The sequence below is a fragment of the Rhizobium sp. SG741 genome, from assembly GCF_012275435.1.
Taxonomy (GTDB): Bacteria; Pseudomonadota; Alphaproteobacteria; order Rhizobiales; family Rhizobiaceae; genus Rhizobium; species Rhizobium lusitanum.
The window spans coordinates 1-57,671 of the sequence record NZ_JAAZQP010000005.1 but is presented as its reverse complement, the minus strand read 5'-3'; the positions used below and the strand labels follow the sequence as shown (position 1 = coordinate 57,671).

Genomic DNA, 57,671 nt, shown 5'->3' with positions numbered 1-57,671 from the left:
CGTGCTGCCGCCGCGCGTGGATTTGCCCTGGAGCGTCTCCTGGACCAGCATCCGCATCTCGCCCCAATCGACCCCGCCATGGAAGCAGAACTGCCCGTCCTCGGAAACCAGGACCGATTTCACCAGCACCGGCGCTATCTGGTCGAGCGGAACCCAGCGGCGATCATATCCCTGAAACGTGACCACATCGCGCAGCATCAGGGTCGAGACCGGGTGTACGAACGGCAATACGTAGAGGAGGATGAAGAGATAGGGCAGCAGCAACAAGCCGATCAGGATGAGGACGATGCGTTGCCAAAGCGGACGGTCCTTGAAGCGCGCAAACAACGAGGACCGTTGCGGCATATCGGCTTCCTCCTCATTGTCCGTCGATATGTCCAATTGCCTGACGTCCACGATCGCTCCATCCCGGAACACTCTTCACGCATCCGGGAAACGCTCAGAATGCTGCAATCGTCATACCGTCTACACAAAGCGATGACCAGAGTGCGACGCAATTCCCCAACCGGCTGTTGACAATTCTCGTTGCCAGCCATCGCCTCTCATGCCAAACAGCGGCCATGGACAGCACCCATTCCTCATTCGAACAGCGCCTCAGGGACAATGCCGGCAAGATCGAGGCGACGTTGAGCCGGCTTCTCGGCGATGCCAGCCTCGGCGACGAGATCGTTCGTCCCGCCCGGCTTCTGAGCGCGATGCGCCATGGCGTGCTGAATGGCGGCAAGCGGCTGAGACCCTTTCTCGTCATGGAGTCATCAGCGCTTCTCGGCGGCAATGCGGATGCCGCCCTGAGGGTCGGCGCAGCCCTCGAATGCGTACATTGCTATTCGCTTGTCCACGACGACCTGCCTGCCATGGACGACGACGACCTGCGTCGCGGCCAGCCGACCGTGCATATCGCCTTCGACTACGCGACAGCGATCCTGGCGGGCGACAGCCTGCTGACCTACGCCTTCGATATCATAGCCGCACCCGAAACGGAGTTGCCGGCCGATCGGAAAATGGCGCTCGTGCTTGCGCTCGCGCGGGCATCCGGCATCGGCGGCATGGCCGGCGGCCAGGCACTCGACCTTGCAGCGGAAAAAGAGACGCCGGACGAAAACGGCATCACGACGCTGCAGGCGATGAAGACAGGTGCGCTGATCCGCTGCGCCTGCGAGGCAGGCGCGATCATCGCCGGCGCCGGCGTGGAAGACCGAAGGCGACTGCGGACCTTCGGCGAAAAGATCGGCCTCGCCTTCCAACTTGCCGACGACCTGCTCGACCTGACAGCCGATGCCGCCACCATGGGCAAGGCAACGGGCAAGGATGCCGCCCGCGGCAAGGGCACGCTGGTGGGCCTGCACGGCCAGGAATGGGCCGAGACGACGCTCGCAAGGCTGGTCACCGAAGCGGCCGATCTGCTGTCCGGTTACGGCGACAAGGCGCATGTGCTTGTCGAAACGGCGCGGTTCGTGGCGAACCGCAGGAACTGAACTCTCTCGGACGCAGCGGCCTGCCTTGCACCAGAGCACCCCGTTGCAGGGGCCTTTCGAAACGGCCCAATGTCACCATGACAAGAATCTCCGCAGCGGAGGGTGATTTCCGCTGCGCTTTATGACAAATTCCCCTACCGAATTGGCCCGCAGACGCGGAATTGTCCGCGCCAGCCAAGGCCCCCGGGAATTTTCTCCATGCGCGAGACGCTTGCCTATCTGCCGCAGATCCTGCCGGCCTATATCGCCTATATCATCGCCGTCGTCAGTCCTGGACCGGCGATCATGGCCATCATCGGCACATCGATGACGCACGGCCGCAAGGCGGGCATGACCCTCTCGCTTGGCATCTTCGGTGGCTCGCTGACCTGGGCGATCGCCGCTGCTGCCGGCCTCGCCACCCTGCTGCAGACCTACGCGATGGCGCTGGAGGTGCTGAAGATCTTCGGCGGCATCTATCTGCTCTATCTTGCCTACAAGGCATTTCGCGCCGTGCGGGCAAGCGGCGACGTGCCAACCGCCACCATGGAAACAAAGGCACCGACCTTCAAGTCGCTGGTCCTGCGCGGCTACGGCATCCACGTCACCAATCCGAAAGCGATCTTCGCCTGGCTCGCCATCATCGCGCTCGGCATGCCGCAGGGCGCGCCCGCCTCCGTGGCGGTGCTGATCATCATCGTCTGTGGCGTCACAGGTTTCGTGGCTTTCATGGGCTATGCGATGCTGTTCTCGACGCCGCATGCGCTGAAGATCTACAGGAACGCCCGCCGCTGGATCGAAGGCGCCATGGCCGGCTTCTATTGCTTCGCCGGCATCAAGCTGCTGACGAGCAATATCTAGCATGAGGGCGGCGGATCACTCCGCCGCGACGCTCTTCTGGCCGAACCGCTTCTCGATATAGTCGGCAACCAGCGCTTCGAAGTCCGAAGCGATATTCGGGCCGCGCAGCGTCATCGCTTTCTGGCCATCGATGAAGACCGGGGCTGCCGGCGTTTCGCCGGTGCCTGGCAGGGAAATACCGATGTCGGCATGCTTGCTTTCGCCGGGACCGTTGACGATACAGCCCATGACGGCGACGTTCAGCGCCTCGACGCCCGGATATTTCTCGCGCCAGACCGGCATGTTCTTGCGGATGTCGTTCTGGATGTTCTGCGCCAGTTCCTGGAAGACGGTCGAGGTCGTTCGGCCGCAGCCGGGACAAGCCGCGACGACGGGTATGAACTGGCGGAAACCCATGACCTGCAACAGCTCCTGCGCCACCTGCACCTCGCGGGTACGGTCGCCATTCGGCTCCGGTGTCAGCGACACGCGGATCGTATCGCCGATGCCATGCTGCAGCACGTAGCCCATGGCGGCCGACGAGGCGACGATGCCCTTGCTGCCCATGCCGGCCTCGGTGAGGCCGAGATGCAGCGCATGGTCGGAACGCTCCGACAGCATGGAATAGACGGCGATCAGATCCTGCACCTGGCTGACCTTGGCCGACAGGATGATGCGGTTGCGCGGCAGACCGATTTCCTCGGCGAGATCGGCAGAGATCAGCGCCGACTGCACGATCGTCTCGCGCGTCACCTGGCGGGCCGACAACGGCGAACCCTCGGCGGCGTTCTTGTCCATCAGCGCGGTCAAGAGATCCTGATCGAGCGAACCCCAGTTGACGCCGATGCGCACCGGCTTGTCATAGCGGATCGCCATCTCGATGATCTCGGCGAACTGCTTGTCCTTCTTGTCCTTGAAGCCGACATTGCCGGGATTGATGCGATATTTCGCCAGCGCCTCGGCGCAGGCCGGATGATCGGCGAGCAGCTTGTGGCCGATATAATGGAAATCGCCGATCAGCGGCACGTCCATGCCGAGCCGCAGCAGCCGCTCGCGGATCTTCGGCACGGCGGCCGCACTTTCGTCGCGGTCGACGGTGATGCGCACGAGCTCCGAGCCGGCCTTGAACAGGGCCGCCACCTGCGCCACGGTCGAATCGACGTCGGCGGTATCGGTATTGGTCATGGATTGCACGACCACGGGCGCACCGCCACCGACGATCACACCGCCGACATCGACGGCAACGGAGGAACGGCGCGGTTTCGGGTCGAAATCACTGGCAGACGACATGGATAGCTCTCGCAGGCCTTTGAAACTGGTGCCTTTCAGGTGGATCACGGAGCGGTCGTTGTCAACCGCTCCGGGTATCTCTTTTGATCGGACAGGATCAGGCCGATAGCGAGCAAAAGCGACAAAATTAATGCTTGCTGTCACCGATACCGTCAGCGTAGCGCGCCAGCGACGACAGCGCCAGCACGACGAGCAGCAGCACCGGCAGCGCCATCAGCACCGGCGAGAATCCGATGTGTTCGGCGGCAAAGCCGATGGCCGAAGGCGCAACCAGCATGCCGGAATAGCCGAGCGTGGTAACGACGGAGATTGCGATGCCGGGCTGCAGGCCCGGAATATTGCCCGCCGCGGAGAAGGCGATCGGCACCATGTTCGAAATGCCGATGCCGCAAAGCGCGAAGCCGAGAATGGCGATCTCCGCATTCGGCGCCAGCGCCGCCGTCAGCATGCCGACGATGGCAAAGATCGTGCAGACGCGCAGCGTCCTCACCGCACCGAGCCGATCACGCACGAAATCGCCGGCGAAGCGCATCGTTGCCATGGTGGCGGAAAAAGCGGCGAAGCCGAAGCCCGACAAGATGACCGATGCTCCCTTTTCCTGGCCGAGATAGAGCGCGCTCCAATCGAGCACGGCACCCTCCGGCACCATGCAGAACAGCGCGACGATGCCGAGCAGCCACGGCAGCGGGATCATCGGCAGCCGCGCCTTCGGCTTGGCCTCGTCCGGATGCGGCTGATCGCCGAGCACCATTGGCCAGGCGACGACCAGGAAGAAGATTGCCAGCACGGTCGAAACCTCAGCATGGCCGAGAACGCCCCAATGCGAAATCAGGAAGCCGCCGATCGCCGAGCCCAGCAGACCGCCCAGGCTCCAGAAGGCATGGCAGGACGACATGATCGCCCGGCGCATGGATTGCTCGACCGATACGGCATTGGCGTTCATCGCCACGTCCATGGCGCCGATGAAGCCGCCGAAGAAGAACAGCGCAACGGCCGCCGTCCAAACATTTGGTGCCAACGTCAGAGCCAGGAGCATCGGTACCAGCAGCACCCCGAACGCCCTGACGACGACCCTCGAACCGCGAACGGCGATCTGCGCGCCGGCCAGCGGCATCATGACAAGCGAGCCGACGCCGAAGACCAGGATCATCAGGCCGAGTTCGAATTTAGACAGTTGCAGCCGCTCGGCGAACTCCGGAATTTTCGGTGCCCAACAGCCGACCATGAAGCCATTCATCAAGAACAGCAGGGAGACGGCCGCGCGCGATTTTGTGAAAAACCCGCTCCTTCGCGCCTCAAGACCCTCCGATCTCGTCATATTGTCCATAAAAAATCCTCCGGATCGGTGCCGCACTCTATTTAAATCGATTGAAATCGCAACGATTGAAAACGGCCGACACGGTCACATTTCGTCTCCCTCTGTTAAAGCGGAGGCAAAGACGCCACAACCTCGAATAAATCATTCATATGTGCACGGCATTGGCAAAATGTCCTATTGACGGCGAAAAAGTAGGCTCCTATCGGTTGAGGCCTGAAAGATTCTTCAGTCGGCCCGAGTCGACCATTTTTTGTCGGCCATCCCTTTGGTGCTTCCGTGAAAAACCCCATCAGCTATGGCATCCTGCTTACGGTGTTTGCCTACATGCTGTTCACTGCCCATGATTCGGCTGTGAAGCTGCTCGTCGCCTCCATTCCGGTCTGGCAGGTCCTGTTCATTCGAAGCTGCACCATCCTTGCCGGCTGCTTCGTCTTCGAAGGCCCGTCGCTGGTCCGCAAGGTGGCGCGCTCGCCGATCATCAAGCCGATGATCGTGCGCAGCATCATCATCCTGATTGCCTGGATTTCCTATTATTCGGCGGCCTCCTACCTGCAGCTCGCGGAGGTGACGACGCTTTACTATGCCGCACCGATCGTCGGCACCATTCTCGCCACCATCGTGCTGCGCGAAAAGGTCACCTTCGCCCGCTGGATGGCGGTGGGCGTCGGCTTCTGCGGCGTGGTGATCGCCTCCAATCCCGTGGGACTGTCGATCTCCTGGCCGGTCTATCTGGCCCTCCAGGCCGCCATCCTCTGGGCAAGCGGCATGGTGCTGCTGCGCAAGACGGCGCTGCATGAGAAGAGCCATATCCAGATGGCCGTCTCCAACATCATGTTCATCATCCTCACCGCCGGCATGGCGATTGCGCACTGGCACACGCCGACGCCGTTCCAGATCGTCCTGCTTGCGCTGACCGGCGTCATCGCCGGCGCAGGCCAGCTGGCCCTCTTCGAAGGCATGCGGCAGGCGCCCGTCTCCGTGCTTGCACCCTTCGAATATACGTCTCTCGTCTGGGCCTTCCTGCTCGGCTACCTGATATGGGGAGACATCCCCGGCGCCAACACCTTCATCGGCGCCATCCTGATCCTCAGCGCCGGGTTCATCATCATTATCAGCGAACGGATGAAGCGGCGCGCCGCGGCGGCCTGAGGCGGATCCAGGCTGGCCGAAGGGATGATTACGCCGCCTGCCGGCGCGTAACCACGCTGAGATTCATTTCGGTGCGCAAGCGGAAACCAAGCGCCTTGTAGAGCGAGATGGCCGGAGTATTCGCCGCAAAGGCATGCAGGTAGACGGTCTCGTCCCTCGCCGAGATCTCGCCGGCAACGAAGCGGAAGAGCAGGGTGCCGAGGCCCCGCCCCTGAAAATCGGGATGGGTGCAAAGGCCGCTGAGCTCGGCAAAACCGGGCTGGCGCATGCGCTGACCGGCCATGGCAACGAGCCGGCCATCGATCTTGACACCCCAAAAGGTGCCGAGGCTCTGGGCGCGCAACGTGAAGGGACCGGGCTTGGTCAATGTGGCCAAAGCGAGCATCTCCGCTGCATCGCCTTCCGTCAGCGGCGCGATCCGGCTGTCTGAGATGCGCTCATGGGGCCGTTCGGCGATCATCTGCACGAGCCTGCTTTCGGAGAGGACCGTCAAGCCCTGCGGGATCGTGATTGGGCAGGCTTCGACGAGCGCCATGACCTCGTCGGCGGCAGGCAGGTTCTCCAATGCCTCAAGGCTTTCCGCCGTATCATCGGCAGCGGCCGCGAAGGGCACGATCGAGGGCGGATAGCGGCGGGCGCGTTCACTGCCTTCGGCCAATGTCGCATGGGCGGTTCGCAGCGCATTCCAGGCCGGCCGGTCGAGAATATGACTCATGATTTCTGCTCCTTATCGACACCTCGACGGGCAAGCGGCGCTTCGGCAAGCCCGTCCTCGATCGCGGCGAGCTGTTGCAGGATCGGTCCGGAGAGATCGCCGCAAAGCTCGGTCACCGCCTGTTCGATGCGCGGCCAGACCGATCGTTTCGAATAATCGACGAGTTCCCGGCCCTTTGGCGTCAGCGAAACCAGCCTTCGGCGCTGATCCTCGGCCGAGGCCTGCATGTCGACGTAACCCAGCTCCAGAAGCTGCGAGATGGTGCGCGTGGCACCCGGCTGGGTGATGCCGACGGCCTGGGCAAGTTCGCCTATCGTCATCGGGCCGGCGCGGTCGATCGCCGCGAGGAAGGGATATTGGGCCGACTGGAGGGAGACGCCGAACTCCACCATGATCTGCTGCGTATCCGCCTGAAGGCGTTCGCCGATACGGCGAAAGCGGCTGCCCAGGCAAAGGAAACCCAGCGATTTCACGATATCCTCAGCCAAGGTGTCCTCCATAACAATTTACATAACTTGTTATATAAACTGTTATGGAATTGATATCAAGCGCCTCTTCGGGTTGGGATGGCGAGCAGTTTCATGTGGGAAGCCGGGCAAGGACTTGTCCAGGCGAAGTCGCAGCCGCAGGGCTCAACGAACGCGACGACGAGCTCACTCCAGAGGAATTCTGTGATACTCCGCAGCTGCGAAGCCGGTTCGAGATCAATATCCGCCGCGGGCCAAATCCGCTATTGCCGGCACCCGCCAGGCGCAAGCCAGGGAGCGCCTCGCAAGAGATCCCTTCAACCGCCGCCAGATAGCCGGGATTTTATTCCGCCTGAACGACAGGCTGCCCGATAGGTTTCGAACGCCTCATCAGAAAAGCCTGCATCGGTCGCTCAAAAAACTTCAGAAGCATCACAGAGATCCCAATCGTGCAAAGCGTAACCAGGACCAATATTCCCGTCACAAAGGATATGGAAAAGTGGTCGCCCAGCAATTTGATCGGAAGCTGCAATGTGTAGGGGTGTATGAGGTAAAGCGAGTAGGAAGCGTCGCCGAGGAGAACCAGGGTAGCCAATATTTTTCCGGCAGGCAGCCGCATGAGCAGGAAGCCCGAGACCAGAAGGACAGCCAACAGGCTCGAGGCGAAAATATTGGGGCCGGCGAGTGTCGTGATGAGGAAATGGGCTCCGCACGCTAAAATAACCAGAGCAACCGCGACGGTATTCGATCCACTCCTGAAGGCGCTGGACGCGGAGTATGCTTTGTGAAGCATCATGCCGAGAGCGAACTCGATCAATATCGGACTTGTGTAGAAACGCCATTCGACAGACCCGTGCGGCCAGATCGCACCCAGTGCCACCAGGGATAGGACGATTGCGCAGGCATACCATGTCGCCTTGGCGCCAAACAGCAGGCAGGCACCGAAAATCATGTAGAAAAACATCTCGTAACAGAGCGTCCAACCCAGAAACAGGATCGGCTGTATCGCGCCTCCGCTTTTCTCATAAGGGATGAAAAGAAGAGATTTAACCACAGTCTCCACGCTCACGATCGTCGAGTTGAGCAGGTTGGGCTTCACAAGCGCAATCAAGATAATCGCGAACGTCAGCAGCCAGTAGAGCGGAACGATTCTGGAAAGTCGCTTGCGTGCGAAATAAGCAACCCCACGTGCCGGATCGGAGGAGTAGCTGATGATAAATCCACTCAGAACGAAGAAAACGTCGACGCCGGCTGCGCCCATGCCAAGATAGTTGCGATCGAGATGATATTGTATCGTGAGACCGCTTCCGAAATGGAAGAGAACGACCGCGAAAGCCGCCGCGAACCGAAGTACCTGGAGAGATTCAAAATGCTTCGAGTTTGATTGCCGAATTGACAGTACGCGTTCGTTAATCATGAAGGCCCCGATCCGCTTTGATTGCCTGTTCCAACACTGTTGCCATTGCCGCATTGGTGCTGCGGCTTGGATGCCAATCGCATCCGAAATCTGTCGGTTTGACCCGCAAGTTCAGATAGCGCAGACGATTTTCGCCTTTCGCGGCGCTCGTCTGGACGGCGAGTTCAATTGCTTTCTCCGCCACGTCGAAATCCTTCTGGGACATCATCGGACCGAGTGCGGCGTATAGATACGCCTTCGGAAATTGATGCCTCAGCCTGGCGACGAGCTTGACGTATTCATCGACAAAATCGCTGGGATTCTTGTTGCCCGAGAAGTCGTTCGTTCCCAAATTGATAACCACCGCGGAAACGCGTTCATTGGGAGCGCTGGGTGCGCCATGTCTCAACGGCGTCACGTTATCCATCACGTCAGCCATGGTTTTCGTGCCTTTGCCGGCATGCGAAAGACCGATTCCCGAAACCGCGAGCGTCGTCAGTTCCATTCCCAGACTACGCGCTGCTACGGCGGTATATGTCAGGTATTGATTTTCCGTCTCGGGGCTGAATTTGCATCCGGGGCCGACGCCCTCGACGCCATAGCCGGCGGTGATGGAGTCCCCTATGGCCACCAGTTCATCCCTCGGGGCTGACGGTGGGAGAAATGAACCGTCCGTTTCCGCCGAAACGAATATGGTATCGCCAATCCATCCCTCGGTGCGGCGCGTCGCGCGAACATCATGGACGCCTTGCTGCAACCCGTCGGCAAGCTGGTATTGGTGCTTCCCCGCCTGCAGATCGAGGCGCTGGGGAACGCCATCCACTTCGATCACCAGACTGTTTTTTCCGGTATCAACGAGCGTGACGGAGAGCGATCTGCCTTCGAAACGAAGCGCGAAACCGCTGCCAGGCCAGCCAAAAGCTGCGTCATCAGCAGCAACGCGGCCGATCCATTTCGATGGCCGCTCAGTCGTTTCCGCCGCAAAGGCCGGCATGAAAGTAGACAAACCCAGAAGGAAAGACGCAGCCACGACAACAAGCCTAGTAACCGGCCAAGGCCGCCAGCACGCAATGATGGGCAATTCGTCACCTCTTCGGGCTGTGTCAGATCAATTCCTGCACTTCACTTCGTAGTAGAAACGCATTTCGATTGCCGCCGGCGTCTCCCGGCAAGCCGCCAGGAGACATTCATGGCGCACGCCCTGCGTGAACGATGCCGCACCAAACAACAATCACATGACGCAACGGGCAACATTGAGAGAAATGGAGCAACACCGGGAGAAGTAGGGCAACATTCAGAATTGTCACCATGCTGCACTGCCACATCAGTCAGCAATTATCGACGGAGACGGAAGCCTCGGCTCTCCTGACGGCTAGATCGGCTGTTCTTTGAGAAAAATATTCGCAATTGCCCAATCGTTTCGCAGTTTTCTACGCTTCCGTGATGCAATTTTTCTGCGATGTATGCGACATTGATTGAAACCGCTCTCAAGAAACGGAAGAAAATTATGAACTGGTTGAAGACTGTTGCTGCCGCCGCCCTCGTGCAGGCTGCGTTTCTCCTGCCCGCCCATGCCGGCGACAACCTCAAGGCGATCCAGACCGCCGGCGTGCTGAAGGTCGGCACGGAAGGCACCTATGCGCCCTTCACCTATCACGACGAGAGCGGCAAGCTCACCGGCTTCGATGTCGAGATCGCCGAAGCCATCGCCGGCAAGCTCGGCGTCAAGGCGCAGTTCCTGGAAGGCAAGTGGGACGGCCTGATCGCCGGTCTCGACGCCAACCGCTACGACACGGTCATCAACGAAGTTGGCATCACCGATGCCCGCAAGCAGAAATATGATTTCTCCGATCCCTACATTGCCTCGAAAGCCGTGCTGATCGTCAAGGAAGGCAATAAGGACATCAAGGATTTCGCCGACCTCAAGGGCAAGAAATCAGCGCAGTCGCTGACCAGCAATTTCGGCAAGCTCGCCCAGCAGTCCGGCGCCGAACTGGTCGGCACCGACGGCTTCGACCAGTCGATCCAGCTCGTGCTGACAGGCCGCGCCGACGCGACGATCAATGACAGCCTCTCCTTCCTCGATTTCAAGAAGCACAAGCCCGACGCGCCGGTGAAGATCGTCGCCCAGCAGGCCAATGCCGATTATTCCGCCGCCATCATCCGCAAGGGCGAGCCGGAGCTGCAGGCTGCCATCAACAAGGCACTGGCCGATATCAAGGCCGACGGCACCTATACCAAGATCTCGCAGAAGTACTTCGGACAGGACGTTTCGAAGTAAGTGGGAATAGGCAGAAACACCAATTTGTGAAAAAGATGCGTCCGGGGTCATCTCCGGACGCATTCTCTTATCGAAAGGCGCTTCTCCTTGGAGCACTGGTTGCAACTGATGTGGGACTCTTTGGGCTCGCTGCTTTGGGCAGGGCTCGTCTTCACTATCCCGCTCACCCTCATCACCTTCGTTCTCGGCCTGCTGCTCGGGCTCGTCACCGCCGTTGTCAGGCTGTTCGGCCCGCGGCCGTTGGTCGCCGTCGCGCGCTTCTACGTCTGGGTGATCCGCGGCACGCCGCTTCTGGTGCAGCTCTTTGTCATCTTCTACGGCCTGCCAAGCCTCGGCATCCTGCTCGATGCCTTCCCGGCCGCCATCATCGGCTTCACGCTGAACGTCGGCGCCTATTCGTCCGAGATTATCCGCGCCGTCATCTCCTCGGTGCCCAAGGGCCAGTGGGAAGCGGCCTATTCCATCGGCATGAACTGGCGCCAGGCGATGAGCCGCACCATCCTGCCGCAGGCCGCCCGCGTCGCCGTGCCGCCACTGTCGAACACCTTCATCTCGCTCGTCAAAGATACCTCGCTTGCCGCCGCGATCACCGTGCCGGAGCTGTTCCAGGCCGCGCAGCGCATCGTGGCGACGACCTATGAGCCGTTGATCCTCTATATCGAGGCCGCCATCATCTATCTCGTGCTCAGCACGTTCCTCTCGACGCTGCAGGGCTATCTCGAACGCCGTTTCGCCCGCTCCGGCGGCACGCTGGAGGCGCAGGCATGATCGAGCTGTCGCATATCGAAAAACGCTTCGGCGACAATGTCATCCTGAAAGATATCAGCCTGCTGATCCCGGAAGGCACCGTGACGGCTCTGGTCGGCCCCTCTGGCGGCGGCAAGAGCACGCTTCTGCGCTGCATCAACCTTCTGGAAATTCCGACTGCCGGCACCATCCGCATCGGCGAGGAAACGGCCACCTTCCTCCCGGGCAAGAGGCCCACTTGGCAGGAGATCCAGAAAATCCGCCGCCAGACCGGCATGGTCTTCCAGAATTTTCAGCTCTTTCCCCATCAGACGGCGATCCAGAACGTCATGGAGGGCCTGACGACCGTGCTGCGCTGGCCGGCGGACAAGGCCCGCGCCCGCGCCGTCGAACTGCTGACCAAGGTCGGCATGGCGCACAAGATGGATGCGTGGCCCTCGACGCTGTCGGGCGGGCAGCAGCAGCGCGTCGCGATCGCCCGGGCGCTTGCGCCCTCGCCGCGCGTGCTGCTCTGCGACGAGCCGACCTCGGCGCTCGATCCGGAACTTGCAGCCGAAGTGGTCGATGTCCTCGGCAAGCTCGCCAACGAAGGCACGACCATGGTCATGGCGACACATGATCTGCGGCTTGCCTCGAAGATCGCCAACAATGTGGTTTTCCTCGAGGCGGGCAACATCGTCGAGACAGGTTCCTCCCGCAGCATCTTCGGCTCACCGTCGCAGGAGCGCACCAAGCAGTTCATCTCGACGCTGAATGCCGGTCACAGCTACGATATTTGAGAATCGGACCGCTCGCCGGAGGCAACGAGAGTGACGCAACCCTTTTTTCTGCGCGCGGCGACCGCTGACGATGCCGAGACCATTCGCCTGCTGACGCGGGAAGCCTATGCCAAATGGGTGCCCGTCATCGGTCGCGAGCCGCTGCCGATGGTTGCGGACTATGCGGAGGCCGTTCGCAAGCACCGCATCGACCTCGTGGAGATCGAAGGCAGGCCCGCCGCGCTGATCGAAATGGTTCCGGGCGCCGACCATCTGCTGATCGAGAATGTCGCGGTATCGCCGGCACATCAGGGGCAGGGCATCGGCCGCAGGCTGCTGGCGCACGCCGAGGATGTCGCGGCCTCGCTGGGACACAGGGAAATCCGGCTCTATACCAACAAGCTTTTTGCCGAAAATGTGCGGCTATATCTGAAGAATGGCTATGCGATCGACCGTGAGGAGCCGTTCAAGGGCGGCGTCATCGTCCATATGCGCAAATCGGTCTGATAGCGTGCGGAAAGCCGCAACGAGCCGGGTGTTTTACACCGGCACGATCTGGTAGCCTTCGGAGGCCCGCTGCACGCGGCCGAAGCCGGTGATATGGCCGCCGGCGATGATCCAGCCTTCGCGGGCGGCATCTTCCAGCACGGCTTGACGCGTTCGCAACGCCATCTCGGCATCGAGATCGAAGATCAGCCCGATCTTCGGATCACCGGGTTGAAGATCCCCCAGATGCAAGGCATCGCCCCAGATCAGGAGATGCTTGTCTTCGCCGCGAACCAGATAACCGGTGTGACCGGGGGTATGGCCCGGCAGAGACCGCGCCTCTATGCCGGCCAATACAGGGCCTTCCCCGATCCGTCGGACTCGCGACCCATAGACTCGCTGGAGCTGTTCGGCCACCTTGAAGCCGCCACGCCGCGCCTCCGGTGTTGCCTCCCGAGCGGCCGGATCGGTGAAAAAGGCAAGATCCCTGTCCGGCACGAACACATCGGCATGGGGGAAATACGGGGTGTCTCCATCCAACAGACCGAGCGCATGATCGCCATGCAGATGGGTGATCAATATGTGCTGGACCTGTTCCGGCGTGATTCCCGCCTCACGCAATGCAGATCGCGCGTGACCGTAATTGGGTCCCCACGAAGTGCCCGTACCGGCGTCCACGAGAATGATGCCATCGGCACCCCGCAGGGCGAAACAGTTTACATCCACTCGAAGCGTCGGCTTGCCCCAAGCCTCGATGACACGCTGCCTTGCAACACTGCCATCGGCATGGATGAGCACATCAATCGACGGTTCGAAAACGCCGTCGTGCAGAAGGATGACGTCGTATTGCCCGAAATGCCGGAATTTGCTCGTCATCGATACGATTCCACCTCGATATCCAGACTCAAAAAAGGGGCGGAGCCCGAGAGCCGCCCCTTCCCTATTTCATCAGCGACGATCAGGCGCCGTAGACGACCAGGAGGTCCTTGGCATCGATCTGATCGCCGGCGCGCACGAGCACCTCTGCGATGGTGCCGTCCTTCTCCGCATGCAGCGCCGTTTCCATCTTCATGGCCTCGATGGAAACGAGCACATCACCGGCCTTGATGGCCTGGCCGGGCGCAATGAAGACGGTGGAGATGACGCCCGGCATCGGCGCGCCGACATGGGCTGAGTTGCCCGCTTCCGCCTTGCGGCGGATGGCGCTGCCGGAAGCGCCATGGGCGCGATCCGGCACCTTGATGCGGCGCGGCTGGCCGTTGAGCTCGAAGAACACCGTCACCATGCCCTTGTCGTCGGTCGTCGTCATCGCCTGGTTGACGACGACGAGCGTCTTGCCGCGTTCGATCTCGGCGAAAAGCTCTCCGCCTTCCTTCAGCCCATAGAAATAGGCTGGTGTCGGCAGCACGGAAACGGGGCCGTAGGTGTCGGCGGCCAACGCATAGTCGGTAAAGACCTTCGGATACATCAGATAGGAGGCAAACTCGAAGTCATCGACCTTGCGCTCCAGCTTGGTCTCGATCGCCTTGCGCTCGGCATCGAGATCAGCTTCGGCCAGCAGCGAGCCCGGACGTACAGTATAGGGCTTGTCGCCTTTCAGCGCCTTCTTTTGCAGGGCTTGCGGCCATCCGGACGGCGGCTGGCCGAGATCGCCCTTCAGCATGGAGACGACGGATTCCGGGAAGGAGACTTCCCGATCCGGGCTGACGACGTCGGCAACCGTCAGATCCTGGCTCACCATCATCAGCGCCATGTCGCCGACCACCTTGGAAGACGGCGTCACCTTGACGATATCCCCGAACATCTGGTTGGCATCGGCATAGGCCTGCGCCACCTGATGCCAGCGGGTCTCGAGGCCAAGCGAGCGGGCCTGTTCCTTGAGGTTGGTGAATTGTCCGCCCGGCATTTCATGCAGGTAGACTTCGGAAGCCGGTCCCTTGAGGTCGCTTTCGAAGGCAGCATACTGATTGCGCACAGCCTCCCAATAAAAGGAGATGCGGCGGATCCATTCGGGATCGAGGCCGGGATCGCGCTCCGTGCCCTTCAGCGCCTCGACGATCGAGCCGAGGCAGGGCTGCGATGTATTGCCTGACAGTGCATCCATTGCCGCATCGACCGCGTCGACGCCGGCGTCGACGGCGGCCAGCACCGTCGCGGCGGCAATGCCTGACGTGTCATGCGTGTGGAAGTGGATCGGCAGGCCGGTCGCCTCGCGCAGCGCCTTGAACAGCACCTTGGCGGCAGCCGGCTTCAACAGGCCGGCCATGTCCTTCAGCGCGATGATATGAGCGCCGGCCTTTTCCAGCTCGACGGCGAGATCGGTATAGTACTTGAGGTCATATTTCGGGCGGGCGGAGTTGAGGATATCGCCCGTATAGCAGATCGCCGCCTCGCAAAGCTTGTTCTCCTCGGCAACGGCATCCATCGACACGCGCATGTTCTCCACCCAGTTCAGGCAGTCGAACACACGGAAGAGATCAACGCCGCCCTTGGCCGCCTGGCGTACGAAGTATTTGACGACATTGTCGGGATAGTTGGTGTAGCCGACGCCGTTGGCGCCGCGCAGAAGCATCTGCAGAAGCAGGTTCGGCGCACCCTCGCGGATCAGCGACAGGCGCTCCCACGGATCCTCGGTGAGGAAGCGCATCGAAACGTCGAAGGTGGCGCCGCCCCAGCATTCCAGCGACAGCAGCTGCGGCAGCGCCCGCGCATAAGTGCCGGCGACATGAGCGATGTCATAGGTGCGCATGCGGGTGGCGAGCAGCGACTGATGGCCGTCGCGCATCGTCGTGTCGGTCATCAGCACGCGCTTTTCATTGCGCATCCATTCGGCGAACTTCTGCGGGCCGAGCTTGTCCAGCAGCTGCTTGGTGCCGTCAGGCACCTTGCCGTCGATATAGGGCAAGACCGGCTCCGCCGCCTTCGGCGAGGGCGTCGGGCGGCCGCGCGTTTCGGGATGGCCGTTGACGGTGACGTCGGCAAGATAGGTAAGCAGCTTGGTTGCTCGATCCTGGCGCTTGACCTGCTGGAACAGTTCCGGCGTCGTGTCGATGAAGCGGGTCGTATAGCTGTTGTCGCGGAATTTCGGGTGGGTGATGATCGCTTCGAGGAAGGTCAGGTTCGTCGCCACGCCGCGGATGCGGAATTCACGTAGCGCACGATCCATGCGGGCGATCGTCTCTGCAGGTGTAGACGCCCAGGCCGTCACCTTGACCAGCAGAGGATCGTAGAAACGGGTGATGATGGCGCCGGAATAGGCCGTGCCGCCGTCGAGACGGATGCCGAAGCCGGCGGCCGAGCGATAGGCTGTTATGCGGCCATAATCCGGAATGAAGTTGTGCTCGGGATCCTCGGTCGTCACGCGGCACTGCAGGGCATGGCCGTTGAGGCGGATATCCGCCTGCTTCGGAACGCCCGATTCCGGCGTGCCGATGGCAAAGCCGTCGAGGATATGGATCTGCGCCTTGACGATGTCGATGCCGGTAACGACTTCGGTCACCGTATGCTCGACCTGGATGCGCGGGTTGACTTCGATGAAGTAGAACTTGCCGGTATCGGCATCCATCAGATATTCGACGGTGCCGGCGCCGACATAACTGGTCGCACCGGCGATCTTCAGAGAATAGGTTGCCAACTCCTGGCGCTGCGCGTCGGTGAGGTAAGGCGCCGGCGCGCGCTCGACGACCTTCTGGTTGCGGCGCTGGACCGAACAGTCGCGCTCGAACAGGTGAACGACATTGCCGTGCGTGTCGCCAAGCACCTGGCTTTCGACGTGGCGGGCACGCTCGACCAGCTTTTCGAGATAGACCTCGTCCTTGCCGAAAGCGGCCATGGCCTCGCGCTTGGCTTCCGTTACCTCCTTGGCGAGATCCTTGGGATCGCGGATGGCGCGCATGCCGCGACCGCCGCCGCCCCAGGAGGCCTTGAGCATCACCGGATAGCCGATCTCCTCGGCCATCTTCGCGACTTCGGCCATATCATCAGGCAGCGGCTCGGTGGCGGGCACGACCGGCACGCCGACCGAGATGGCGAGGTTGCGGGCCGCCACCTTGTTGCCGAGCTGGCGCATCGTATCGGCCCTCGGACCGATGAAGATGATGCCGGCGGCATCGCAGGCGTCGACGAATTCCGGGCTTTCCGACAGCAGCCCGTAGCCGGGGTGAATGGCGTCGGCGCCGGAAAGCTTGGCGACGCGGATGATCTCGTCGATCGACAGATAGCTTTCGATCGGGCCGAGGTCGCGGGCCAGATGCGGGCCGCGGCCAACCTGATAGCTCTCGTCCGCCTTGAAGCGGTGCAATGCCAGCTTGTCTTCCTCGGCCCAGATGGCGACTGTTTTTATGCCGAGCTCGTTGGCGGCGCGAAAGACGCGGATGGCGATCTCGGAACGGTTGGCAACCAGGATTTTGGAAATGGGCAATGCAGTCTCCTCACGGCATCGAAACGGGCAATGCTGCACCCGCGAAGAGAATTCTTAACTTCTTGTCACGAGAAGTTCAATTACGGAATAAGTCCGTTTCTGAAAGCAATCGCGACGATATGCTGCCGGTTCCGGGCCTTCAGCTTGTCCTGGATGCTGTTCGTGTACCAGTCGACGGTATGGTTCGAGATTTTCAGAAGCTTGCTGATCTCGATCGACGTCATGCCTTCGGCGAGGTGATTCAGAACTTCCATTTCGCGCTTGGTCAGGTTGACGTCGCCCTTGGCGGCTTCTTCCAGCGATTGGGCCTCGTCGCGCAGTTCCAGAAGCCTCCAGAACGCCTTTCTTGCCACGGCATCGAAAAGGGAAAGCTCCGTCGGCGACAGGTCGACGGCATCGCCGCCGATCGTCATGCTTCCAAGCAGGCCGTTGCGCCCGTGAATGGGGAAGATATAGCCGTCGACGAGCCCGTTGGCGCGGGCATCCGCCATCATCTGCTCCATCCGCCGCCGCAGAGGGTCTCCCTTCAGCGCAATCATGGCATCGCGCCAACGGAAGGGCCGCTGCGCCCGGCCGAGATGGCGCGCCACCGGGTCGACGAGCAGATATCTCTTGCTGGCGTAGGTCCGCGGCCAATTATCGGGCCAACGACCCGCAAGTATGAAGTTGGCAATATCGACATTCGGCCGCGGCTGCCTCAACAGGCCATAGAAGTCGAACTTGTAGGAGCGGAGCACCAGCTCGAGTTCGACCACGACATTCTTGGTAAGCTTGCATTCTTCGATGACCACAAGCAATTGCAATAACGAATGGATAGTCACATGCACCCCTTGGCTTTACAGCCCGAATTGTTGGCGGCCGGACATTGCGGTCGATATCCGCTTAAGTCCGCAACCCGCTCGATCGCCGGCAACATACTCAGCTCGGCATAAAATTGAACGCCTTTGGCGAAATTTTTATCTTTCAACCTGGAATGGATGTATTTGCACGACGCAACAGCGTGGTGGCGAAACCATTCTCAAATTGTCACATTTCTGCGGCGACCGATAGCGTCACCTTCGCGCGAGTGCGCGCGGCACGTGAAAATTCCCGTGAAAAAACAGCGTTGGATTCCGTTAATCGCCGGTTCAGGTAGCGATATGTAGCATCGCAACATTCCTAGTTCTGCTTATGCACAGAGGGTGCCCAACGTGTCGCTGTTCAAAGTCTATGCAAGAGCCCTGAAGTATCTTGGCGCGTATCGCTACCGCGTCTGGATGGTCGTGATCGCAAACATCGCGTTGGCGATGACGACCATTTACGAACCGGTTCTGTTCGGCCGCATCTTCGACGCCATTGCCAAGAAACAGGCAGTGACGCCGACCATGATGCTGTGGGCCGGCTTTGCCGTCTTCAGCGCTGTCGCCTTCATCGTCGTGTCCCGCGAGGCGGATCGTCTCGCGCATGGACGCCGCGCATCCTTGTTGACCGAGGCCTTCAGCCGCATCATTTCCATGCCGCTCTCCTGGCACAGCCAGCGCGGCACGGCGAGTGCGCTGAACACGCTGCTGCGCGCCTGCGAAGCGCTGTTCGGTCTGTGGCTCGAATTCATGCGCAACCACCTGACGACGGCCGTAGCGCTCGTCGTCATGGTCCCGACTGCCATGGCTATGGACCTGCGCCTCTCGGCAGTGCTCATCCTGCTCGGTATCTTCTACTGGGTCATCGGCCAGATGGTCATGAACCGCACGAAGGACGGCCAGACTTCGGTCGAAAGCCACTATAACACGGTCTTCTCGCATGTCAGCGACTCGATCAGCAACGTTTCGGTGCTGCATAGCTACAACCGCATCGAAGCCGAGACCAAGGCGCTGAAGTCGTTCACCGAACGTCTGCTTGCCGCCCAGTATCCGGTTCTCGACTGGTGGGCGCTTGCCGGCGCGCTGAACCGCACTGCGTCGACCGTTGCCATGATGGCGATCTTGATGATCGGCACCGTGCTCGTCCAGGACGGCAGCCTGAGCCTTGGCGCGCTGATCACCTTCATCGCCTTCGCCAACGTGCTGATCGGCCGTCTGGAACAGTTGCGCAACTTCGCCAACCAGATTTTCGAGGCACGCGCCAAGCTGATTGACTTCTATACGCTGGAAGATTCGGTTCGCGAACGCGAAGAGCCGGCTGGCCTGGCCGAAATCAAGGACGTGAAGGGCGAAGTCGAGTTCCGCAACGTTTCCTTCGGCTTTGCAAGCACCTCCCAGGGCCTGCACGACATCTCCTTCAAGGTGAAGGCCGGCCAGACCGTTGCCATCGTCGGTCCGACCGGCGCCGGCAAGACGACGCTCGTCAACCTGCTGCAGCGCGTCTTCGACCCGCAGGGCGGCCAGATCCTGGTCGATGGCCAGGACATCACCAAGGTGACGCGCCGGTCGCTGCGCCGCTACATCGCCACCGTCTTCCAGGACGCCGGGCTGCTGAACCGCTCGATCAGCGACAACATCCGCCTCGGCCGTGAAGGCGCGACCCAGGAAGAGATGATCCGCGCTGCCCAGGCGGCTGCCGCCAACGACTTCATCGAGACCCGCGAGAGCGGCTACGAAACCCGTGTCGGCGAGCGTGGCAACAAGCTTTCCGGTGGCGAGCGCCAGCGTATCGCGATCGCTCGCGCCATCCTGAAGGACGCACCGATCCTCGTGCTCGACGAAGCCACGAGCGCGCTCGACGTCGAAACGGAGAACAGGGTCAAGGCGGCGATCGACAACCTGCGCCAGAACCGCACGACCTTCATCATCGCCCACCGTCTGTCGACGGTACGCGAGGCCGATATCGTCCTCTTCCTCGACAACGGCCGCGTCATCGAGAACGGCAGCTTCAACGAGCTCAGCCAGAGTAACGGTCGCTTTGCCGCCCTGCTGCGCGCCAGCGGCATCCTGACGGACGAGGAAGTCCGCAAGGCGCACACGACGGAACACGAAGCCGCCTGATATTCGCAAGGGGCCCAAGATCGAAGCCGGGAGAGCACTGCTCTCCCGGCTTTTTGCTGCCGAACTTCCGGCCGGACGACGTTTGTCAGGCAAGCGCGATGCCACCGCAATCTGCGCCTGGCCTCTCACCCCAACCCTCTTCTCCCCGTTGAAACGGGGAGAGGGAGCTTACCGCAACAAAGTCAGCACCTTTTCCCCCGTCCACAGGTGCCGCAAACACGAACAGATCCCCTCTCCCCGCCTGCGGGGACACCTACATCCAGAAGCCACAGCCAACCAGAAACAAAGAAAGGCCCGGCGGGAAAACCGAGCCTTTCTGCGTTTCTGATCGGAGGTCAATTCGGTTGGGCGCTACCAGGAGTTAACATCGGCGCCCAACCGAGATCGGATCAGAACTTGCGCTCAAAGCGGAGTACGCCGGCCCACTGGTCGCGGTCGGCGGCATCCCAATCGGTATAGGAGACTTCCGGCTCGATCAGCAGATCCTTGACCGGACGCCAGGCGACGTTTGCGGTAGCGGCGAAGATCTTCGAGCGGTGTAGGCCACCTGGGCATTGACCTGCAGCTTCGGGGTCAGCTGATAGCTCTGGCGCCGGTCCAGAAGGCCAATCGCCCAGCCGCAATCCGCGCCGTTGGTCGGGCAGGCGGAACGGTTGCTGTTGAGGTAGGAGCCTGCATACTTGTTCAGCTTGTCGCCGTCCGTATTCCAGCCACCCATGAGGAAGGCCTTGAAGGCACCGAAGCCGGCGTCGATACGGGCCTTGACGACACCTTCCTCAACGACGGAATCATAGCCGCCGATGACTCTCGGCGACCACGCACCCGTTGTGTAGCCAGCGCCGAGGACGACGTCCGGAGCATAGTGGTTGCCCTTGCCGGTCTGCCATGCGCCGCCATAGGACGAGGTGTCGCCCGAGGAGTTGGAATCTTCCAGCGAGATAATGACCGTGAAGCCGTTGCCGGCATCGTACTTGTAGGTGAGCTGATTGAGTTCCTTCGGGCCGTCATAGATGACGTCGTCGTTGATGACGTTGCCGGCATAGCCCATGTAATAATTGTACTGCGAGTCGGTCACACTTCTTTCGCGAAAGTATCACAAACAAAGTTATGAAGAAAAATCAGACAATTGAGCCGCGCATAAAGCGCGCCTCTACAAAACGTTCAGCGGCGTTTTCCGAAATGCAGGGGCATTGCAATCGCTGCGGCCGGCGCTTTCACAGGACGTTGGCCAGCCACCTGAAGCCGCTTGTGCTCGAGATGATAGGCATAGGCGAACTGTGCGGCGATACCGATGACGACATAGATCGCGCCGACGGTAGGGCTCTTGTTGGTCACATAGAGAAGGACCTGGCCGGCCATGGCAAGGATCGTGCCCGCAACGAAGATGCTGAGCGAATGCCGCCCGAGGATCGTTAACGGATGGTTCGCCGAGCGCCCCAGCAGCGCTGATAAGGACGGTATGCTGATGATCAGATAGGCCAGCGCCAGCACATGCAGCAATCGCGGCAGCGACAGGAACGTCTTGTCGAAGCCGGTGACGACTGTCGGCAGGCCGAATGTCGCAAGATAATCGCCGATCACCCAGAGCTTGTCGGTCACCCAGATGAAGGACAGGAGCACATAGGCGGAAGCGAGCCCGATCAGCACGGGATGAACGAGGATCCGCCCGCCACGCTTCACATGCATGGTTGCAACGAAACCGATGACGAAGAGGAACTGCCAGGACAGCGGATTGAGGAACCAGAATCCGTCAAGCAGTGTCGTGTGCGGCGCGATGTAATAGATGCCCGAAACAAGCCAGACGCTGGCGGACACGAGAAGCAGGAGCAGGGGATTTTTGGCCTCCAGCAGCATCATCAGCGGCAGCATCAGAAACAGGGCGCCATACATGGGCAGGATATTGTTGTAGCCGATCTGATGCCCGAGCGTCAGCAGCGCCGGAATGCCACGACCCGGATCCATCAGCAGCGCGAGAATATTCACCTCGCACAACAGGCCCTTCTGATGGAAGATCCACGCGCCGCAGATGAACAGTACCAGCGTCACGAAAGTGGTGATCATATGCGCGGTATAAAGGGTGAAGGCGCGCTTGACCGCCTTCCACATCATTGCCAGCCGATTGCCGGGAAGAAACTTCGTTCCATAGGCGAGGCCGACGGAGATTCCGGAGATCAGAACGAAAGCTTCCGCTCCATCGGAAAAGCCGAAGTTTTTCGTGGTCAGTTGCTCGAAGAACTGCCCCGGCACGTGATTGATGAAGATCATGATCAGGGCCAAGGCCCTGAGGACATCCAACCGAGTGTCCCGCAGCATCGCCGCAGGCTTTGGCAAACTCATTCGTTTTGCCGCAGCCGCGTCGATATTCACCCTCGAGTTCATCAAACTCTCCTGTTCCGACAATCAAATGCGATCGGGGCCAAAGAGTTCCCCCTTTGGCCCCGATCGTCGAAGCAAAACAGTGCGGAAAGCACTACTGTCCGATCGGGTAGCCCTCTTCGGGATGGGCGATTGCCCTATCATTTATGGTGACCGAGTATCCCTCAGCATCGGGCGCTTTTGAGACGGAAATACGGTATTTTCCGCTCGGCAGTTCGAGGTCCGCCCCAAAGCCGTCCCATGTCGAAGGCAGCGCCGGCCTAACATACAGTCTGCCGTTTTTGACACGAATGCCAAGAATGCCTTCGATTGCTACGCGATACAGCCAGCCGGCCGATCCTGTGTACCAGGTCCAACCGCCACGGCCGGTCAATTCACCTTCACCGTAAATATCAGCGGCAACGACATAGGGCTCTACACGATAGGTATCGGCCTGATCACGATCGCGTGCATGGTTGACCGGATTGAGCATGTCGAAGCAATGCCAGGCGTCATCGCCGCGGTCCATTTCCGCCAGTGCCATCACGACCCAGGTGGCCGCATGCGTATACTGACCGCCATTTTCACGGACGCCCGGCGGATAGGACTTGATGTAGCCCGGATCGCGCGCCGACTTGGCGAAGGGTGGCGTGAACAGCCGGATGATCCGGTTGTCGTCGTCCACCAGTTTGTCGAGAACGGCATTCATCGCCTTCTCGCCGCGTGCCTTATCGCCTTCGCCGGAGAGAATGTTCCAGGACTGCGCGATCGAATCGATCTGGCACTCGAAATTCTCGCTGGAGCCGAGCGGGCTGCCATCGTCGAAATAGCCGCGGCGATAATGACCGCCGTCCCAGCCCGCCGTTTCCAGCGCCTTGCGCAGTTCCGGCAGATGATCCGACCAGCGCTTGACGCGCTCCTTGTCGCCGCGAGCTTCCGCATAGGGCAGGAAGGCGGTGAGGGTACCGGCCAGGAACCAGCCGAGCCAGATGCTTTCGCCGCGACCCTGGATGCCGACGCGATTCATGCCGTCGTTCCAGTCGCCGCCGAGGATCAGCGGCAGGCCGTTGCCGCCCTTGCGCTTGATCGCGAGATCGAGCGCCAAGGCCGCATGTTCGTAGACGCTGGCTTTGTCCTCAGAGACGGTCGGCTGATAGAAGACGTCGTGTGTGCCGGGCATCAGGGCAGCACCCTCGACGAAGGGAAGCTCCTCGTCCAGGATCGACCTGTCGTTAGTGACAGTGCAGTACTGGTTGATGGCATAGGCCAGCCAGACGACGTCATCGGAGATATGCGTGCGCACGCCGGCGCCGCTGCCGGGCAGCCACCAATGCTGCACGTCGCCCTCGCGGAACTGGCGCTGTGCCGCATTCAGGATCTGCTTGCGGGCAAGTTCCGGCGCATGCATCAGGAAGGCCAGCGTATCCTGCAGCTGATCGCGGAAGCCGAAGGCACCCGACGCCTGATAGAAGGCCGTGCGCGACATGATACGGCAGCCGAGGCTTTGATAGGGCAGCCAGGCATTGATCATGTTGTTCATCGCCTTGTCCGGCGTCGAAATCTTCACGCGGCCGGTGAAATCATCCCAGAAACCGCGGTTCGCCGAAAGCACCGCATCGAAGTCGGCCTTGCGGATATCCGCCACCAATGCACGCGCCTCTTCGAGCGAAGCGGTGTCGCCCATATAGAAGCAGATCTCCTTCTGCTCGCCGGCCCCGATCGTCAGATCGAAGGCAAGAGCTGCGCAGGGATCGCCGTCCAGATCGGTCGAATTGGAGAGTGCCGCACCGGAGACGACGGCCTCCGGCAACTGCACCGTGCCATGGCGGCCGATGAATTCGCGGCGGCTTGCCGAGAAGCTCGAATGCGCCTCGCTTGCCGCCATGAAGGCGATCCGCTTGGAATAATCGATGCTGTAGGGGTTGTTGGCAAACAGCGCGCCCGTCCCCTCGTCCAGCGACGAGAGGATGAAGGGCTTGGTCTTGTGCGGATTGATGCCGAGCACCCATTCCGCATAATTGTAGACCCGCAGCCGCCGGCTGCCCGTGCCCTTGTTGCTGAGGCGCAGGCGGAAGAGCTTGACCGGACGCTCGCGATCGACCGTCTGGGTCAGCTCCAGCGCCACGCCATCCTCTTCGCTCGAGAACACGGAATAGCCAAGGCCGTGACGGGTCTCGTACCGGACCTTCGGGTTACGGGACAGGCCCGCATAGGGTGTCATGACCCTGTTGCCATCGAGATCGGCCACGTAGAGCGCTTCGCCCGGGCGGTTGAGGACCATGTCGTTGGTCCAGGGCGTCAGCTGGTAGTCGCGCGAATTGTGGCTCCAGGTGAAGCCGCCGCCTTCGGCGGGCACGTGGAAGCCGAAACGCTCGTTGGTGATGACGTTGATCCACGGATGCGGCGTCGATTGTCCGCCGGCGAGCCGGACGACATATTCGCGGCCATCCTTGGCGAAACCACCATAGCCGTTCCAGAAATCGAGATCGTCCTGCGCTTCGAGCGCATCGGCAACAAAGACCGACTTCTGCGGCGCCATCGGCACTGCAAGTCGATTGACCGGCACCGGTCCGTCGGACTGCGAGGAGGCAAACAGCGTCGCCGCACGGGCAATCTGGTCGACGAGCTTGCCGTTTCGTGCGTGGAAGATCACGCGCGAGGCCGCGAGGATCTGCTGGTAGGTCTCGTTCTCGATCAGATCCTTGCGAACCGAGAAGATATTCGGCCGCAGCCCGTCGCCCTGATTGTGACGGACGTGCTCGACGAGCTTATCCAACTCGCTCTGCATTTCCTGGACGTGATCCGAGGTGCGTTCGTTGACGATGACAAGATCGGCGTTGATGCCGCGCGAGCGCAGATAGTCCGCCGCACTCAGCGCTTCTCTCGCGATTTCGAGATCGATGTCGTCGTTGATGCGCAGGGTGAAGATCGGGAAATCACCCGATATGGTCACCGGCCAGAGCGCCGATTGCGAATGCAGACCGGCCAGCACGGTGGCGCCGTCGGCGCGCAGGTGCATGTCCGGATAGACGAGGTAGCGGGCAAGCTTCTGGAAGGCTGCCGCCTGCTGCGAGGTGACGCCGACATGGCGCATCTGCATTTGCGTGCGCGTCCAGGCCTGCGTGAGCTCGACCCCGAAAGTATCGGGATTGCGATAGCGGTCGACCGCCTTGTCGACGTCCTCGCGGCTGGGTGCTGCAATCGTCCAGAAGATCACGCTGACCTTCTTGCCGGCCGGAACGCGCACGACGCGACGCAGCGACAGGCAGGCGTCCATGGTGAAGCCGTCCGTACCGGAGAGCGTTGCGCCCGGATCGAAAGCCGCAGCTTCGGCAAGCGTGCGGCCGCGGCCGAGGAACTTGCGGCGGTCCGTCTCGAATTCCGTCGGGCGTTCGGAGCCGGCATTGTCGACGACCAGATGGGCGACCGACATATCCGGCTCGTTATAGTCGCGCTTGTTGCGCTCCGCCCGGATCATGTCGCCCTTGCCGCCGATCTCGGTGCGCACGAACATGCGCGCGAAGACCGGATGACCCGAATCGACATCGTCGCTGGCGATGGCCGGCTCGAGATAGGAGGTGACTTCGATGAAGCGATCCTCCGCGCCCATGTTGAGCAGCGTCACGCGGCGGCCTTCGGCATCGTGTTCGGTCGCAACGATGCACTCGACCTCGCTGGTGAGGTCGCCCACGGTCTTGCTGTACTCAGCCTTTTCGTCGCTGAAAGTGACCTTGACCTTTTCGCCTTCGACACTGCGCGGCTCTGCGGTTGCCGACCACCATTGGCCGGAAGCGGTATCGCGCAGGAAGATGAAGGTGCCCCAACGGTCTTCCGTCGGATCCGGGCGCCAGCGCGAGACCGACAGGCTGTTCCAGCGTGAATAACCGGCGCCGGTCGCCGTCAGCATGACCGAGTAGTGACCATTGGACAGGAAGGCGAGTTCGCGATCCTGCGTGGCCGGATCGGCGATCTTGCGGATCTCCGGACGCAGCAGATCTTCCTGGATGTTGGCCGGCTGGTCGCTCTCGTGCTTGGCGGCCATGACCGGAATATCGCGCGGAGCCTTTTCCTGCAGCAGCAGTTCGGCAGCTTCGATCACCGGATCGGCATGGAAGAGTTCACGCAGACGGCCATTGAAGGCGACGTTGGCAATGGCGGCGATCGACATGCCGTGATGGTGCGCATAGTAGTTGTAGACAACAGCGCATTTCTTGCCCTCGGGAACACGGGTCGGCGTGTAGTCCACGGCGTCGTGGAAGCCGTAGATGCCGAGCGCGCCGACCTTGCGCAACTTCTGCAGATTCTCCAGTGCGGCGGCCGGGCGATACTGGCTGGCGAGGATCGAGGCATATGGCGCGATGACGGCATTCTGGCCGAGGCCGCGCTTCAAGCCGAGCGAAGGCACGCCGAAATTGGTGTACTGGTAGTGCATATAGTGGTCGCGGGCATTGAAGGCCGCTTCCGAAATGCCCCAGGGGATGCCGGTGCCGAGGCGCTTGGCATAGTTCATCTGTTCCTGGACGATCAGATTGTTCGTCTGGTTCAGGATACCGCCCTGACGCTCCTGCATGACGAGCGGCGGCATCAGATATTCGAACATCGAACCCGACCAGGATACCAGCGCGCCGCGCGACCCCACAGGCACGACCTGACGGCCGAGACGATACCAATGCTCGGTCGGCAGATCGCCCTTGGCGATGGCGAAAAGGCTGGTGAGGCGGGCTTCGGAAGCCAGCAGATCGTAGCAGGCGGCATCGAGTTCGTTCGTCTCGACGCGGAAACCGATGGAGAGCAGGCGCCGCTCCGGGCGATAGAGGAAGCCGAATTCCATGCCGAAGGCGATCTCCCGCATGCGGTCGCGCAGCTTCGTCAGGCGCTGGCGCAGCGAATCGACGTTGGCGAGATCGAAAATGCTGTCGGCGATATGGCCTTCGCAGACCTTCACCAGCGTTTGCGACCAGGTGAGCACTTCGCCGCTCTGCGGAGACTTGACCTCATGATCGAGGTTGCCCGCCAGCTTCTGGATATCCTGCGCCAGAACCGAGAGGTTGATGACGCGGATGGAGGCGAACTCATGCTCGCGCTTGACGGCGACGAGCGCGTTCTGGAAGCCGGCGATGCGCTCTTCCAGGCGGCGGCGCAGAGGCCGCACGGTCTTGCGATCGTCCGGGAGCTCGGCAAGCGTCTCGGCGAGAATGCCGGCAACGTCGCCGATGCCGTCGAGATTGCCCTGCATATGCGCCGAGGGCGCTTCCGCCCAGATGCGGCAGGCCGAGGACACAGCGATCAGATGACCGGCGAAATTGCCGCTGTCGACAGCCGAGACATAACGCGCGCCCATCGGCTTCAGCGTATCGGTGTGATACCAGTTGCACAGGTGCCCGCGGAACTTTTCGAGCTTCTCGACGGTCGCCATGGTCTTTTCCATGCGATCGATGGTTTCCTCGAAGGAAATCCAGCCGAAATGACGCGCGGAGATGATCGACAGGAAATAGACGCCGATATTGGTCGGCGAGGTGCGCGATGCCACAACCGCATTCGGGGTCTGCTGCACGTTGTCAGGCGGCAGATGGTTCTGCTGCTCGACCACGAACGTATCGAAATAACGCCAGGTGCGGCGAGCGATCTTGCGCAGCTCGGCCGAGACGCTTTCCGGCACGTCAAGCCTGTCTTCGGTTTCCGCCGACTGGCTGACATACCAGGCGATCGCCGGCGACAGCATCCAGAGCAGCGCAAAGGGAATGCCGACGAAGAAGGCGTTGTCGCCGGAAAGCGAGGCGAAGGCGAGGGCCAGCAGCGCCAGCACCGGCGCATGCCACATGACGCGATAATGGCCGAGGATCGTCGTCTGCGCGGCGGCCTGGGCGCTGGCGGCCGTGCGCCATTGCAGCATCAGCTTGCGGCTGACGAAGGCGCGATAGAGCGAGCGGCCGATGGCATCGGCCATGATGCAGGCGCCGTCGGCGATGAAGACGATGCGCAGCGCCACTTGCGCATTGGCGGCGCGAATATCGGTCCAGACCGTATAGAGATGGGCGCGCGCGATGATATCGCTGGTGCGGGGGATGATGCCGTTGATGAGCGACAGCGTCGGCGCCACGAACAGGCAGAAGATCAGCAGGATCTGCCACAGAAGCGCGGCAAGCGGTCCCATGAAATACCAGCCGAGAACGGAGGCGAAGAACCAGGCGATCGGCGTCAGCGAACGACGCAGATTGTCCACCATCTTCCAGCGGCCGAGGCCGGTCACGCCGCGCTTCGGATTGAAGAGATAGGGAAGGAGCTGCCAGTCGCCGCGGGCCCAGCGATGCTGGCGCGAGACTTCGACTTCATAGCGGATCGGAAAGTCCTCGACGAGCTCGCAGTCGGTGACCAGCGCGCAACGCGCCATCGAGCCTTCGAGCAGGTCGTGGCTGAGAACAGCGTTCTCCTCGATCTTGCCCTTCAGCGAGGCCTCGAAGGCGTCGACATGATAGAGGCCCTTGCCGGTGAAGGTGCCTTCCTCGACCAGATCCTGATAGACGTCGGAAACGGCGAAGACGTAAGGGTCGAGGCCGCGATTGACCGAGAAAACGCGCTGGAACACCGACGCATCCTTGCCCGTGGTCAACGACGGGGTGACGCGCGGCTGCAGCACGCCATAACCGCGAACGACGCGCTTGCTGTCGGGATCGAATACGGGCCGGTTGGTCGGATGATGCAGCTTGCCGACGAGCTTGGTGACCGTATCGCGCACCAGGCGCGTATCGGAATCGAGCGTCATGACATATTGCACATCCTTCGGCACCGTGTTGGCGCCAGGCAGGAAGGTGGTGTCGCGGTCGCCGCGCAGGAGCATGTTCAGCTCATGCAGCTTGCCGCGCTTGCGCTCCCAGCCCATCCAGGCGCCTTCGGCCGGATTATAGAGACGGCGGCGATGCAGCAGGTAAAAGCGCTGCTTGCCGTCCTCGTCGTAGCGGGCTGCGAGATTGGCCACTTCGCGGCGGGCGTAGTCCAGGATTTCCAGATCGCGCTCGCTCTCTTCCTCCTGGCTATCAGGCCAGTCGCTGAGCAGCGCGTAATAAACTTCGCCGCGCGGATTGGCGAGGTAGTGAACCTCGAGATTGCGGACGAGCTCGTCGACGCTGTCGCGATTGCCGATCAGGGTCGGCACGACCACAAGCGTGCGGGCTTCTTCCGGAATGCCTTCCTTGTATTCGTAGCCGACGAGGCGCGCCGGCGTCAGATACATGGTGACGACGAAATTGAAGAGGCCGGTCGCACCCTCGGAGGCCGGCAGCGAGAACATCAGCAGCAGGATGACGGTTTCAGCCCAGCCCATGCCGGCCTGGATCATGTAATAGCCGACGACGCCTAGCACCACGGCGGTGAGAAACAGCACCGGCGCCGCGATCGCCAGCCAGTTGAGCTTGCGCCACTGGCGCACGAAGCTCGTCGATATCGGCGGACGATAGCCGATCGCCTTCTCCAGCTTCTCCGTCTGCTGGCCTATGATGAAATCGCCGATATTCGGCTCATGCGGCTCATGTTCGCCGGACGCCGTCGCCGCCGCGGTCATCGCCATGGCGACCTGGGCGATCTCCATTTCGGTCTTTTCGGAACGGCGCGCAAGCTTTTCAATGCGGCGGCGATAGCTGTTGCGCGAGCCCGGATCGAGCTTGGCATAGTCGGTCTCGTCCCACAGCAGCTTGTCGACCGCACTGACGTCTTCCACCCAGACCGACCAGTCTGTGTCGTCGATCAGGCGCAGGCTCTTGATGATGTTGCCCATCGTCACGTTGCCTGATGACAGCCGATTGTGCTCGGCCATCATGACGCTTTCGGCGTCGGTGCCGGCTTCGGTCAGCCGCTTTTCCATCCAGGTGACGGCAAGGCCTGAAGTGTGCGAGCCGTCGCGCAGGCGATAGAGGAACTGCGTGGCGAAGGTATTGTCCGACGTATAGGGCTCGAGTGTCTTCAGGAATTCGGCGACCTTGGCCTCGTCGTTGAGGCGGATCAGCTCGTCGACGGCGGCATTGGCCTTTTTGCGCGTGAGACGGCTCTGCTCGACGCGGCTCGAAATGCGGCGCAGATTGTCGACGAGAATATATCGCACCAGCGACGGAACGGCCCAGAGCTCGCCGATCTTCAGCATCTCTACCGACTGGAAGCCTTCGACCAGCGCCAGCAGGCCCGGACCGGAAACCGTGCTGTGCGTATGGGCGACATAGAGCCAGGCCAGCGCCATCGTGCGCGGCATGACCATGCCGCCGAGGGTGATCGTCTGCAGCTGATCGTAGAATTTCTTCGGGAAATCGCGGCGGACTTCCTGAATGGCTTCTTCGATGATGTAGTGGTTGTCGAGCAGCCATTCGGCGGCCGGCGTGATCGATTCACCGGCGTCGACATCGGCATTGGCCGAGCGATAGACGCGCAGAATCTCTTTTTCGTTCTCCTTGTGTCGCGCAAAGAAGTCGAACGGTGCAAAGCCCGGCAGCTTGGTGTTGGCGCCATTGCGGGCGAAGGTCGCGCCGCATTCCCGTATCTGCTCGTTGGAGAAATAGGTCGCGCGGATCGCATCGTTGTGATCGATCTGCTTGGCTTCAGAATCGCGCGGCGTAACGGTGGAGAGATTTTGAGATGTCATGGATTCGGGTTCTGGGTCCAAACAGAGTGAGTGGCATTGCCGCCTTTATCGTTTTTGCCCTGCCTGACACAAGAATTCACGCATCTGGACCCTTTTGCTTCGCTTCCCGGCGGGCGAAGGGGATGAATTCGAGGTGACAGCTTAGAACAAACGTATAGAGGCGAAGATTTTCACGGGCGGTTTTTGAGAATAATGGCGATTTCCATCATCCCAAAGGAAGTGTCCGTGAAACTGGATATGCGGCTAAATGGTTCCGGCCGCGATCCGCACACGTCAACGACAATCGATCAAGGTCATGAGGCATTCTCCTTGGGCTGATTCATCCAATTGCGGAAATTCAGCATGGTTCGGCATATTGAACCCTCAATATCCCGCAGAAGATGAACTTAAACTGAACCCCCTCAAAAGATTCGCAAATTCCTTTCGGGACGCATCGGCTCCGGAAGCGATTAAGGCCGATTGGCTGACCATAAGCGAGCTACCGCCTGAAACGGAGACACCGCAAAACCTACTCGTCGCCATCCCGCGACGACAAAGTCACGCTCATTTCGAGCCTGGGAAGCGCGACGCACCTGCGCGCAAGGGTTACTTGGCATTCTACATGCCGCCAAACGCCTGATTGCGCCCGGCCGCCTCCCGAAATCTCTCTCATCTTTGCGGGAAGCTTACTGTTTTCACGAGGCGTATACCATCGGGTCGGGCAAATTTTCTTTGTCCGGCAAAGTTCCGCCAGTCGTATGGAGAGGAATTGTCTGAAGTGGAAATGGAGGCTTGAAAAAGCAGCATACCAGAACGACGCGGCTCGACATCGCAGTCAGCCACGCTTGTCATCACTCTATATTATAGGAATGGTCTGCATCGTCGCAGATGGCGGTCACGCCGACCGCCTCGCGAACAGCGTGTTTAAACAACGATGCCGCAAACAATGGCCGCGACGAAAAGAAACGCCGCGGAAAACAGAACGACATGAATCGCCATCTGTATCTTGTGCCGCGTCTTCGCGGCGCGCTTGGAACCATCGAACTGATTCACATGCGTATTCGATATACCCAAATTCGCCATGTGTTGCCTCCGTTCGTTTTTTATTTATATCTCATGGGCCAAGCCCAAGGCGGATATTCATATATTTCCTATCAATTAGGTAGACATGAATTTCCGTCCAGAACTCCGTCTGAGAAAAATTAAACCACTGGACTGCTAGGGGCCCGAAAGATCGGCAAAGCCAAAATCAGCAGAGAATGCGGCGAGCCCAAATCAAACTGCGCTCTATGGCGCTTGCATCAGCGACCTGCTCTTCGGCAGGACCTGTCCGGCGGCGGCTGTTTTCTTCCGAAAGAGCGGCAGCCCCTACGCGTTCCTCTTTCGCCGGCACCGGCGGATGAAGATAGCCCATGGTCATGCCACCCATGAAAAACATGCCTGCCTCCACTTAACGTCTGACCCTTGATCGGGATCACGAAAGTTAACTGCCATTAACGAGATCATGACATAATTGCGGCGGGTGTCAATAGTCTATACGATTGGTCGTGTTTCGATGGGCCATTCGTTAACGAGCGCGCGGGGTCCGGAGACCGTCCGATCAGGCGCGGACGAAGCCCTTGCTGGCGATCATCAGATTGCGCGTATAGTCTTCCTTCACGTCGCCCGCCGCCAGGTCTTTTGCACTCAGCCGCTCGACAACGGCGCCGTTGCGCATGACAGCAAGGCGTTCGCACATATGCGTGACGACGCCGAGATCGTGGCTCACCATGACGAAGGTCAGATGGCGGTCCTTGCGTATCTGTTCGAGCAGATTGAGCACCTCGGCCTGCACCGAAGCATCCAGCGCCGACGTCGGCTCGTCGAGCAAAAGGATGGAGGGTTCGACGATCAGAGCGCGGGCAATGGCGACGCGCTGACGCTGGCCACCGGAGAGCTGGTGCGGATAGCGGAAGCGAAAGCCGGTTCCGAGACCCACTTCATCGAGCGCCCTCGCAATGCGCTTTTCGCCGTCGCCGATACCATGGATCACCAGCGGCTCCAGCAGCAGCCGATCGATCGTCTGGCGCGGATGCAGGGAGCCATAGGGGTCCTGGAACACCATCTGCACCTGGCGATAGAAAGCCTTGCTGCGTTTTGCTCCCTTCAGCTGCTCGGCGCCGATGCGGATCCTGCCATCGCTGACGGGCGCAAGGCCCGCGACAGCGCGCAGCAGCGTCGACTTGCCGGAACCGGATTCGCCGACCAGACCGAAGGATTCGCCCTTGTTCACCTCGACGCTGACGGCATCGAGAGCGTAGTAACCATCATAGACGACGCTGAGGCCGTCAACCGCGAGCGCCACCGTCATGCCGCCCACTCCGGCTTGCGATCGAGAACCGGCAATGGATGGCGGTTCTCGCCGATGACCGGCATGCAATTCAGCAGACCGCGCGTATAGGGATGCTGGGCGTTATTGAGCTCGGAAGCCTTGATTTCCTCCACGACCTTGCCTGCATACATGACGATCACCCGATCGCAGAAGGAGGAAACCAGCCGCAGGTCGTGTGACACGAAAATCAGTCCCATGCCGCGCTCCGACACCAGCTTGTCCATGATCCTGAGCACATCGAGCTGCACGGTGACATCGAGAGCGGATGTCGGCTCGTCGGCGATCAGAAGCTCAGGCCCGGCAATCAGCATCATCGCAATCATCACACGCTGGCCCATGCCGCCCGATACTTCATGCGGATGCAGGTCGTAGACGCGCTTGGGATCGCGGATCTGCACGGCCTCCAACATCGCCATGGCGCGGTCGCGCGCTTCTCCCCTGCCCACCTTCTCATGCGTGCGCAGCGTCTCGGTGATCTGCCGGCCGATGGGCATGACAGGATCGAGCGAATATTTCGGATCCTGCAGCACCATGGCGATGCGCTTGCCGCGCAAAGACCGCCGCTCCTTGGCCGAGACCGACAGCAGCTCGATACCGCTGAAATTCAGCGTGTCGGCGCTGACGAGAGCATGTGGCGGCGTCAGGCCCATGATAGCCCGACCCGTCTGCGACTTGCCGGAGCCGCTTTCGCCGACGATGCCGAGCCTTTCGCGGCCGAGCGTGAAGGACACGCCGCGCACCGCTTCGATGACGCCCGTGCGCGTCGGATAACGAACCCTCAGGTTTTCTACGGTCAACATCGTCGTCATTGGCCGCTCTCCTTCGGATCGAGCGCGTCGCGCAGACCGTCCCCGAGCAGGTTGAAGCCGAGGCTGACGATCAGGATCGCGATGCCGGGCATGGCCGCCACCCACCACTGGTCGAGATAGTATTTGAAGCCGTTTGCAATCATCACGCCCCATTCCGGCAGCGGCGGCTGCGCGCCAAGGCCGAGAAAGCCGAGACCGGCAGCGGTCAGGATGACGCCGGCCATATCGAGCGTCACACGCACGATCACCGAGGAGATGCACAGCGGCATGATGTGGCGGAAGATGATGCGCAGCGACGAGGCGCCCATGAGCTGAACGGCGGCGATATAGTCGGAATGCCGCACCGTCATCGTTTCCGCCCGCGCCAGACGCGCATAGGGCGGCCAGGAGGTAATGGCTATGGCGATGATGGCGTTCTCGATGCCCGCCCCGAGCGCGCCGGCAAAGGCGAGCGCCAGCACCAGCTTCGGGAAGGCGAGGAAGATGTCTGTGATGCGCATCAGCACGGTGTCGACCCAGCCGCCCAGGTAGCCGGAAACCATGCCGATGATGAGCCCGATCGGCGCCGATATGATCGCCACCAGCACGACGATATAGAGCGTCCACCGCGAACCGTAGATGAGGCGGGAAAGGATGTCGCGCCCGAGATCATCCGTGCCGAGAAGATAGCCCGGCGTGCCCGGCGGCTTCAGATAGGCATTGGTCAGATCGCCGATGACGGGCGAATGCGGCGCGATGACATCGGCAAGCGCTGCCACCAGCACGAGCGCGATGATGATCAGCAATCCGACAACGGCCAGGCGATTGGCGGAGAATTGCCGCCAGGTGACATAGGCACGCCCGAGCCTTGCCTGCCGGCGCGACTGCGGCCGGTCGGACAGCAGCCAGTCACGCCAGCCGAGGTGGGTGGTCTCAGCGGTCGCCGTCATTTACGTCGCGTCCTTGGGTCGAGGGTCCGATAGAGCAGATCGGAGAACAGGTTGATGCCGATGAAGACCGTGCCGACGACGATCGTGCCGCCGAGAACGGCGTTCATGTCGGCATTGCGCAGCGAACTGGTGATGTAGAAGCCGATACCCGGCCAGGAGAACACGATCTCCGTCAGCACCGACCCCTCCAGCAGCCCGGCATAGGACAGCGCGATCACCGTGATCAGCGGCACGGCGGCGCTGCGCAGGGCATGGCCCCAGATCACCCGCGTCTCCGAAAGACCCTTGGCGCGGGCAGCGACGATATATTCCTGGCCGAGCTCGTTCAGCATGAAGCTGCGCGTCATGCGACTGATATAGGCGAGCGAGAAATAGCCGAGCAATGACGCCGGCAGGATGATGTGGCGGAAGACATCCCAGAAGACGTCCCACTGCCCCTGCAGAGCGCTGTCGAGCAGATAGAAGCCGGTGATCGGCGTGAAGGTATATTCGTAGGCGATGTCGATGCGGCCGGGATAGGCCACCCAGTTCAGCTTCGCATAGAAGATGACCAGCGACACCATGGCCAGCCAGAAGACCGGCACGGAATAGCCGACGAGGCCGATGACGCGGACGATCTGGTCGATGAAACTGTTGCGGCGCACGGCGGCAAGCACGCCGAAGGGAACCCCGAAAATCGCACCGATGATCGTGCCGACGGTCGCGAGTTCCATCGTCGCCGGAAAAACGCGCTTGATGTCGTCCATGACCGGGTTGGTCGTCAGCACCGACGTGCCGAAATCGCCGGTGAGCGCGCTCACCAGGTAGTAGTAGAACTGCTGGTACAGCGGCTGATCGAGATGCATTTCGCGGCGCAGGCGATCAATCACCTGCGCAGGCGCATGATCGCCGGCGATCGCCAGCGCCGGATCGATCGGGATCACCCGTCCGATGAAGAAGGTGACGGCCAGAAGCCCGAGATAGGTCGTGACGGCCACGACGAGGAATCGCAGCAGACCCATGAAGAAAGGTGCGGCACGGCCCTTCTTGGGCCGCACCTGCATTTTCCGCTCGACAGTGCTCAAAGGACTAATCCTGCCGGATTATCACTTTGACACCGGCCAGACGAAGTTGGTGTCGAAGCTCGGACCGAGCTTGAAGTCCTTCACGTCCTTGCGATAGCCGGCAACTTCCGTCTGCTGGAACAGGATGACGAAGGGGCTGGCATCCAGGAACTTCTTCTGGATGTCCTGATACATGGCGGCACGCTTGGCGGCATCGCCCTCGAATAGCGCTGCCTTGGTTTCCTTCTCCAACTCAGGCGTCGTCCAGGTATTGCGCCAGGAGAGCGTCTTGTTCGAGCTGCCGTCAGAATTGTCGTCGTTGGTCGTGAAGGTATCGGCGTTGGAATGGGGATCCCAATAGTCGTTGCCCCAGTTGCCGAAATAGATGTCGTGATTGCGGGCGCGATATTTGGTCAGCTTCTGCTTGCCGTCGCCGGGGATGATCTCCACCTTGATGCCGGCCTGGCCGAGCGTCTGCTGGATCGATGTGGCGACACCGGTATCCGGCTCGATGCTGCGCACGTCCATGGTCACGGAGAAGCCGTTGGGCAAGCCGGCCTTGGCGAGCAGTTCCTTGGCCTTGGCGATATCGAGCTTGAACGGATTTTCATCCAGCGCACCGAGCAGGCCCTTCGGCTCGAAGGTCTGATGGATTTCGCCGATACCCTTGATCAGCGTCTTGCCAATGGCATCGTAATCGACAAGGTACTTGAACGCCTGCTGCACTTCCGGCTTGGCAAGGTTCGGGTTCTTCTGGTTGAGACTGATGTAGTAGATCGTGCCCTTCGGCGCGTTGGTGGAGGCAAGCTGGGCGTTCTTCTCGATGGCTGCGAGATCGGTCGGCGACAGGTTGCGGGCAACGTCGATATCGCCGTTCTCCAGCGCCAGACGCTGCGCCGAGCTTTCCTTCATGAAGCGGTAGATGACGCGGGCGAGCTTCGGCTTTTCGCCGTAGTAATTGTCGTTGCGCTCGAGGACGACCGCCTCGTTGGCGCGCCATTCACGCAGCTTGAACGGGCCGGAGCCGGCAAAACCGGTCTTTAGCCAGCCATTGCCGAAGTCGTTGTCGTATTTGCTGTCGGCCGACGGCGTCACCGGCTTGACGTGCTGCAGCACCAGCTTCTTGTCGACCACTTCGGCGACGGTCGCGGTCAGGCAGTTCAGCACGAAGCTCGGTGCGTAGGGCTTGTCGACGGTGAAGACGAAGGTATTCGGATCGGTGGCCTTGGCCTTTTCCGTCACATTGTCGCCGGTCAAGCCGAACTGGGTAAGAATGAAGGCCGGGCTCTTGTTGATCTTGACGACGCGCTCGAAGGACCATGCCACATCATCGGCGGTGATCGGATTGCCCGAGGCGAATTTCAGGCCGGGCTTCAGCTTGAACGTATAGGTCAGATGATCATCGGAAACCGACCAGCTCTCGGCAAGATCGCCCTGGATCTTGGAGGTGTCTTTGATATCGAGGCGAACGAGCAGGCTGTAGCTGTTGCCGGTGATTTCGGCAGCGGAAAGTTCATAGGCTTCCGCCGGGTCCATGCTCAGAATGTCGTCGAAGGAAAAACCTTCGACCAGCGTGTCCTTCGGCGTTGCGGCAAAAGCGCTCGGCACGGCCATTGTCAGAATAGAGAGAGCCACACCGGCCGTAAGGACGCGGAAGCTGCGGTTCATTCTGGTAATCATCATTGTTTTCGTTCCCTTCTTTGAGCTTTTATCAATATTGCGACGCGCGTGTTGCGCTGCCTTCCTTCCAAGCGGACGCCAGGATGCGAAGCCAGTTCTCCCTACACAGCTTTACAAGATCGGCTTCAGCATAACCAACGTTCCGAAGGGCGGCAATCAGCTTCTGGTTACCCGCCGCATCACTGATTTCCTCGGGAATCGTCGCGCCGTCGAAGTCCGATCCGAGGCCGACGCAATCGATACCGACGCGGCTGACCAGATGATCGACGTGGCGCACCATGGCTTCGATCGGCGTATTGGCATCAGAGCGGGCATCTTCGCGCAGCATGGCCGTCGCGTAGTTCAGGCCGACAATGCCGCGGCTTTCCTTGATTGCGCCGAGCTGCTTGTCGGTGAGATTGCGGGCAACGGGCGTCAGCGCATGCGCATTGGAGTGGCTGGCCACAAGCGGCTGATCCGAGGTCTTGGCCACATCCCAGAAGCCCTTCTCGGTGATATGGGCGAGATCGATGAGGATGCCCAGCCGGTTGCATTCGCGCACCAGCGCAAAACCCGCATCCGTCAGGCCCGGGCCGGTATCCGGAGAGCTCGGATAGGCAAAAGGCACACCGTGGGCGAAGACATTGTTGCGGCTCCAGACGGGGCCGAGCGAACGCAGCCCCGCCGCATAGAAGGTTTCGAGCGCGACGAGGTCGGCATCGATGGCTTCGCAGCCCTCCATATGCATCACGGCTGCGAAAATGCCCTTCTCCATGCAATCGCGAATTTCTCCGGTGGTACGGCAGAGCTTCCACGCGCCGGCGCGATCGAGCCGCAGCGCGATCGCCGCCATTTCCAGCGCGATATCGAGCGACGGCGCCCGCTCCAGGGGAGCAGCAAGCGGCGTTGCGTAATGACCGTTGCGATCGGGATCGGCGAAGACGAGGTCGCCTGATGGAATGTAGATGGCGCAGAGACCGCCGGCCAGACCGCCCGCTTTGGCACGCGGCGCATCGATATGACCGCTCGATATCCCATCCTTGAATTCGGCGATCGGGTCGGCGCCATCGCGCTCGTGATGCCAGAGTCTCAACAGAACGTCATTATGACCATCGAATACGGACTGCATTGTCTATCCTGGGTGAAGCTCATGGGGAGCAGATGGAAAGCGGCCAGAATAGAAAAGCTGGCGGGATTCGCCATACCCAAATGAAAAAAATTTGCATTTGCATGGAATGCCGGATGCAAATGAAAAAGGCGGGGCAAAACCCCGCCTCGGATCATCGATCCTGTTTCAGGCGTTTCAGCGTTTCGCCCGCTTCTTCTGGCGGTAGACGTCGATGGCGACGGCGGCGATGATGATGACGCCCTTGGCGATTTCCTGGTAGTACGCGTCGACGTTCAGGAAGGTGAAGCCGGAAATCATCACGCCGAGGATGACCGTGCCGATCACCGTGCCGGCGATGCGCCCGACGCCGCCGGTGAGCGAGGTACCGCCGATGACGGCGGCTGCGATCGCGTCCAATTCATAGGTCACACCCATGCCGGCCTGCGCCGTCTGGACGCGGGCGGCGGTGATGATGCCGGCAAGCCCGGCCAGAAGCCCCGCAATTGCATAGACCTTGACCAGATGCCCCTCGACATTGATGCCCGACACGCGCGCTGCCTGCATGTTGGCGCCGATCGCATAGGTGAACTTGCCGTAGCGGGTGTAGCGCAGCACGACATGGAACGCGACCGCGATGATCAGGAAAACGATGACGGGCCAGATTCCGGAACCGATGAAATTGAACTGCTCGGTGAGGCCGGAGATCGGCTGTCCCTTGGTGTAGAGCTTCGACAGGCCGCGCGCCGAGACCATCATGCCGAGCGTGGCGATGAAAGGCGGAATTTTCGTCCGGGTGATGAGCTGACCGTTGATATAGCCGGCAAGCAGGCCGATCAAAAGCCCGACGCCGATCGGAACGAAGAAGGGCATGTCAGTCAGCGCCGGATAGACGGCCCGCGCCCAGGTGGAGGACTGGGCAAAACTCGCAGCGATCATGGCGGTCAGGCCGACGACGGAGCCCGACGACAGATCAATCCCGCCGGTTATGATGACCTGCGTCACGCCGATGGAGATGATGCCGATGACGGAGACCTGCAGGATCATGATCTTCAGGCGCTGCACGTTCATCAGGAAGCTCTGCCCGACGAAGATCCAGCCAAGGATTTCGCAGACGAGTGCAATGCCGATCAGCACGAGGAAGATGCCGAGTTCGGGCGGAACACGGCGACGTCTCGGACGCGTCAATGCCGGTGCGGCCGCCTCTGCAACTTTGCTAACCATGGTTCAATCCTCCCTTGCGATGATTGACGGCGTCACTGCGCCGCCAGCTCCATCACCTTCACTTGAGTTGCTTCCGCTCGATCCAGGAATCCGGTGACCCGTCCCTCATGCATCACCATGATGCGGTCGCTCATGCCGAGCACCTCGGGCATTTCCGACGAGATCATGACGACGGCGACGCCGTCGCGTGCCATTTCGGTGACCAGGCGATGGATTTCCGCCTTGGCGCCGACATCGATGCCGCGCGTCGGCTCGTCCAGGATCAAAATGCGGGGTTTGGTAAGCAGCCACCGGCCGATCAGCGCCTTCTGCTGATTGCCGCCGGAAAGATTTTCGATCCGCTCATCAAGGTTCGGCGTCTTGACGCGCAGCTTGCGCGCCATCTCCTCGCAGGCCTGCTCCACAGAGCCCTCCTGCACGAAGCCGCCACGCACGAACTTGTCGTGCAGCACGGCGACCTGCATGTTTTCGAGCACGCTGAGGATCAGCAGACAGCCGGTGTCCTTGCGGTCTTCGGTCAGAAACGCCATGCCGTGACGGATCGCCGCCGCCGGCGAGGAAATCTCGACCTTCTTGCCGAAAAGCTCGATCGTGCCTGACGATGCCGGCGTCACGCCGAAGATCGTCTCGGCGACATTCGATCGCCCGGAGCCGACCAGTCCGGCAACACCGAGGATTTCGCCGGCCCTGACATCGAAGGAGACATTCGAGAAGACGCCGTCGAGGCTCAAATCCTTGACCGAAAGGACGGTTTCGCCGATCGGCACCTCCTCTTTCGGGAACATCTGCGTGATCTCGCGACCGACCATCATACGGATGATGTCGTCGCGGGTGACATCGGTGGACGCATGCGTGCCGATATACTTCCCGTCGCGGAAGACCGAGAATTCGTCGGCGATCTCGAACAGCTCGTTCATCTTGTGGGTGATGTAGACGATACCGATGCCCTGTTCGCGCAGGCCGCGGATAATCTCGAACAGATGCGCCACCTCGCGCTCGGTCAGCGCTGAGGTCGGCTCGTCCATGATCAGCACGTCGGAATCGTAGGAGACCGCCTTGGCGATTTCGACCATCTGCCGGCTGGCAACCGAAAGCTCGCTGACCTGGATTTCGGGATCGATCGAAATGTTGAGGCGGCGGAAAAGCTCTTCGGTCTTGCGGCTCATCTCGGCGTGATCGACGAAACCGAAGCGGTTCTTCGGCTCGCGCCGGATCCAGATATTCTCGGCAACAGTCATGAACGGCATCAGGTTGAGCTCCTGATGGATCATCGCAATGCCGTTTTCCAGCGCATCCAGCGGCGATTTCAGCCGAATCTCGACGCCCTTGAGGCGCACTTCGCCCTGGTCTGGAATATAGATGCCGGCAAGGATCTTCATCAGCGTCGACTTGCCGGCGCCGTTTTCGCCCATCAGCGCATGCACAGTGCCGCGCTTCAGACGGAAGGAAACATCGTCGAGGGCCAGGACGCCCGGAAATTCCTTGCGGATGCCTTCTGCGCTGAGCAGGTAGGCGGCGTTGGGGACGGCGCCGCTGGCGCGTACCGCAGCCATGGTGGATGGGCTGACAGCCATTTTTTCCTCCCGGGCAGCTCGGATTTGTGAGGATGCGGGCTCAAACGCCCGCATCCGTCGATCATCGCACCGTCAGTTCTTCTTGACGAAGTCCTTGACGTTTGCCGGCGTCACGAGTTGGAAGGGAATGTAAACCTTCTTCTCGATCTTATCACCCTTGGCGAGCTTCAGCGCGGCATCCACGGCGCCCTTGCCCTGACCGGCGGCATCCTGGAATACCGTGACCTTCAGGTCGCCGGCCTGCATCGCAGCCAAGGCATCCTGCGTCGCGTCGACACCGGCGACGACGATCTTGTCGAGCGATTTGCCGGAAGCCTTCAGCGCCTGGATGGCGCCGATCGCCATTTCGTCGTTGTTGGAGATAACGGCATCGAATTCGATGCCGCTGGAAAGCCAGTTGGTCATCAGGTCGGCGCCCTGGGTACGCTGCCAGTTGGCAGTCTGCTCCTGGACGATGGTAATGCCCTTGCACTGGTCGGTGGCGATAACGTCATGCACGTCCTTCGTGCGCATGCGAGCAGCCTGGTTGGACAGCTCACCCATCATGACGACAGCCTTGCCCTTGCCGCCGAGAAGCCGGCAAACTTCCTTGGCTTCCAACGTGCCGGATTCCTGCTCGTTGGATGCGACGAAGGCCTGCTTGTCCGGAAGGCTGTCGACGTTCGCCGGCTCGCGGTTGACGTAGATCAGCGGGATCCTGGCATCGGCAGCCAGTTTGGAGATGGCAGCCGTCGCGTCGGTATCGACCGGGTTGACGATGATGGCATCGACCTTACTGGCGATGAAGTTCTGAATCTGGCTCTGCTGCTTGGCGATGTCGTTCTGAGCGTCTTCGACCTGCAGGTTCACGCCCTTCAAGGTCTTGGCGTAGTCCTGCATGCCGTTGCGCAGGACGGTCAGGAAGTTGTCGTCGAACAGCGCCATCGAGACGCCGATGGTTTCGGCATGGGCCGCAGTCGACAGCATAAGTGCCATCGCCGAGCCAAGGATGAATTTCTTCATGTTTTTCCTCCCAGATACGGTGCCCGGCCGCACCCCTCCTAAATGCCGGAGCCCCCGGTTTCGACCGCAGGACCTACAATCAATTCGGCCGTCACTCCCATGGCGGCCACATTGAAAACGGAACAAACAAACCGTAAAATTCTCTATGCGGAATATTCATTCCATTTTTCAACACAAAGGTCAACACTATTTTCTGACCGCATCGCAGAAGCCGGCCATGACGGATTTCTCAGGGCGGATACTGCAAGAATCGACGATCGAACCTACATACGGGCACCCCCCAGGTGGAACCGACGTTCCATCGCCATATGAACGGGGTAGAATGCCATTGATACCGGCCGCCCGGCCGGCCATAACGGAGAACAAGCATGCCTTCGATGTACAGTTTCTCGGTCCCCGTCTTTCAGCGCGGCCTGCAAAATCTTTCTGCCTATCTCGACAGGATCGAAGCCTATGCCGCTGAAAAAGGCATAGAGCCTAATGAACTCATCGCGGCGCGTCTGTTTGACGACATGCTGCCGCTTTCCGGTCAGTTCCAGCGCGCTTCCGATACCGCAAAGCTCACCATATCCCGGCTCGCCGGCATCGATGCTCCGCGCTTCGAGGACAACGAGACGACCGTCGCCGACCTGCGCGAGCGCCTGAAGAAAACGCAGGATTTCCTCGCGACGGTGACGCCGGAGGCTATGGAAGGCAGTGCCGAGCGGGAAGTCACCATCTCGCCGGGAGGCAACAAGACGGTCTTCAAGGGCGAGGATTATCTTGCAAAGTTCGCGCTGCCGAACTTCTTCTTCCACATCACCACGGCACACGGCATATTGCGCAGCCGTGGCCTGCCCGTCGGCAAGATGACCTATCTCGGACCGTTTGCCTGATAGCCTGCCATTGAATCTCGATCAGGGCCGGCGCGAAACCGGCCCTTCTTCCGTCAGCTCCGTATAGGCAAGCGTCTGGTCCAGGTGCTGTGCCCGCAGGGACAGGAGCTTTTCGGCATAGGCAAGCCGGGTTGCCGCGTAGGCTCCATCAGCAGCGACATTGGAAAGCTCCATCGGGTCCTTCGCCAGATCGAACAGCAGTGGCGGCAGGCCGCCGAAATGGACGTATTTGAAGCGCTCGTCCCGGATGACGGCGAGGTTGCAGGCATTGGATTTCAGGCCGAAATGCCGCTCAGGCTCGCCATTGGCGATATCGCGGAAATCGAACTCCCAGAATGCCGCCTCGCGCCAACCCTCCGGCACCGCGCCCGCGAGAAAAGGCAACAGCGTCTCACCATCGACATGGTTTCGAGGCTCGATACCGAGCCGGTCGCACAGGCTCGGGAAGATATCCGCCGCGCTGGTGAAATGCTCCACTTCCCGACCGTGGGCAACGGGCCGGCCCGGATCGCGAATAACAAGCGGGACATGATAGCTGCCGTCGAAAAAGCCGCCCTTGCCGAGCATCCAGTGATCGCCCATCATTTCGGCATGGTCCGATGTGAAGATGATCAAGGTGTCATCCCAGGCATCGGCATCCCTGAGCGCCTGCCAGATCCGCCCGAGCTGCGCGTCGACCTCGGCAATCATGCCGTAATAGATGGCGCGGATCGCCGACAGATCCTGCGACGTCCAGTCGGCGATGGGACCTTCGCCGCCGTAGATGAAACCGCTCTTGTCGATCAGCGGCAGGGCGAAGGCAAGAAGCGGATGCGCTGCCTGCTCCGCCTCGCGGTTGGCGGCGCGCGCAAAAGTCGGGCCATCACTCGCCGAGAACATGCGATTATAGGGTTCCGGCACCGAGAACGGCGGATGGGGCCTCAGAAAGGAAACATGCGCGAACCAGGGCGCATCCTGCTCGCCGAACCAACGGATGAATTCACCGGCGAGGAAAGCCGTCTGCGTCTCGTCCCTGGAATAGGTGGGCGCATTGCTTGAAATCTCGCCGGGCTTCGCGCCGACGGGAATATGGATTTCGCGGCTGACGGCATCGGCATGGCCGCGCGAACGCAGCCAGGATAGCCACTGCTTTTCATGCTCGGGCAGAAGCTGCCGCGCCGTGAAGCCCGGCAGCACGCCCTCATAGGTCGTCAGATGCGGATCGTGAGGATCCCTGCTGCGCGGATCGGGCGCGGTATCCGTGTAGCCGAACAGCGTCGGATCGTAGCCGGCCCGGCGCGCTGCAAGCGCCAGATTGTCGAAACGGGCATCCAGCGGCGACCCGTTGCGGCAAACGCGATGGTTCATCTGATAGAGGCCGGTATAGAGCGTCGCCCGCGCCGGCGAGCAGGGCGCGGCCCCCGCAAAATGCCGGCGGAACAGCACGCCCTCCCGCGCCAGCGCATCGACATTCGGCGTCCTGACGCAATCGTGCCCAACCGCGGAAAGGCAATCGCCCCGCCACTGATCAGCCGAAATCAACAGCACGTTTGGGCGCTTGCCCCCAATACCATTCAGAGAGGAACGCTGCTCAGTGCTGGTTCGACTTGGCATGCCAATTCCAGGCGGATTCGACGATCTCAGTCAGATCATATTTCGGCGACCAGCCGAGAACGTCGCGGGCCTTGTCGTTATTGGCGACCAAGGTCGTCGAATCGCCCTCGCGACGACCGACATATTCGACCGGGAACGGCCGATCCGACACGGTCTCGATCGTTCCCAGCAATTCCTTCACCGTCGTGCCGGTGCCGGTGCCGAGATTGAGCGCGACGGATTCGCCGCCGCGCAGCAGATATTCCACCGCCCGGACATGCGCGTCGGCGAGGTCGAGCACATGGATGTAATCGCGCACACAGGTCCCATCGCGGGTGTCATAATCGCTGCCGAACACCTTGAAGCCCTGGCGGCGACCGAGCGCGGCTTCGATGGCGAGCGGAATGGCATGCGTTTCCGGCGTGTGCCACTCGCCGATGCGCCCCTCGAAATCGGCGCCGGCGGCGTTGAAATAGCGCAGCACCACGGAGCGCAGCCCCTTGTACTGATCATAATCGGCAAGCGCCTGCTCGACGATATATTTCGTGCGGCCGTAGGGATTGATCGGCACCTGCCGATGGCTTTCGTCGAGCGGCACGCTCTGCGGCAGGCCATAGGTCGCGCAGGTGGAGGAAAAGACGAAGGCCCCGACACCGGCCGCCTGCGCCGCCGAAAGCAGGGTCAACGTGCCGATAACGTTGTTTTCATAGAAGGAAACGGGATCCTTGACCGACTCGCCCACTTCGATCAGCGCGGCGAAATGCAGGATGGCGGCTGGCTTGTGTTTGGCAAGCACCTCGTCGAGGCGCGCGCGATCGCGGATATCCCCCTCCTCGGCCGGACCCCATTTGACGAATTCACGATGGCCGTTGGAGAAATTGTCATAAACGACTGGCTGAAATCCCTTGTTCGCAAGATCCAGACATGTATGCGAACCGATATAGCCGGCTCCGCCTACCACAAGCACCGTTTCTCCTGCCATAATCACCTCTTCTCAACCTTCAACGACATCTAGCCCAAGCGCGGGGGACCGTATTCGATCCGACGCGTAGAGTTAGAGAGCTGTAGCCGACTTGCAAGGCCGGAGAAAGGCGCAAGATTGGCAGGATCGGGACGAAAAGCTAAGCCGGCTTCGCCGCAGCCTTACTGGTGTGCATGAGAATTCCGACAAGCGCCAGAACTGGCGGCAGCAGGAAACATTGCATGCCGGCGAACAGAAAAAGTGCGGCGGCCATGCCGCAGCCAAGGGCAAAACCGCCGACGGCAGCTCCCATGCGGGCAAGCCGGGCGGTCATTGCCGCCCGCGCCTCCGGCTCGGCCCCGCGCAGCATATCGGCGATATCGATCATGATCTGCGTCGTCGTCCCCGTCATCATCGTCGTCGGCGGCGTCGAGCCGAGATGGACGCGATGAGCCGCCGTCTGGATCGCCATCGCCGAGACCAGCGTCATGCCTGTGAGGATCGCCTGCCAGCCATCCCCATCGGCGAACGGGCCGAAACGGATGGCGAAAATGGCGGCAAGCACCAACAGCAGGAATTTCAGCGACAGGATGATCTGCAATGTCGGCAGGTTGCGCCGCGACAGATCACTGCCAATGAGGCGCGCGAAAATGACGACGACGCAGAAGACCGGCAGGGCCAGAAGCTTGGCCGCAGCGCCGGACGTTCCGAGCGCCATGGCCGCGCCGAAGGTCACGAAATTGCCTGTGACATGCGCCGTGAACAGGCCGTGCAAGGCAAGAAATCCGGCGGTATCGACATAGCCGCCATTGATGCTCAGGAGGGTGGGCAGGCTCGGCTTCATCGGCTCCTCGTCTTCGCGTTGATCGCCTCCGATCTTATCGCGCCGAACAATCGCCAATGTCGAGATAATTGCGCAATCACGCTGTACAAGCTTGTGACGATTTCTCCAGCTAATCGCCGCTCGCGCCTATTCGCCGCGCTCGCTTTCGAGTGCGGCGATTTCGTCGGAGATTTCCGTAATCCTTTGCTGAAGCTCTGCTTCGGTGCCGTCCTCGACGTCACCTTCGCCAAAACAATAGCGCGCTATATGCAGCTCAAGCTTGGCCTCGAGTTCCTCGCGCTGGACGTGGAGATGTTTGAGATGGCTGTTTCGCATTGCGAACCACGCTTTCGATAAAATAAGTCTCACCCTTATAAATAGGTTGGAGACCAGAAAGTTTCGATGCACATGTCAGGCGCCTGGCCAAAACTGCTTCCGCAACACGCTGTAACACCGTATCCCCCGCCTATTGCAAAGCCCTCACCCGATATTCACATTCACGCGACCTGCACCTGAAACACGCTGAAGGCAAATATTGGCGCTGACACGGGCCATGGATTTGGGCTAATTCAGGTGGCTTGTTCGAGGTATGGTGTGTTGAACGAAAAAATTGCCGTCATCGGCCTGGGTTATGTGGGATTGCCTGTCGCGATCGCGCTGGCCGAAAAATTTCATGATGTGGTCGGTTTCGACATCAAGGCCTCCCGCGTCGCCGCGCTGAAGGCGGGTGACGATGATACCCGCGAGGTTTCCGCTGAGAGGCTGAAAGCGAGCGGGCTGCGCATCAGCAGCGACCTGCAGGACCTGCGGGACCGCGATATTTTCATCGTCGCCGTGCCGACGCCGATCGATCGCAACCGGCAGCCGGATCTTAGGCCGATGATTTCCGCCTCGCGCACGGTGGGCCAGGTTTTGCGCAAGGGCTCAGTCGTCGTCTACGAATCGACTGTCTATCCCGGCGTGACGGAAGAGGTATGCGGCCCGGTGCTCGCAGAAGTTTCCGGCCTGCGGCAGGGTGAGGATTTCCATGTCGGCTATTCGCCTGAGCGCATCAACCCCGGCGACAAGGAACACACCTTCGAGCGCATCGTGAAGGTCGTCGCCGGCGACAGCGAGGAAACGCTGGACAGGATCGCCGCCGTCTATGGCGCCGTGGTCGAGGCCGGCATTCACCGCGCGCCCAGCATCAAGGTCGCCGAAGCCGCCAAGGTGATCGAAAACACCCAGCGCGACGTCAACATCGCGCTGATGAACGAGCTGTCGATCATCTTCGAAAAGATGGATATCCGCACCGCCGACGTGCTCAAGGCGGCAAGAACGAAATGGAATTTCCTGCCTTTCACCCCCGGTCTCGTCGGCGGCCATTGCATCGGCGTCGATCCCTACTACCTCACCGCCAAGGCGGAAGAGCTCGGCTATCACCCGGAGGTCATTCTTTCCGGCCGCCGCATCAATGACGGCATGGGCGCCTTCATCGCCCAGAAGCTCATCAAGATGCTGGTATCGGCAAAGAAGCCTATCAATGGCGCCAGAATCGGCATCTTCGGCCTGACCTTCAAGGAAAACGTGCCCGATCTGCGCAACAGCCGCGTGCCCGACATCATCCGCGAGCTGCACCAGTTCGGCCTGGAGCCGCTGGTGCACGATCCGATGGCGAGCCATCCGGAAGCGGAAGAGGAATACGGCATACGCCTGGCGCAACTGAAGGATTTCGGCAAGCTCGACGCCCTCGTTCTTGCCGTTCCGCACAAATCCTATCTGGCCGAGGGTGCTGCCGGTATCCTCGATCTGCTGACCGAGAACGCCGTGGTCGTCGACGTGAAAGCGGCACTCGACCCCCGCAATCCCTTGCTACAGAGCCACTCGGTCTGGAGCCTCTAGGGGTCTGGCGGAAGACCCCGGCCCGATGCCGATCAACCGTCTTTCGCGTCGGAACCACCGACCGTCAGCGCCAGTCCCTCCTCGACGGAATAGGGCGGCGACCAGCCGGTGATCGCTTTCGTCTCGCCGATATCGACCTGAAGCGAGCCAAGAAGACGCTGTGCCGCCGCACGGCGCCCGAGGAGCGCTGCTAGTCCTTCCAGCAAAATCGGTGGCACCGGCAGCATGAGGGCTTTCCGCCCCGTGGCCGACGACAGCCTGGCAATCAATTCGCCGATCGAAAGATCCTCGCCGTCGCTGATCAGAAACACACGATTTCCGACGGCCGGATGACGAACGCAGAGCAGCATGAAATCGACGAGATTGCCGACGAACACCAGAGACCGCCGATTGACGACATTGCCGAACGGCCAGGGGAACGGCCGCTTGGCCCATGTCATCAGGCTTGCGAAATTCGCTTTGACGCCGGGTCCGTAGACCAGCGGCGGCCGGATGATGACGACATCCATGCCCGTCTCGGCGGCCACGGCCAGCAGTGCCTCCTCCGCTTCCAGCTTCGAGCGGCCATAGGCATCTTCCGGGTGCGGGACATCCGAGGCCTTGAAGGGCTTATCCCGCGCGGTTTCCTCGCCATTGACCTTGATCGAGCTCAGGAAGAGGAAGCGCCTGACACCGGCTCTCGCCGCCTGCCGCGCCAGATTGACCGTGGCATCGACATTGACGGCGCGAAATGCGGCAAGCGGATCGGCTGCACTCTCGTTCATGACATGAACGCGGGCGGCCAGATGCATGACGACGTCGGCACCGGCAAGCGCAGCCGACCAATCCGTCCCGCCATCGATCGCGCCCATGGCGACGAATCCCGGCCTCGGCGCGCGGCTCACCGGCCGATACTCCATCTGCCGCCGGGAAAGCTCGGCACAAAGCGTCCGTCCGACAAAGCCCGTCGCACCGGTGACCAGGATCATGCGTCCATTGCCTCTATTCGTTCGTCTGTTCGTTTTGTCGGACATGCTTTGCATAGGACATCGGCTGAGAACAAGCCCGAGGAATTTTGAGCAGGGCGGTTGTGCGCCAATCCGCGATATGAGATGCACAACGGAACAATGGCTATCATCGCGACCGCAAAGCCGGTGCCAATGCAACTCAACGAGACGATGCTCTATACGATCGCCAAGCGCCTTTTCGATTTTCTTGCCGCTCTTGCCGCGGCCATCGTCTTTTCCATTCCGATCCTGATCGTCGCCATCGCCGTTCGCGTGACATCGCCAGGCCCCATCCTCTACTGGTCGGATCGGGTCGGCCGCGGAAATAAGATTTTCGGCATGCCGAAATTCCGCAGCATGCGCACGGATACGCCCGCGGTCGCCACGCACCTGCTGAAGGATCCCAAGATCTATCTGACGCCGATCGGCTCCTTCCTGCGCAAATCCAGCCTGGACGAGCTGCCGCAGCTCTGGTGCATCCTGAAGGGAGAAATGAGCATCGTCGGCCCCCGCCCCGCTCTTTTCAATCAGCACGACCTGATCGCGCTCCGCACCGAGCGCGGCGTCGATGCCTTGTTGCCCGGCCTTACCGGTTGGGCGCAGGTCAATGGTCGCGACGAACTGCCTATTCCTCAGAAGGTGGCGCTGGACGAGGACTATCTGCGCCAGCGCTCCTTTCTCTTCGATCTCAAGATTATCATTCTGACGGCATTGAAGGTGGTTCGACGCGATGGAGTGACCCATTAGCAGGCACCTTGGCAAGCATCGGACGGAAATCGCCGTGGCGGAGGGAGTGGTGCGCAAAAATGCCGTATTCCTGCCCCTTTGCGACCCTAGGGGCCGTCATCGGGTTCCGGAATGCCGGATATTCAATCGAATGTGGACGACGACATTGGACGACTCGCGCATGAACAACCTGCATGCTGATCTCGCGGCCGAAACTCCTGGCGTCGCCAAAGCAGCGAGCACAATGCCGAAAGCTGTGGCGATCATCGGCGGCTTGCTTTGGCTTTTCCTGGCTTCTCCGACCGTCGTCGAAAGCGACGCCTATCGCTATGCGGCGGCGCTCCTCTCGCTGATCGCCCTCTATTACTATATGAGAGCGCCCGTGCGGCCGCGCACGGACTGGATCGGCTGGCTCTGCATGGGCTGGGCTTTCTACGTGATGGCGCGCTTCGGCATCAACTATTGGCTGACGCCGCAGCATGATATCGGCGCATCGGACTGGCTCTACGCCTTTCCCTTCTTCTTTCCCATCATGGGCGTCGCCTTCCTGATCTATGAAGAGCTGATGGAAAAGATCGTGGCGGCCTATTTCGCCATGGCGCTCATCATGCTGATCGCCACGCAGCATTTCCGCGAGGTTTTTGCCGGCGAGACCATCCGCCCGCTGATCATGAACAATCAGATCCACGGCGCCGTCGCCTGCGGCATGATCGTCATCTTTACGCTGTTCTGGCTGCTGCACTACCTGACGGAAAAATCCGGCGATCGACGGATTGCTCGCTTCGCCTACATCGTTTCGCCCTTCATCTTCGCTCTCTGCTTCATCGCCATTTACGGTGCCAAATCGAAGGGCGTCTGGCTGGCGCTCGGCATTACCCTACCGCTGATGGCGCTTATCACGCTGACCTATCTGCGCATGAAGAGCGGCATCATCGCCATCGTCGCCGTAGCGGCCTTGCTGATAGCCGGCGTCTATGGTGTGCGGCACAATCTCGACAAGACGGCAGGTCCGACCGTATCGGCGGCTCTTGCCATGGTGGAAAATGTCACCGGCGGTCACGATCTGGGCGGCGTGGTCTCAAGCACCATCAGCTCCACCAATACCCCGGTATCGATGGACGAGCGCCTGCAGCTCTGGTCGAACAGCTGGGAGGTCTTCTCCTCCGCGCCCGTTTTCGGCTGGGGCAGCAAATGGCTCGAGCGCTGGGCCGAGACGCGCTATTCGCACATTCAATACACGCTGCTGCACAATGGCTACCTGGAGATCCTGGTGCGCTACGGCCTGTTCGGTGCCGTCGTGATGGCCTTCATGCTCGGCGTCTTCATCCGGGCCGTCTGGCGCGCCCGCAAGGCGGGAATCATCCCCCGGGCCGCATGGCACGCCTATATCGTATGCATTTTCTTCTTCTCGCTGACGCTGCTCAGCAACTCCAACAACCGTCTCGCCATCGGCGAAGGCTTCGCCTTCGCAAGCTCCGCCTTCGCCTGCTGGTGCCACATGCGCACCAAAGGCGAATATCTGGCGGCGTCGAAGCCGGTGCTGCAGAGCGCCACATCCAGCGCTTGAGTTCATCAGCCGCGGCGCTTAGCGATCGCCTTTTCGAAGATGCGCTCCAATTGCCGCGCACTTTCCATCCAATCGAAGCGAGCGGCATTCGGCCTTGCCTTTTCGGCAAGGCGCGCATGAAGCTCGCTATCGGTCGCAAGGCTTTCCAGACCGCCAAGGATGGATTGCACATCGTTGGGGTCGACGAGGATACCCGCCTCCCCGGCAGCCTCCGGCATGGATGATGTATTTGATGTCACCACGGGTATGCCCATTGCATTGGCTTCGATGATGGGAAATCCAAAACCTTCATAAAGCGACGGCATCGCCAGAAATCGGGCCCGGCCATAGAGCTGCGCCAAATCGGCATCGGATACATAGCCGGTCAGCCGAACGAACGGCTCGATCTGCAGGGTCGCGATGTGCTCCTTGAGATCACCAAGCCTCCAGCCTTGGCCGCCGGCGAGCACGAGCAGCAACTCTTGCCGTATCGCTTCCGGCAAAGACGCGTAGGCCTGCAACAGCCGCAGCAGATTTTTGCGCGGCTCAAGCGTCCCCACGAATAGAATATAGGGGCGATCGACGCCAAAAGACGACAGAGGCTTGGGCTCGGTCGTCCCGCCGATGGCCGTCAAACCAGGATAGACCACGTTAAGCTTTTCGCCGCATGCCGGAAACTGAGCCTTCAGCACATTAGCCGTGGCGGCGGAAACGGCAACGACTTCATCCGCAACTGCAATCCCCGGCTTCATCAGCCAACGATCGCCCATCCATGTCTGCCAGCGCATGGTTGCGGCCATGTCCTTCCAGACGAGGTCATGGATCGTGATGACTCGCGCGATCCGGCGATCAAGAAAGGACGGCAGACGGTGCGCCGGCCCCCAGAAGACGTCAATCCCGTCCTGTGCCGCGCGGCGTGGCAGCTCCGTCTGCGCCCAGATCATTCTCCTCACGCCGCCCGGAAAGCGCGCGACGCGCAGCTCCGCGGGGGGCAGAGCCTTTACGTCCCCATGAGGCTCCTGCGGAAAATATAGATAGAGCTGATGGCCAAGAAGCGCGAGATGCCGGCTCATTTCCAACACATACCGGCCAATTCCGGTCATGCTCGTCACCAGATTGCGCGCGTCGATACCGATCTTCATTTGGAAATCACCCCTGCGCCGACATGTGTCGCGATCTTGTCATCACAACGGGACCCTCAGCGGATTGCTCCACCAGCCGACTGACTCTTGAACCATGCCTATCTCGGCAGAGGCAGCACCCCGTCGCTTGAACTCCAGTGGGATATCGATCGCCAAATAGACACTATCGCCGGGCGGCACTACGAGCGGAATACGAGATTCATAGTTGTCGGGACCTATAAAGCCGCCATCTTTCGACGGGATGCGATAACTCGCCGCCACTCCAAACGAACCATCGGCGGTGCTGGCGCTCGCCCATGATTTTGGCGAGAGATTTGTCACTCGGACGAGGTATTTCAGGTTCCCGCTGTCGGTTGCGATCGGTCCTTCGACCAGCTCGATCTTGTGCCGGGTGTCCCCGCGAACAAGCGGCTTGGACATTTTCGTGTTGCCGATATCGGTAATCGGGACATAGGTCTTGTCCGCAGCTGGCTTGTATATCCGATACCAGTCGTCAGCGAGGACGACCCGCTGCAATTCCTCGGCGCTTTCCCTCCAGCTTGTCCCTCTATTCACCATCGGCTGCGAAGAGGAAGAGAGGACGCTATCGGTGGAAGCATTCACGAATGAACGGATCGTTGCTGCAAGAGAATCGGCGGAACCGCTGGTGAAGAAGCGACAATTTTGGTCACTCGCCGTGACTTCGCGAAAAACGGGAATATCGCTCGCAATCACGGCTTTCCCGAAATGCGCCGCTTCCACGATCGGAAGACCGAAACCCTCCGCATAGGAAGCCGCAATCAGCGCATTGCTGCTCGCATAGGCCTGCTGCAGCTTTTCATCCGAAATGCCATTGAGCCAGACGAGGCGCTTTCCGTATTCACGATGCTGCTCGATGCGCCGAACAAGATGCTCGACGCCCCACCCGGGCTTCCCGACGATCGTCAGCCCGACATCCTGACCCTCATCCCACAATCGATCGAAAGCGTCCAAGGCGATCGCATAGCCTTTACGAGGCTCGAGTGTCCCGACCATAAGGAAGGCGGGGCGCTCGTTTTGGCGATCAGCGGCGATGCTTGTGGAAACGGCCGCTTTGCCAAAATCGGCACCGAGATGCCAATAGCCTATCTTCATCTCTCGCGGAAACTGGATGGCCTCGAGTATCGTGATCAGCTCATCGGCAACGGCCTTCGAAATACAGACAAATGCGTTCGAATAAGCAAGTGCCGTCTGAAACCATGCCGAGAAGGTGGGAGGCATGCCTGGATCGCAGAAGCCGGGAAATCTCAACGGAACCGTGTCGTAGAGACACGAAATGACTGTCGCGCCTCTGAGCCGCGCGGCGCGCAGTGTTTTATAGTGATGCCTGAAAAACTCCCAGGAACTGTCGAGCATCAAGATGCGGTCACTCGCGGAAAACTCCAGACGCGCATCTTCTGCGAATGCAGTCACACCCTTGGGTTTCTCCAGCGTCCTCGGAATAGCGAACCAACCGTCGGGGGAATCGCTATAGGCCACGATCCGCTCTACATCATGGCTGTCTGCATCCTGCGACGCAGGCAGATTGGCACATATGTTCTTGACGACCCGCTGAATCCCGGTCTTGTGATCGACGCGATATGTGGATGTGGCGTCGATGATCAGCCGCGACCCTGTCGACCTTATGATCTCCGCGCGCGCAAGCGCCTCCGAAACCATGTCCGGCGGGAGATCAATACTTTGAACCTGGCGCAAAACGGCTTGCTGAGCCGTTGAAAGCGGTTCAGCGTTGCCTTTGCTCCGGGCAGTCGCAACGGCATCCTTCAATGCGGCAACGGCGATGGCGGCGGATCTCGTCCAGCTGAAGTCCAGAGCACGGCTCCGCTGCCTCTCGGCCGCAACTCTTGTCGCCTCGCGGTCGCTCAGCGCATGCTGCATGACCCGCGCTATGTCAGTCACATCGGCTGGGTCGAAGAGAAATTCTTGATCTCCAATGACTTCGGGCAAGGCGCCGGTGTTCGACGCTATCACGGGGGTGCCGCAAGTTGTCGCTTCCAGCGCCGTCAGGCCAAAACCCTCCAGTAGAGAAGGCTGGATTACCAGGTCAGCCTCCTTATAGAGTGCTACAAGTTGGCTGTCGGTCACATGTCCAACCGCTACAAAGTCCCGCGCGGGAAGCCCCAGCTTCCGCCATCTCTCCTCTTCTTCTTTGAGGGGCGATTTCGGATGATCGCCGGCCAGCACGAAACTGTACTGCGCTCGCAGATCTGCCGGCAACCGCGCAAACGCCGCGATGGCGGATTTCACATTCTTTCGCCAATCCAGGCCACCAACATAAAGGATGAAACGCTTCTCCGTTGGCCTGGGAAACTTTCCATCAGCATGGTCGATCGCATCCCTGAAATCTTTCGATATTCCTGCGAGCATATTGATGGCATGAGAATTTTTCGAGATTTCGACGCACTCGCTGCGAGAATATTCGGAAATGCAGAGATTGAGATCGAATTGTGAATAAAAGGCAAGGCGCCGCTCATAGCAGGTACGCGTCGCCGACGTCAGCAAATACTGTTGGGGGTAACGGTGAGGTATCGCATCGTAGAATATGGATGCGACAGGAATTTTCAAAATACCATTGGGAAGAAGGGGAATGGCCTTATCCCTGAAACCTTCGAAAGGGCTTGCGGAGAGGGCAATGTCCGGATTGAGCGAGGCCACATGATATGCGAGCGCGATCTCGCTGAGCCGCCGTCGCTCGGAATAGCCGTCGATCCCTTCCCCACCCTCGGCAACGCCATGCCACATGAGGATGTTGGCGGGTTTTATCCATTGTTGAAGATGGTCACGAGCAGCAAGCGCATCCTGCGGCATACCGGCATTGAGCGAGACGAGGAGATCGATCTCCGGGTGATTATCGATGATCCCCAGGAGCAGTTCCTGCACATATCGACCAATTCCGCGCCACTTGCTCGCTGTCTGAAAGCATTGCCCATCAATCCACAATCGCATCAAAGACGATCTTTCATTTCGATTTTGAGATGCCCTGAAGCAACATGTTCCATTTGGTCACAGCGCCCTTCGGCGCATCGATAAACCATTGCCCCTCCTGGTCGCCGTCCAGGAATTCGAGCGTTGGAACTCCATATCCCTGGGCTCTTGCGAATGCCGCAAGCCTTCCCCTTAACATTGGAAAGCGCTGCGCCGACCGAAGGCAGGCATCCTTTAACCGCGGCCTTTTGGCAAGCCAAACCAAGAGCCTTTCGAGAAAGACAGCGACGATACGTTTCAGTAGCCTCTTCATCTCCACGAGCTTTCGATTTCCTGCCCGAAGCGGGCGAGTAAAACATCATGAAATGCTATTGTGCACCTGTTCGAGTTGGTGGCGAGGAACACTCTCCGGACTGCTCGCGTCCCGGGCAGCGTCCTCCAGATCGCAGATTTGATCGTCCTCTGCTGACGCGCAAGCTCCGCGCTGGTCTACATTATCAGCGCGCGATCCGGATCTTCCAGTCCTCTAATACGTCGCCAAGGGTGCGACGCAGGTCTATTTCCGGCTTCCAGCCCAGGGCTTCGAAGGCCGCCCTGTTATCACCGGCGGCGACGGCAATTTCCGATCCGCGCAACCGCTTCGGATCAACTTCAACGTCGACATCCGATCCGGACAGCTCAATCAGCATATCGAGTATCGACTGAATCTGCACCGGCCGGCCTGACGATAGATTGAAGACTCCGCCCAGAACCTCGGATGTCACGTCGTTCAGCGCGGCATCGGCATAGGCGCGCACGACATCGCGAACGTCGAGAAAGTCGCGGTATGCCGAAAGATTCCCGACGCTGATACGAGGAACTCCGACACCCGAGGCAATTTCGGCGAGTTGCTTCGCGAAAGCGGGTACGACATAGTCGACCGTCTGGCCAGGTCCGGTATGGTTGAACGGACGAAACCGGATCGCTTTCAATCCATCATAGGCAAGTTGGCCGATCAAAATATCGGCCGCCGCTTTCGTCGCGCCGTAAACATTCATCGGCTTGAGCGCCGCGGTTTCCTTTATCGGCACCTTCGCCGCGTCAACGAACGAGGCGCCATAGGCTTCAGAGCTGCCGACGAAGACAAACCGGGCCTCCGGCGCATATTCCATCACGGCATAGGCGAGATTCATCGTACCCTGGAAATTCACATCCCAGGCCCGCTGTGGCATCTTTCGCGCATCCCCCGGGGCGGCGATGGCAGCGAGATGGATGATGGC

44 protein-coding genes and 1 pseudogene (1 of these 45 running past the window's edge) are annotated in these 57,671 nt (G+C 60.5%); 14 read left to right on the top strand and 31 right to left on the bottom strand.

Annotated elements, in window-relative coordinates; genetic code table 11:
• On the bottom strand, positions 1 to 381 hold the 5' portion of the coding sequence (gene mtgA, locus FHT29_RS14450) for a monofunctional biosynthetic peptidoglycan transglycosylase (protein ID WP_047554408.1). Its footprint begins 366 nt before the window's first position; 381 of the gene's 747 nt are visible here — the first part of the coding sequence; its start codon is at positions 379 to 381; its stop codon lies off the left edge, out of view.
• 179 nt (positions 382 to 560) lie between these two features.
• Between mtgA and FHT29_RS14445 the strand changes: the two genes are divergently transcribed.
• A complete protein-coding gene (locus FHT29_RS14445; protein ID WP_047554291.1) occupies positions 561 to 1,475 on the top strand; it encodes a polyprenyl synthetase family protein in 915 nt (304 codons plus the stop codon).
• Between the two features lie 198 nt (positions 1,476 to 1,673).
• Complete coding sequence (locus FHT29_RS14440; RefSeq protein WP_047554292.1) at positions 1,674 to 2,315, top strand: LysE family translocator; 642 nt, start codon at positions 1,674 to 1,676, stop codon at positions 2,313 to 2,315.
• Between the two features lie 15 nt (positions 2,316 to 2,330).
• On the opposite strand, the gene ispG is transcribed toward FHT29_RS14440, so the two are convergent.
• On the bottom strand, positions 2,331 to 3,584 hold the full coding sequence (gene ispG, locus FHT29_RS14435) for a flavodoxin-dependent (E)-4-hydroxy-3-methylbut-2-enyl-diphosphate synthase (RefSeq protein WP_037195836.1): 1,254 nt from the start codon (positions 3,582 to 3,584) through the stop codon (positions 2,331 to 2,333).
• 127 nt (positions 3,585 to 3,711) lie between these two features.
• Positions 3,712 to 4,911: an MFS transporter gene (locus FHT29_RS14430; RefSeq protein WP_037195835.1), complete on the bottom strand. Its 1,200-nt coding sequence runs from the start codon at positions 4,909 to 4,911 to the stop codon at positions 3,712 to 3,714.
• A 267-nt stretch (positions 4,912 to 5,178) separates the two neighbouring features.
• Here FHT29_RS14430 and FHT29_RS14425 point away from each other — a divergent pair, with 267 nt between their 5' ends.
• On the top strand, positions 5,179 to 6,051 hold the full coding sequence (locus FHT29_RS14425; protein WP_037195833.1) for a DMT family transporter: 873 nt from the start codon (positions 5,179 to 5,181) through the stop codon (positions 6,049 to 6,051).
• Positions 6,052 to 6,079: 28 nt separating this feature from the next.
• Here FHT29_RS14425 and FHT29_RS14420 read toward each other — a convergent pair whose 3' ends face one another.
• The 4 genes from FHT29_RS14420 to FHT29_RS14405 form a co-directional block, all read right to left on the bottom strand.
• The gene (locus tag FHT29_RS14420; protein WP_047554294.1) at positions 6,080 to 6,766 is read right to left on the bottom strand and encodes a GNAT family N-acetyltransferase; all 687 of its coding nucleotides are present in this window, start codon (positions 6,764 to 6,766) and stop codon (positions 6,080 to 6,082) included.
• Positions 6,763 to 7,254 carry a MarR family transcriptional regulator gene (locus tag FHT29_RS14415; protein WP_037195828.1) on the bottom strand — a complete coding sequence of 164 codons (492 nt, stop codon included), beginning with the start codon at positions 7,252 to 7,254 and terminating at the stop codon, positions 6,763 to 6,765. The genes FHT29_RS14420 and FHT29_RS14415 overlap by 4 nt, the downstream gene beginning before the upstream one ends.
• A gap of 322 nt (positions 7,255 to 7,576) precedes the next feature.
• Positions 7,577 to 8,650, bottom strand: a complete 1,074-nt coding sequence (locus tag FHT29_RS14410; RefSeq protein ID WP_037195825.1) for an acyltransferase — start codon at positions 8,648 to 8,650, stop codon at positions 7,577 to 7,579.
• Positions 8,643 to 9,623: an SGNH/GDSL hydrolase family protein gene (locus FHT29_RS14405; RefSeq protein ID WP_037195823.1), complete on the bottom strand. Its 981-nt coding sequence runs from the start codon at positions 9,621 to 9,623 to the stop codon at positions 8,643 to 8,645. The genes FHT29_RS14410 and FHT29_RS14405 overlap by 8 nt, the downstream gene beginning before the upstream one ends.
• Positions 9,624 to 10,136: 513 nt before the next feature.
• Here FHT29_RS14405 and FHT29_RS14400 point away from each other — a divergent pair.
• From FHT29_RS14400 to FHT29_RS14385, 4 genes are all read left to right on the top strand, one after another.
• Positions 10,137 to 10,910, top strand: coding sequence for an amino acid ABC transporter substrate-binding protein (locus FHT29_RS14400; RefSeq protein WP_047554412.1), 774 nt, complete (start codon positions 10,137 to 10,139; stop codon positions 10,908 to 10,910).
• 87 nt (positions 10,911 to 10,997) lie between these two features.
• On the top strand, positions 10,998 to 11,678 hold the full coding sequence (locus FHT29_RS14395) for an amino acid ABC transporter permease (RefSeq protein ID WP_037195818.1): 681 nt from the start codon (positions 10,998 to 11,000) through the stop codon (positions 11,676 to 11,678).
• Entirely contained in the window at positions 11,675 to 12,436 is a 762-nt protein-coding gene (locus FHT29_RS14390; protein WP_047554296.1) for an amino acid ABC transporter ATP-binding protein, read from the top strand. The genes FHT29_RS14395 and FHT29_RS14390 overlap by 4 nt, the downstream gene beginning before the upstream one ends.
• A 30-nt stretch (positions 12,437 to 12,466) precedes the next feature.
• Positions 12,467 to 12,922, top strand: a complete 456-nt coding sequence (locus FHT29_RS14385; protein ID WP_047554298.1) for a GNAT family N-acetyltransferase — start codon at positions 12,467 to 12,469, stop codon at positions 12,920 to 12,922.
• Between the two features lie 33 nt (positions 12,923 to 12,955).
• Here FHT29_RS14385 and FHT29_RS14380 read toward each other — a convergent pair whose 3' ends face one another.
• The 3 genes from FHT29_RS14380 to FHT29_RS14370 form a co-directional block, all read right to left on the bottom strand.
• Positions 12,956 to 13,777 carry an MBL fold metallo-hydrolase gene (locus FHT29_RS14380; protein WP_047554300.1) on the bottom strand — a complete coding sequence of 274 codons (822 nt, stop codon included), beginning with the start codon at positions 13,775 to 13,777 and terminating at the stop codon, positions 12,956 to 12,958.
• A gap of 82 nt (positions 13,778 to 13,859) precedes the next feature.
• Complete coding sequence (gene pyc / locus FHT29_RS14375) at positions 13,860 to 17,321, bottom strand: pyruvate carboxylase (protein ID WP_047554302.1); 3,462 nt, start codon at positions 17,319 to 17,321, stop codon at positions 13,860 to 13,862.
• Positions 17,322 to 17,401: 80 nt separating this feature from the next.
• Positions 17,402 to 18,142: a LuxR family transcriptional regulator gene (locus tag FHT29_RS14370; RefSeq protein WP_037196160.1), complete on the bottom strand. Its 741-nt coding sequence runs from the start codon at positions 18,140 to 18,142 to the stop codon at positions 17,402 to 17,404.
• A gap of 369 nt (positions 18,143 to 18,511) precedes the next feature.
• Between FHT29_RS14370 and FHT29_RS14365 the strand changes: the two genes are divergently transcribed.
• Positions 18,512 to 20,281, top strand: coding sequence for a glucan ABC transporter ATP-binding protein/ permease (locus tag FHT29_RS14365; RefSeq protein ID WP_047554304.1), 1,770 nt, complete (start codon positions 18,512 to 18,514; stop codon positions 20,279 to 20,281).
• 389 nt (positions 20,282 to 20,670) lie between these two features.
• Here the strand turns inward: FHT29_RS14365 and FHT29_RS14360 are convergent.
• From FHT29_RS14360 to FHT29_RS14350, 3 genes and pseudogenes are all read right to left on the bottom strand, one after another.
• Positions 20,671 to 21,350: pseudogene (locus FHT29_RS14360) on the bottom strand (porin); the annotation flags it as partial.
• A gap of 92 nt (positions 21,351 to 21,442) precedes the next feature.
• Complete coding sequence (opgC, locus tag FHT29_RS14355) at positions 21,443 to 22,618, bottom strand: OpgC domain-containing protein (RefSeq protein ID WP_246703042.1); 1,176 nt, start codon at positions 22,616 to 22,618, stop codon at positions 21,443 to 21,445.
• A 133-nt stretch (positions 22,619 to 22,751) separates the two neighbouring features.
• Positions 22,752 to 31,262 carry a glucoamylase family protein gene (locus FHT29_RS14350; protein ID WP_047637671.1) on the bottom strand — a complete coding sequence of 2,837 codons (8,511 nt, stop codon included), beginning with the start codon at positions 31,260 to 31,262 and terminating at the stop codon, positions 22,752 to 22,754.
• Between the two features lie 867 nt (positions 31,263 to 32,129).
• Here FHT29_RS14350 and FHT29_RS14345 point away from each other — a divergent pair.
• On the top strand, positions 32,130 to 32,447 hold the full coding sequence (locus FHT29_RS14345; RefSeq protein ID WP_162731006.1) for a hypothetical protein: 318 nt from the start codon (positions 32,130 to 32,132) through the stop codon (positions 32,445 to 32,447).
• A 43-nt stretch (positions 32,448 to 32,490) separates the two neighbouring features.
• On the opposite strand, the gene FHT29_RS14340 is transcribed toward FHT29_RS14345, so the two are convergent.
• The 10 genes from FHT29_RS14340 to FHT29_RS14295 form a co-directional block, all read right to left on the bottom strand.
• Entirely contained in the window at positions 32,491 to 32,679 is a 189-nt protein-coding gene (locus tag FHT29_RS14340) for a hypothetical protein (RefSeq protein ID WP_037195806.1), read from the bottom strand.
• Positions 32,680 to 32,841: 162 nt separating this feature from the next.
• On the bottom strand, positions 32,842 to 33,591 hold the full coding sequence (locus FHT29_RS14335; protein WP_168599784.1) for an ABC transporter ATP-binding protein: 750 nt from the start codon (positions 33,589 to 33,591) through the stop codon (positions 32,842 to 32,844).
• Positions 33,588 to 34,421: an ABC transporter ATP-binding protein gene (locus FHT29_RS14330; protein WP_037195802.1), complete on the bottom strand. Its 834-nt coding sequence runs from the start codon at positions 34,419 to 34,421 to the stop codon at positions 33,588 to 33,590. Before FHT29_RS14330 ends, FHT29_RS14335 begins: the two co-directional genes overlap by 4 nt.
• Complete coding sequence (locus FHT29_RS14325; protein WP_047554311.1) at positions 34,418 to 35,350, bottom strand: ABC transporter permease; 933 nt, start codon at positions 35,348 to 35,350, stop codon at positions 34,418 to 34,420. The genes FHT29_RS14330 and FHT29_RS14325 overlap by 4 nt, the downstream gene beginning before the upstream one ends.
• The gene (locus FHT29_RS14320) at positions 35,347 to 36,414 is read right to left on the bottom strand and encodes an ABC transporter permease (RefSeq protein WP_047554313.1); all 1,068 of its coding nucleotides are present in this window, start codon (positions 36,412 to 36,414) and stop codon (positions 35,347 to 35,349) included. Before FHT29_RS14320 ends, FHT29_RS14325 begins: the two co-directional genes overlap by 4 nt.
• 21 nt (positions 36,415 to 36,435) lie before the next feature.
• Positions 36,436 to 38,076, bottom strand: a complete 1,641-nt coding sequence (locus FHT29_RS14315; protein ID WP_047554315.1) for an ABC transporter substrate-binding protein — start codon at positions 38,074 to 38,076, stop codon at positions 36,436 to 36,438.
• A gap of 28 nt (positions 38,077 to 38,104) precedes the next feature.
• Positions 38,105 to 39,181: a dipeptidase gene (locus FHT29_RS14310; protein ID WP_037195794.1), complete on the bottom strand. Its 1,077-nt coding sequence runs from the start codon at positions 39,179 to 39,181 to the stop codon at positions 38,105 to 38,107.
• Positions 39,182 to 39,355: 174 nt separating this feature from the next.
• Complete coding sequence (locus FHT29_RS14305; protein WP_037195791.1) at positions 39,356 to 40,381, bottom strand: ABC transporter permease; 1,026 nt, start codon at positions 40,379 to 40,381, stop codon at positions 39,356 to 39,358.
• Positions 40,382 to 40,413: 32 nt separating this feature from the next.
• Complete coding sequence (locus FHT29_RS14300) at positions 40,414 to 41,955, bottom strand: sugar ABC transporter ATP-binding protein (protein ID WP_037195788.1); 1,542 nt, start codon at positions 41,953 to 41,955, stop codon at positions 40,414 to 40,416.
• Between the two features lie 72 nt (positions 41,956 to 42,027).
• Positions 42,028 to 42,957, bottom strand: coding sequence for a sugar ABC transporter substrate-binding protein (locus tag FHT29_RS14295; RefSeq protein WP_047554317.1), 930 nt, complete (start codon positions 42,955 to 42,957; stop codon positions 42,028 to 42,030).
• Positions 42,958 to 43,325: 368 nt separating this feature from the next.
• On the opposite strand from FHT29_RS14295, the gene FHT29_RS14290 reads away from it, so the two are divergent.
• Positions 43,326 to 43,832, top strand: a complete 507-nt coding sequence (locus FHT29_RS14290; protein ID WP_037195786.1) for a DUF1993 domain-containing protein — start codon at positions 43,326 to 43,328, stop codon at positions 43,830 to 43,832.
• A 21-nt stretch (positions 43,833 to 43,853) separates the two neighbouring features.
• Here the strand turns inward: FHT29_RS14290 and FHT29_RS14285 are convergent, their stop codons facing one another.
• The 4 genes from FHT29_RS14285 to FHT29_RS14270 all read right to left on the bottom strand — a co-directional run bounded on the left by FHT29_RS14285 (position 43,854) and on the right by FHT29_RS14270 (position 47,524).
• Positions 43,854 to 45,425, bottom strand: a complete 1,572-nt coding sequence (locus FHT29_RS14285; RefSeq protein WP_047554319.1) for an alkaline phosphatase family protein — start codon at positions 45,423 to 45,425, stop codon at positions 43,854 to 43,856.
• Positions 45,403 to 46,386: a UDP-glucose 4-epimerase GalE gene (gene galE / locus FHT29_RS14280; protein ID WP_037195784.1), complete on the bottom strand. Its 984-nt coding sequence runs from the start codon at positions 46,384 to 46,386 to the stop codon at positions 45,403 to 45,405. The genes FHT29_RS14285 and galE overlap by 23 nt, the downstream gene beginning before the upstream one ends.
• Before the next feature lie 139 nt (positions 46,387 to 46,525).
• Entirely contained in the window at positions 46,526 to 47,209 is a 684-nt protein-coding gene (locus FHT29_RS14275; RefSeq protein ID WP_047554418.1) for a DUF1275 family protein, read from the bottom strand.
• A 126-nt stretch (positions 47,210 to 47,335) separates the two neighbouring features.
• A complete protein-coding gene (locus FHT29_RS14270; RefSeq protein ID WP_047554321.1) occupies positions 47,336 to 47,524 on the bottom strand; it encodes a hypothetical protein in 189 nt (62 codons plus the stop codon).
• Positions 47,525 to 47,782: 258 nt separating this feature from the next.
• Between FHT29_RS14270 and FHT29_RS14265 the strand changes: the two genes are divergently transcribed.
• Complete coding sequence (locus FHT29_RS14265) at positions 47,783 to 49,069, top strand: nucleotide sugar dehydrogenase (protein ID WP_047554323.1); 1,287 nt, start codon at positions 47,783 to 47,785, stop codon at positions 49,067 to 49,069.
• A gap of 32 nt (positions 49,070 to 49,101) precedes the next feature.
• Here the strand turns inward: FHT29_RS14265 and FHT29_RS14260 are convergent, their stop codons facing one another.
• A complete protein-coding gene (locus tag FHT29_RS14260) occupies positions 49,102 to 50,037 on the bottom strand; it encodes an NAD-dependent epimerase/dehydratase family protein (protein WP_047554419.1) in 936 nt (311 codons plus the stop codon).
• A gap of 189 nt (positions 50,038 to 50,226) precedes the next feature.
• Here FHT29_RS14260 and FHT29_RS14255 point away from each other — a divergent pair, with 189 nt between their 5' ends.
• Both FHT29_RS14255 and FHT29_RS14250 read left to right on the top strand, forming a co-directional pair.
• Complete coding sequence (locus FHT29_RS14255; protein ID WP_037196155.1) at positions 50,227 to 50,802, top strand: sugar transferase; 576 nt, start codon at positions 50,227 to 50,229, stop codon at positions 50,800 to 50,802.
• A 160-nt stretch (positions 50,803 to 50,962) separates the two neighbouring features.
• The gene (locus FHT29_RS14250; protein ID WP_052224133.1) at positions 50,963 to 52,348 is read left to right on the top strand and encodes an O-antigen ligase family protein; all 1,386 of its coding nucleotides are present in this window, start codon (positions 50,963 to 50,965) and stop codon (positions 52,346 to 52,348) included.
• A 5-nt stretch (positions 52,349 to 52,353) separates the two neighbouring features.
• On the opposite strand, the gene FHT29_RS14245 is transcribed toward FHT29_RS14250, so the two are convergent.
• Both FHT29_RS14245 and FHT29_RS14240 read right to left on the bottom strand, forming a co-directional pair.
• Positions 52,354 to 53,469 (bottom strand): glycosyltransferase family 1 protein, encoded by a 1,116-nt coding sequence (locus tag FHT29_RS14245; protein ID WP_037195777.1) that lies wholly within the window; start codon positions 53,467 to 53,469, stop codon positions 52,354 to 52,356.
• A gap of 42 nt (positions 53,470 to 53,511) precedes the next feature.
• Positions 53,512 to 56,142 carry a glycosyltransferase family 1 protein gene (locus FHT29_RS14240; RefSeq protein WP_162734480.1) on the bottom strand — a complete coding sequence of 877 codons (2,631 nt, stop codon included), beginning with the start codon at positions 56,140 to 56,142 and terminating at the stop codon, positions 53,512 to 53,514.
• Here FHT29_RS14240 and FHT29_RS14235 point away from each other — a divergent pair, their 5' ends adjacent.
• A complete protein-coding gene (locus FHT29_RS14235; RefSeq protein ID WP_168599783.1) occupies positions 56,143 to 56,517 on the top strand; it encodes a hypothetical protein in 375 nt (124 codons plus the stop codon).
• Between the two features lie 392 nt (positions 56,518 to 56,909).
• On the opposite strand, the gene FHT29_RS14230 is transcribed toward FHT29_RS14235, so the two are convergent.
• On the bottom strand, positions 56,910 to 57,671 hold a 762-nt coding region (locus FHT29_RS14230), incomplete at its 5' end, for a GDP-mannose 4,6-dehydratase (RefSeq protein ID WP_168599782.1).

Excerpts from the sequence above, each read along its gene's own strand:
- FHT29_RS14285 (WP_047554319.1), bottom strand. The coding sequence starts at position 45,425 with ATGCCAAGTCGAACCAGCACTGAGCAGCGTTCCTCTCTGAATGGTATT.
- FHT29_RS14275 (WP_047554418.1), bottom strand. The coding sequence starts at position 47,209 with ATGAAGCCGAGCCTGCCCACCCTCCTGAGCATCAATGGCGGCTATGTC.
- FHT29_RS14440 (WP_047554292.1), top strand. The coding sequence starts at position 1,674 with ATGCGCGAGACGCTTGCCTATCTGCCGCAGATCCTGCCGGCCTATATC.
- FHT29_RS14310 (WP_037195794.1), bottom strand. The coding sequence starts at position 39,181 with ATGCAGTCCGTATTCGATGGTCATAATGACGTTCTGTTGAGACTCTGG.
- FHT29_RS14295 (WP_047554317.1), bottom strand. The coding sequence starts at position 42,957 with ATGAAGAAATTCATCCTTGGCTCGGCGATGGCACTTATGCTGTCGACT.
- FHT29_RS14330 (WP_037195802.1), bottom strand. The coding sequence starts at position 34,421 with ATGACGACGATGTTGACCGTAGAAAACCTGAGGGTTCGTTATCCGACG.
- ispG (WP_037195836.1), bottom strand. The coding sequence starts at position 3,584 with ATGTCGTCTGCCAGTGATTTCGACCCGAAACCGCGCCGTTCCTCCGTT.
- FHT29_RS14445 (WP_047554291.1), top strand. The coding sequence starts at position 561 with ATGGACAGCACCCATTCCTCATTCGAACAGCGCCTCAGGGACAATGCC.
- galE (WP_037195784.1), bottom strand. The coding sequence starts at position 46,386 with ATGGCAGGAGAAACGGTGCTTGTGGTAGGCGGAGCCGGCTATATCGGT.
- FHT29_RS14315 (WP_047554315.1), bottom strand. The coding sequence starts at position 38,076 with ATGATGATTACCAGAATGAACCGCAGCTTCCGCGTCCTTACGGCCGGT.
- FHT29_RS14350 (WP_047637671.1), bottom strand. The coding sequence starts at position 31,262 with ATGACATCTCAAAATCTCTCCACCGTTACGCCGCGCGATTCTGAAGCC.
- FHT29_RS14255 (WP_037196155.1), top strand. The coding sequence starts at position 50,227 with ATGCTCTATACGATCGCCAAGCGCCTTTTCGATTTTCTTGCCGCTCTT.
- FHT29_RS14380 (WP_047554300.1), bottom strand. The coding sequence starts at position 13,777 with ATGACGAGCAAATTCCGGCATTTCGGGCAATACGACGTCATCCTTCTG.
- FHT29_RS14340 (WP_037195806.1), bottom strand. The coding sequence starts at position 32,679 with ATGTTTTTCATGGGTGGCATGACCATGGGCTATCTTCATCCGCCGGTG.
- FHT29_RS14405 (WP_037195823.1), bottom strand. The coding sequence starts at position 9,623 with ATGCCGGCCTTTGCGGCGGAAACGACTGAGCGGCCATCGAAATGGATC.
- FHT29_RS14270 (WP_047554321.1), bottom strand. The coding sequence starts at position 47,524 with ATGCGAAACAGCCATCTCAAACATCTCCACGTCCAGCGCGAGGAACTC.
- FHT29_RS14430 (WP_037195835.1), bottom strand. The coding sequence starts at position 4,911 with ATGGACAATATGACGAGATCGGAGGGTCTTGAGGCGCGAAGGAGCGGG.
- FHT29_RS14410 (WP_037195825.1), bottom strand. The coding sequence starts at position 8,650 with ATGATTAACGAACGCGTACTGTCAATTCGGCAATCAAACTCGAAGCAT.
- FHT29_RS14245 (WP_037195777.1), bottom strand. The coding sequence starts at position 53,469 with ATGAAGATCGGTATCGACGCGCGCAATCTGGTGACGAGCATGACCGGA.
- FHT29_RS14345 (WP_162731006.1), top strand. The coding sequence starts at position 32,130 with ATGGCGGTCACGCCGACCGCCTCGCGAACAGCGTGTTTAAACAACGAT.
- FHT29_RS14325 (WP_047554311.1), bottom strand. The coding sequence starts at position 35,350 with ATGACGGCGACCGCTGAGACCACCCACCTCGGCTGGCGTGACTGGCTG.
- FHT29_RS14235 (WP_168599783.1), top strand. The coding sequence starts at position 56,143 with ATGATATGCGAGCGCGATCTCGCTGAGCCGCCGTCGCTCGGAATAGCC.
- FHT29_RS14420 (WP_047554294.1), bottom strand. The coding sequence starts at position 6,766 with ATGAGTCATATTCTCGACCGGCCGGCCTGGAATGCGCTGCGAACCGCC.
- FHT29_RS14335 (WP_168599784.1), bottom strand. The coding sequence starts at position 33,591 with ATGACGGTGGCGCTCGCGGTTGACGGCCTCAGCGTCGTCTATGATGGT.
- FHT29_RS14390 (WP_047554296.1), top strand. The coding sequence starts at position 11,675 with ATGATCGAGCTGTCGCATATCGAAAAACGCTTCGGCGACAATGTCATC.
- FHT29_RS14250 (WP_052224133.1), top strand. The coding sequence starts at position 50,963 with ATGAACAACCTGCATGCTGATCTCGCGGCCGAAACTCCTGGCGTCGCC.
- FHT29_RS14300 (WP_037195788.1), bottom strand. The coding sequence starts at position 41,955 with ATGGCTGTCAGCCCATCCACCATGGCTGCGGTACGCGCCAGCGGCGCC.
- opgC (WP_246703042.1), bottom strand. The coding sequence starts at position 22,618 with ATGAGTTTGCCAAAGCCTGCGGCGATGCTGCGGGACACTCGGTTGGAT.
- FHT29_RS14305 (WP_037195791.1), bottom strand. The coding sequence starts at position 40,381 with ATGGTTAGCAAAGTTGCAGAGGCGGCCGCACCGGCATTGACGCGTCCG.
- FHT29_RS14260 (WP_047554419.1), bottom strand. The coding sequence starts at position 50,037 with ATGATCCTGGTCACCGGTGCGACGGGCTTTGTCGGACGGACGCTTTGT.
- FHT29_RS14400 (WP_047554412.1), top strand. The coding sequence starts at position 10,137 with ATGAACTGGTTGAAGACTGTTGCTGCCGCCGCCCTCGTGCAGGCTGCG.
- FHT29_RS14290 (WP_037195786.1), top strand. The coding sequence starts at position 43,326 with ATGCCTTCGATGTACAGTTTCTCGGTCCCCGTCTTTCAGCGCGGCCTG.